At 65.8% G+C, this 56,205-nt stretch carries 52 protein-coding genes (2 of these 52 only partly in view); 23 read left to right on the top strand and 29 right to left on the bottom strand.

What is annotated here, in order from left to right:
• Positions 1–551, bottom strand: partial view of a DUF72 domain-containing protein gene (locus V3388_RS03390; RefSeq protein WP_336366109.1) — the 5' portion only. 340 nt of this gene lie to the left of the window's left edge; 551 of the gene's 891 nt are visible here — the first part of the coding sequence; its start codon is at positions 549–551; the stop codon falls past the left edge of the window.
• Positions 552–732: 181 nt separating this feature from the next.
• On the opposite strand from V3388_RS03390, the gene V3388_RS03395 reads away from it, so the two are divergent.
• Positions 733–1,665, top strand: a complete 933-nt coding sequence (locus tag V3388_RS03395; protein WP_336366110.1) for a carbohydrate kinase family protein — start codon at positions 733–735, stop codon at positions 1,663–1,665.
• Here V3388_RS03395 and V3388_RS03400 read toward each other — a convergent pair.
• Together V3388_RS03400 and V3388_RS03405 are read right to left on the bottom strand one after the other, a co-directional pair.
• Positions 1,662–2,366 carry a PspA/IM30 family protein gene (locus V3388_RS03400; protein ID WP_336366111.1) on the bottom strand — a complete coding sequence of 235 codons (705 nt, stop codon included), beginning with the start codon at positions 2,364–2,366 and terminating at the stop codon, positions 1,662–1,664. The genes V3388_RS03395 and V3388_RS03400 overlap by 4 nt on opposite strands.
• Before the next feature lie 3 nt (positions 2,367–2,369).
• Positions 2,370–2,639: a YiaA/YiaB family inner membrane protein gene (locus tag V3388_RS03405; protein ID WP_336366112.1), complete on the bottom strand. Its 270-nt coding sequence runs from the start codon at positions 2,637–2,639 to the stop codon at positions 2,370–2,372.
• Between the two features lie 156 nt (positions 2,640–2,795).
• Between V3388_RS03405 and V3388_RS03410 the strand changes: the two genes are divergently transcribed.
• The 3 genes from V3388_RS03410 to V3388_RS03420 all read left to right on the top strand — a co-directional run bounded on the left by V3388_RS03410 (position 2,796) and on the right by V3388_RS03420 (position 7,255).
• Entirely contained in the window at positions 2,796–3,572 is a 777-nt protein-coding gene (locus V3388_RS03410) for a helix-turn-helix domain-containing protein (RefSeq protein ID WP_336366113.1), read from the top strand.
• 121 nt (positions 3,573–3,693) lie between these two features.
• Positions 3,694–4,566 (top strand): DMT family transporter, encoded by an 873-nt coding sequence (locus V3388_RS03415; protein ID WP_336366114.1) that lies wholly within the window; start codon positions 3,694–3,696, stop codon positions 4,564–4,566.
• Positions 4,567–4,696: 130 nt separating this feature from the next.
• Positions 4,697–7,255, top strand: a complete 2,559-nt coding sequence (locus V3388_RS03420; protein ID WP_336366115.1) for an EAL domain-containing protein — start codon at positions 4,697–4,699, stop codon at positions 7,253–7,255.
• Positions 7,256–7,263: 8 nt separating this feature from the next.
• On the opposite strand, the gene V3388_RS03425 is transcribed toward V3388_RS03420, so the two are convergent.
• On the bottom strand, positions 7,264–8,211 hold the full coding sequence (locus tag V3388_RS03425; protein WP_336366116.1) for a GGDEF domain-containing protein: 948 nt from the start codon (positions 8,209–8,211) through the stop codon (positions 7,264–7,266).
• A gap of 206 nt (positions 8,212–8,417) precedes the next feature.
• Here V3388_RS03425 and V3388_RS03430 point away from each other — a divergent pair, with 206 nt between their 5' ends.
• Positions 8,418–9,116: a crotonase/enoyl-CoA hydratase family protein gene (locus tag V3388_RS03430; RefSeq protein ID WP_336366117.1), complete on the top strand. Its 699-nt coding sequence runs from the start codon at positions 8,418–8,420 to the stop codon at positions 9,114–9,116.
• A gap of 33 nt (positions 9,117–9,149) precedes the next feature.
• On the opposite strand, the gene V3388_RS03435 is transcribed toward V3388_RS03430, so the two are convergent.
• On the bottom strand, positions 9,150–10,016 hold the full coding sequence (locus tag V3388_RS03435) for an NAD(P)-dependent oxidoreductase (RefSeq protein WP_336366118.1): 867 nt from the start codon (positions 10,014–10,016) through the stop codon (positions 9,150–9,152).
• Positions 10,017–10,110: 94 nt separating this feature from the next.
• Here V3388_RS03435 and efpL point away from each other — a divergent pair, with 94 nt between their 5' ends.
• Positions 10,111–10,677: an elongation factor P-like protein EfpL gene (gene efpL / locus V3388_RS03440; protein ID WP_336366119.1), complete on the top strand. Its 567-nt coding sequence runs from the start codon at positions 10,111–10,113 to the stop codon at positions 10,675–10,677.
• Positions 10,678–10,718: 41 nt separating this feature from the next.
• Here efpL and V3388_RS03445 read toward each other — a convergent pair whose 3' ends face one another.
• From V3388_RS03445 to V3388_RS03455, 3 genes are read right to left on the bottom strand one after another with little or no spacing between them, the layout of a single operon-like run.
• The gene (locus V3388_RS03445) at positions 10,719–11,741 is read right to left on the bottom strand and encodes a type I asparaginase (protein ID WP_336366120.1); all 1,023 of its coding nucleotides are present in this window, start codon (positions 11,739–11,741) and stop codon (positions 10,719–10,721) included.
• Positions 11,738–13,141, bottom strand: coding sequence for an aspartate ammonia-lyase (locus tag V3388_RS03450; protein WP_336366121.1), 1,404 nt, complete (start codon positions 13,139–13,141; stop codon positions 11,738–11,740). Before V3388_RS03450 ends, V3388_RS03445 begins: the two co-directional genes overlap by 4 nt.
• Positions 13,125–14,615 (bottom strand): alanine/glycine:cation symporter family protein, encoded by a 1,491-nt coding sequence (locus tag V3388_RS03455; protein ID WP_336366122.1) that lies wholly within the window; start codon positions 14,613–14,615, stop codon positions 13,125–13,127. The genes V3388_RS03450 and V3388_RS03455 overlap by 17 nt, the downstream gene beginning before the upstream one ends.
• Before the next feature lie 165 nt (positions 14,616–14,780).
• Here V3388_RS03455 and V3388_RS03460 point away from each other — a divergent pair, with 165 nt between their 5' ends.
• Positions 14,781–15,617, top strand: coding sequence for a helix-turn-helix domain-containing protein (locus tag V3388_RS03460; protein ID WP_336366123.1), 837 nt, complete (start codon positions 14,781–14,783; stop codon positions 15,615–15,617).
• Positions 15,618–15,653: 36 nt separating this feature from the next.
• Positions 15,654–16,355 carry a monofunctional biosynthetic peptidoglycan transglycosylase gene (gene mtgA / locus V3388_RS03465; RefSeq protein WP_336366124.1) on the top strand — a complete coding sequence of 234 codons (702 nt, stop codon included), beginning with the start codon at positions 15,654–15,656 and terminating at the stop codon, positions 16,353–16,355.
• Between the two features lie 18 nt (positions 16,356–16,373).
• On the opposite strand, the gene V3388_RS03470 is transcribed toward mtgA, so the two are convergent.
• Positions 16,374–16,826, bottom strand: a complete 453-nt coding sequence (locus V3388_RS03470) for a winged helix-turn-helix transcriptional regulator (protein ID WP_336366125.1) — start codon at positions 16,824–16,826, stop codon at positions 16,374–16,376.
• Positions 16,827–17,028: 202 nt separating this feature from the next.
• On the opposite strand from V3388_RS03470, the gene putA reads away from it, so the two are divergent.
• On the top strand, positions 17,029–20,658 hold the full coding sequence (putA, locus tag V3388_RS03475; protein ID WP_336366126.1) for a bifunctional proline dehydrogenase/L-glutamate gamma-semialdehyde dehydrogenase PutA: 3,630 nt from the start codon (positions 17,029–17,031) through the stop codon (positions 20,656–20,658).
• A 133-nt stretch (positions 20,659–20,791) separates the two neighbouring features.
• Here the strand turns inward: putA and V3388_RS03480 are convergent, their stop codons facing one another.
• Entirely contained in the window at positions 20,792–21,490 is a 699-nt protein-coding gene (locus V3388_RS03480) for a transglycosylase SLT domain-containing protein (protein WP_336366127.1), read from the bottom strand.
• Between the two features lie 155 nt (positions 21,491–21,645).
• On the opposite strand from V3388_RS03480, the gene V3388_RS03485 reads away from it, so the two are divergent.
• The 3 genes from V3388_RS03485 (at position 21,646) to V3388_RS03495 (ending at position 23,797) form a co-directional block, all read left to right on the top strand.
• Entirely contained in the window at positions 21,646–21,885 is a 240-nt protein-coding gene (locus V3388_RS03485) for a TIGR02647 family protein (protein ID WP_336366128.1), read from the top strand.
• Positions 21,886–21,973: 88 nt separating this feature from the next.
• The gene (locus tag V3388_RS03490; RefSeq protein ID WP_336366129.1) at positions 21,974–22,867 is read left to right on the top strand and encodes a DMT family transporter; all 894 of its coding nucleotides are present in this window, start codon (positions 21,974–21,976) and stop codon (positions 22,865–22,867) included.
• Positions 22,868–23,005: 138 nt separating this feature from the next.
• Positions 23,006–23,797 carry a substrate-binding periplasmic protein gene (locus tag V3388_RS03495; protein ID WP_336366130.1) on the top strand — a complete coding sequence of 264 codons (792 nt, stop codon included), beginning with the start codon at positions 23,006–23,008 and terminating at the stop codon, positions 23,795–23,797.
• Here V3388_RS03495 and V3388_RS03500 read toward each other — a convergent pair.
• The 3 genes from V3388_RS03500 to V3388_RS03510 all read right to left on the bottom strand — a co-directional run bounded on the left by V3388_RS03500 (position 23,790) and on the right by V3388_RS03510 (position 28,314).
• On the bottom strand, positions 23,790–25,853 hold the full coding sequence (locus V3388_RS03500) for a putative bifunctional diguanylate cyclase/phosphodiesterase (protein WP_336366131.1): 2,064 nt from the start codon (positions 25,851–25,853) through the stop codon (positions 23,790–23,792). The genes V3388_RS03495 and V3388_RS03500 overlap by 8 nt on opposite strands.
• A gap of 122 nt (positions 25,854–25,975) precedes the next feature.
• Positions 25,976–26,683 (bottom strand): response regulator, encoded by a 708-nt coding sequence (locus V3388_RS03505; RefSeq protein ID WP_336366132.1) that lies wholly within the window; start codon positions 26,681–26,683, stop codon positions 25,976–25,978.
• A complete protein-coding gene (locus tag V3388_RS03510) occupies positions 26,680–28,314 on the bottom strand; it encodes an ATP-binding protein (RefSeq protein ID WP_442915602.1) in 1,635 nt (544 codons plus the stop codon). Before V3388_RS03510 ends, V3388_RS03505 begins: the two co-directional genes overlap by 4 nt.
• 255 nt (positions 28,315–28,569) lie before the next feature.
• On the opposite strand from V3388_RS03510, the gene V3388_RS03515 reads away from it, so the two are divergent.
• From V3388_RS03515 to V3388_RS03525, 3 genes are read left to right on the top strand one after another with little or no spacing between them, the layout of a single operon-like run.
• Positions 28,570–29,547: a Bug family tripartite tricarboxylate transporter substrate binding protein gene (locus V3388_RS03515; RefSeq protein ID WP_336366458.1), complete on the top strand. Its 978-nt coding sequence runs from the start codon at positions 28,570–28,572 to the stop codon at positions 29,545–29,547.
• The gene (locus V3388_RS03520) at positions 29,544–29,990 is read left to right on the top strand and encodes a tripartite tricarboxylate transporter TctB family protein (protein WP_336366133.1); all 447 of its coding nucleotides are present in this window, start codon (positions 29,544–29,546) and stop codon (positions 29,988–29,990) included. Before V3388_RS03515 ends, V3388_RS03520 begins: the two co-directional genes overlap by 4 nt.
• Position 29,991: 1 nt before the next feature.
• A complete protein-coding gene (locus V3388_RS03525; RefSeq protein ID WP_336366134.1) occupies positions 29,992–31,518 on the top strand; it encodes a tripartite tricarboxylate transporter permease in 1,527 nt (508 codons plus the stop codon).
• 93 nt (positions 31,519–31,611) lie between these two features.
• Here V3388_RS03525 and V3388_RS03530 read toward each other — a convergent pair whose 3' ends face one another.
• From V3388_RS03530 to V3388_RS03540, 3 genes are all read right to left on the bottom strand, one after another.
• Positions 31,612–32,232, bottom strand: coding sequence for a LysE family translocator (locus V3388_RS03530; RefSeq protein ID WP_336366135.1), 621 nt, complete (start codon positions 32,230–32,232; stop codon positions 31,612–31,614).
• A gap of 5 nt (positions 32,233–32,237) precedes the next feature.
• On the bottom strand, positions 32,238–33,908 hold the full coding sequence (locus V3388_RS03535; RefSeq protein ID WP_336366136.1) for a GMC family oxidoreductase: 1,671 nt from the start codon (positions 33,906–33,908) through the stop codon (positions 32,238–32,240).
• A 73-nt stretch (positions 33,909–33,981) separates the two neighbouring features.
• Complete coding sequence (locus V3388_RS03540) at positions 33,982–35,493, bottom strand: CoA-acylating methylmalonate-semialdehyde dehydrogenase (protein ID WP_336366137.1); 1,512 nt, start codon at positions 35,491–35,493, stop codon at positions 33,982–33,984.
• Positions 35,494–35,721: 228 nt separating this feature from the next.
• On the opposite strand from V3388_RS03540, the gene V3388_RS03545 reads away from it, so the two are divergent.
• On the top strand, positions 35,722–36,624 hold the full coding sequence (locus V3388_RS03545) for a LysR family transcriptional regulator (protein ID WP_336366138.1): 903 nt from the start codon (positions 35,722–35,724) through the stop codon (positions 36,622–36,624).
• Between the two features lie 11 nt (positions 36,625–36,635).
• Here the strand turns inward: V3388_RS03545 and V3388_RS03550 are convergent, their stop codons facing one another.
• From V3388_RS03550 to V3388_RS03590, 9 genes are all read right to left on the bottom strand, one after another.
• Positions 36,636–37,421, bottom strand: a complete 786-nt coding sequence (locus tag V3388_RS03550) for a ZIP family metal transporter (protein WP_336366139.1) — start codon at positions 37,419–37,421, stop codon at positions 36,636–36,638.
• Between the two features lie 138 nt (positions 37,422–37,559).
• Positions 37,560–38,660, bottom strand: a complete 1,101-nt coding sequence (locus tag V3388_RS03555) for an NADH:flavin oxidoreductase (RefSeq protein ID WP_336366140.1) — start codon at positions 38,658–38,660, stop codon at positions 37,560–37,562.
• Positions 38,661–38,745: 85 nt separating this feature from the next.
• Entirely contained in the window at positions 38,746–39,672 is a 927-nt protein-coding gene (locus tag V3388_RS03560) for an alpha/beta fold hydrolase (RefSeq protein WP_336366459.1), read from the bottom strand.
• A 10-nt stretch (positions 39,673–39,682) separates the two neighbouring features.
• Positions 39,683–41,347, bottom strand: a complete 1,665-nt coding sequence (locus V3388_RS03565) for a L,D-transpeptidase family protein (RefSeq protein ID WP_336366141.1) — start codon at positions 41,345–41,347, stop codon at positions 39,683–39,685.
• A gap of 28 nt (positions 41,348–41,375) precedes the next feature.
• Entirely contained in the window at positions 41,376–42,434 is a 1,059-nt protein-coding gene (locus V3388_RS03570) for a PA0069 family radical SAM protein (RefSeq protein WP_336366142.1), read from the bottom strand.
• A gap of 102 nt (positions 42,435–42,536) precedes the next feature.
• Entirely contained in the window at positions 42,537–44,414 is a 1,878-nt protein-coding gene (locus V3388_RS03575) for a methyl-accepting chemotaxis protein (protein WP_336366143.1), read from the bottom strand.
• 218 nt (positions 44,415–44,632) lie between these two features.
• Positions 44,633–45,298, bottom strand: a complete 666-nt coding sequence (locus V3388_RS03580; RefSeq protein ID WP_336366144.1) for an AbiTii domain-containing protein — start codon at positions 45,296–45,298, stop codon at positions 44,633–44,635.
• A gap of 140 nt (positions 45,299–45,438) precedes the next feature.
• Positions 45,439–46,263, bottom strand: a complete 825-nt coding sequence (locus tag V3388_RS03585; RefSeq protein ID WP_336366145.1) for a DUF1338 domain-containing protein — start codon at positions 46,261–46,263, stop codon at positions 45,439–45,441.
• Positions 46,253–47,326: an arginine N-succinyltransferase gene (locus V3388_RS03590; protein ID WP_336366146.1), complete on the bottom strand. Its 1,074-nt coding sequence runs from the start codon at positions 47,324–47,326 to the stop codon at positions 46,253–46,255. The genes V3388_RS03585 and V3388_RS03590 overlap by 11 nt, the downstream gene beginning before the upstream one ends.
• Positions 47,327–47,454: 128 nt before the next feature.
• Here V3388_RS03590 and V3388_RS03595 point away from each other — a divergent pair, with 128 nt between their 5' ends.
• On the top strand, positions 47,455–47,883 hold the full coding sequence (locus tag V3388_RS03595; protein WP_336366147.1) for an Lrp/AsnC family transcriptional regulator: 429 nt from the start codon (positions 47,455–47,457) through the stop codon (positions 47,881–47,883).
• Here V3388_RS03595 and V3388_RS03600 read toward each other — a convergent pair.
• A complete protein-coding gene (locus V3388_RS03600) occupies positions 47,880–48,791 on the bottom strand; it encodes a glutathione S-transferase family protein (RefSeq protein ID WP_336366148.1) in 912 nt (303 codons plus the stop codon). The genes V3388_RS03595 and V3388_RS03600 overlap by 4 nt on opposite strands.
• A 199-nt stretch (positions 48,792–48,990) precedes the next feature.
• The gene (locus tag V3388_RS03605) at positions 48,991–49,185 is read right to left on the bottom strand and encodes a hypothetical protein (protein ID WP_336366149.1); all 195 of its coding nucleotides are present in this window, start codon (positions 49,183–49,185) and stop codon (positions 48,991–48,993) included.
• A 151-nt stretch (positions 49,186–49,336) separates the two neighbouring features.
• On the opposite strand from V3388_RS03605, the gene V3388_RS03610 reads away from it, so the two are divergent.
• Positions 49,337–50,236 carry a LysR family transcriptional regulator gene (locus tag V3388_RS03610; RefSeq protein ID WP_336366150.1) on the top strand — a complete coding sequence of 300 codons (900 nt, stop codon included), beginning with the start codon at positions 49,337–49,339 and terminating at the stop codon, positions 50,234–50,236.
• Between the two features lie 49 nt (positions 50,237–50,285).
• On the opposite strand, the gene V3388_RS03615 is transcribed toward V3388_RS03610, so the two are convergent.
• Entirely contained in the window at positions 50,286–50,999 is a 714-nt protein-coding gene (locus tag V3388_RS03615) for a transglycosylase SLT domain-containing protein (RefSeq protein ID WP_336366151.1), read from the bottom strand.
• Between the two features lie 119 nt (positions 51,000–51,118).
• On the opposite strand from V3388_RS03615, the gene V3388_RS03620 reads away from it, so the two are divergent.
• Positions 51,119–52,000 carry a DUF2059 domain-containing protein gene (locus V3388_RS03620; protein WP_336366152.1) on the top strand — a complete coding sequence of 294 codons (882 nt, stop codon included), beginning with the start codon at positions 51,119–51,121 and terminating at the stop codon, positions 51,998–52,000.
• Between the two features lie 27 nt (positions 52,001–52,027).
• Here V3388_RS03620 and V3388_RS03625 read toward each other — a convergent pair whose 3' ends face one another.
• Positions 52,028–52,324: a peptidylprolyl isomerase gene (locus V3388_RS03625; RefSeq protein ID WP_336366153.1), complete on the bottom strand. Its 297-nt coding sequence runs from the start codon at positions 52,322–52,324 to the stop codon at positions 52,028–52,030.
• A 178-nt stretch (positions 52,325–52,502) separates the two neighbouring features.
• On the opposite strand from V3388_RS03625, the gene V3388_RS03630 reads away from it, so the two are divergent.
• The 4 genes from V3388_RS03630 to V3388_RS03645 form a co-directional block, all read left to right on the top strand.
• A complete protein-coding gene (locus tag V3388_RS03630; RefSeq protein WP_336366154.1) occupies positions 52,503–54,089 on the top strand; it encodes an ABC-F family ATPase in 1,587 nt (528 codons plus the stop codon).
• A 251-nt stretch (positions 54,090–54,340) separates the two neighbouring features.
• The gene (locus V3388_RS03635; RefSeq protein ID WP_336366155.1) at positions 54,341–54,883 is read left to right on the top strand and encodes a DUF1415 domain-containing protein; all 543 of its coding nucleotides are present in this window, start codon (positions 54,341–54,343) and stop codon (positions 54,881–54,883) included.
• A gap of 263 nt (positions 54,884–55,146) precedes the next feature.
• The gene (locus V3388_RS03640; RefSeq protein ID WP_336366156.1) at positions 55,147–55,875 is read left to right on the top strand and encodes a spermidine synthase; all 729 of its coding nucleotides are present in this window, start codon (positions 55,147–55,149) and stop codon (positions 55,873–55,875) included.
• Positions 55,872–56,205: the start of an NAD-dependent protein deacetylase gene (locus V3388_RS03645; protein WP_336366157.1), read on the top strand. It continues 563 nt past the right edge of the window; the window shows 334 of its 897 coding nt (coding positions 1–334); its start codon is at positions 55,872–55,874; its stop codon lies beyond the right edge, outside the window. Before V3388_RS03640 ends, V3388_RS03645 begins: the two co-directional genes overlap by 4 nt.

Here is a 56,205-nt window from a genome sequence, read left to right on the forward strand (position 1 = left end):
CGGGAGTCCAGGCAGACCCGGGCCAGGTTTCGGTCCCGCAGGCCCCGGTTGAGCGCCCGTTCGGCTTCGCCTTTCTGGAAAAACGCCGGGTGCCGCACTTCTACCGCGCAGGTCAGCGGTTCCGGAAGCGCATCGGCGAAGCGCCAGAGCCGGTCCAGATGCTCCGGGCCGAAGGCGGCCGGCAACTGGACCAGGAAGGGGCCGAGCACGTCCCGCAGCGGTTCCAGCAGCGCGACAAACGCCGCCGCTTCGCCATCGTCCCCCGCCAGCAGCCGGTCGTGGGTGACCCGGCGGGGAAACTTGAACAGGAACCGGAAATTGTCTGGCACCTGGGCGCGCCACTGGGCGCACTGGGCCGCGCTGGGGGTGGCGTAGAAGGTGGTGTTGCCCTCAACGCCGTTGAACACCTGGCTGTAGCGGGCCAAGGGCGAGCCACCCGGTGGCAGCAGGGGCGCCCACTTCGGGTCCTGCCACTGGGGGCAGCCGAGCACGTAGCCGCGGGCGCGGGCGGCGGAGGTGGTGGAGGGCGCGTCGGGGGCTGTCGAGGTCATGGCGGAATTCTAGAGAATGCGCGATCGGTTGTCTTGCCGCGGTGGCCCGGTTGCTGATGCCGCCTCCTTCCCCCGCCTCAGCCATCACGGCATCGCCCCCGGCGGAGGTGCGCGACGGGGAGGGCGGCTACACTGGCCCTTCGATCCGAGTTTTCCTGCTTCCACACACCGGAGCCCGCCCATGCCTCTGCCTGAATCCGCACTTCGTGCCGCGCCCGTCAACGATGGCCCCGTGCTGGTGCTGGGTGGCGCGTCCCTGGACACCATCGTTCACCTGGACACGCTGCCCGAGCCGGTGCCGCAGACCCTCTGGCCCCGGCGCAGTTACCGGACCCTTGGCAGCACCGGTGCCGGCAAGGCCCTGAACCTGGCGGAGCTGGGCCACAGGGTGGTGTTCCACACCCTGCTGGGGGGCGATCCGGAGGGCGAGGCCGTTCGCGCTGAGCTGGCCCATCCGAACGTCACGCTGCTCACGGAGGTCACGGCGGAGGCCACCGAGCAGCACGTGAACCTGATGACGCCGGCGGGGGAGCGGATTTCCCTGTTTGTGCAGCCGCCGGCCGATCCGGACGCCATCGACTGGGCGCCGGTACAGACCGCGCTTTCGACCGCCTCGCTGGTGGTCGCCAACATCCTGGCCTATGTGAAACCGGCGCTTCCCTGGCTGGTGGAGGCGGGGGTGCCGGTGTGGACCGATCTGCACGATTACGATGGCGCCAACCCGTACCACCAGCCGTTTATCGAGGCGGCGGACGTGATCTTTCTCTCCAGCGATAACCTGCGCGACTACCGGCAGACCATGGAAGCGCTGATCGCTCAGGGCAAGGCGCTGGTGGTGTGCACCCACGGCCGGAACGGGGCAACGGCGCTGACCGCCGACGGGCAGTGGCTGGAACAGCCGGCGTTGCCGGTGGCGGAGGTGGTGGACACCAACGGCGCCGGCGACGCGTTTTTCAGCGGGTTTGTGCACGGGGTTCGCCGGGGCGCGTCGCTTGCGGCCTGTTTGCGGATGGCCGCCTACTGCGGCGCCCGGTGCGTCACCAGCACGGGGCTGGCGGCGCCCGGGCTGGCCGACGGCGTGTTGAGCGAGGGTGCCGCCGGCGGCGCGGGTTAGTTTGAGCTTGCGGCGGCCTGGGACGCCTTTAGCCGGTCCAGCACCTTCCGGGCGTTGAGCTGCCCGGTGTCGATGCCGGCGGCTTCCAGCCGGTCGTCCAGGTTGTGGTCGCCGGGCTCCTGATCGAGCGCGTGCAGGGCGTCTTCCAGATCGCCCGCGTGGGCGTGCTGGCGTTGCAGTGTCGCCACCGATTCGTCCAGCGCGCTCAGGTGGCTGCGCAGCCCGCGGGCCTGGCCCCGGAGCAGCCCGGCGGCGCGCTCGGCGCTCTGGTTGGCCCGGGCCAGGCGCAGTTCGCCGTGAAACCGCTGCAGCGCCCGGGCCGAGTCCCGCAGTTCGCGGCGCAGCCGGATTTCCTGCCGGTGCAGGGCGTCGTGCTGCTGGCGCTGGCGGGCGAGCAGCGCTTCGTCCTCCGCGATGCGTCCGGCCAGTTCCAGGGCCAGGTCCTCCGCCTGTCGGTCCAGTGCCTCGCGAGCCTGCTGCTCCCGCCGCTGCAGGCCTTCAGCCAGGGCGTCGTTGTCCCGCGCCAGGCGGGCCTTTTCGGCCATCAGCGCCGCCAGTTCCCGCCGCGACCGGCCAATGGCCTGCTCCGCGTCCCGCAGTTCCTGTTCAAAAATACGGACCCCGTTGGCGTCCACCAGCCGGGCCGCCGGCTCCTGTGCCGAGGCCCGCATCAGCGTGCCCAGTTTGCGCCAGACGTTCATGGTTTACTCCCCGTATTCTTTCAGCAGTTGGTGGGTGCGGGCCTCGGAAATGCGATTCACAATCCGCTGCTGTTCGTGTTCGTCCCGCAGGGTTTTGGACAGGGTGATGGTGGTGGTCACCAGGAACAGGGCGCTGATGCCCATGTACCCCTTGAGCACCAGGTCCACCGGCGCCAGCAACACGCCGGCGGCGGCCGCCAGCAGGGCGATGGCAAAGGAGACCTTGACGAAGAACACCCAGGATCCGGAATGGCTTGTCAGTTCGCTGTCCATGTGTGATTCCTTGTGGTTGTGGTGATGTGGACGGCTCCAGACTGCGGGTTTGGGGCGTAGGGTGGGAGCGTTTCCGCAAAGGTATTGATTGCTGTAGCGAAACGTATCGAATACTGCTACGTTTGCTCGACATCGACCGTGCAGGGAGGCCTAGCCGTGGCCCAGACCGCCGCCATCGTGACTGAACTCAAACGCCAGCTGCGGGCCCACGGGCTCACCTACCAGGATGTGGCCGAGGCCCTGGGATTGTCCGAAGCGAGCGTGAAACGGCTGTTCTCGGAGCGGCAGTTTTCCCTCAAGCGCCTGGACCAGGTCTGCGCCCTCATGGGCATGGACATCAGCGATCTGGTGCGCAATCTGGCGCCTGAGGCGCGGATTGAGAAGCTCACCCTCAGCCAGGAGCAGGAGCTGGTCTCGGACATCCGGCTGCTGCTGGTGGCGGTGTGCGCCCTGAACCGCTGGCGCTACGCCGATATCCTGGCCCATTACACCCTCGCGGAACCGGAGCTGATCCAGTGCCTGGCGCGGCTGGATCGGATGGGCATTCTGGAGTTGCTGCCCGGTAACCGCATCAAGGTGCTGGTCACCCACGATTTCACCTGGCAGGCCAACGGCCCGATCCAGCGCTTTTTCGAGAGCGAGGTGCAGCAGGATTTCCTGCGCTGCCGGTTCAATGGGCCGGGGGAACTGCGGCTGTTTGTCAGCGGCATGCTCTCGCCCCGGTCGAACGACACGCTCCAGCAGAAGCTGCGCCGGCTGGCCCTGGATTTCCGGCACTGCCACGACGAGGACCAGGCCCTGCCGCTGGACCAGCGCTACGGCGTCAGCCTGTTGCTGGCGATGCGGCCCTGGGAGATCGACGCGTTTGAGGCGCTGCGCCGGCCGGAGTCGAACAAGGTGTTTCCCGGTGGCCGGCCGGTGGTTTCCCGCTGATCGCCGACGGTTTTCACCCGGGCCCGTTGATCTGGATCATCCGTCGGGCGCAAGGGTCGGGCCCGGGGCGGGCCGACCTGGGCTAGTCTGCAACACCATCACTCAAACAACAGGAGGCGCCATGCCTATTGCGGTGCACTACGGACTGACGGTTCTGATCTGGGGGCTGACCTGGACGGCCATCCGCCTTCAGGTGGAGGCGGCCCCGGTGGATCTTTCCGTGTTCTACCGGTTCGTGATGGCCGCCGGCGTCGCCCTGGTGGTGCTGGTGCTGACCCGCCGGCTGCAGCGCCTGAGCCTGCGCCAGCACGGCTGGCTGGTGCTGCAGGGGCTGACCCTGTACAGCGTGAATTTCCTGCTGATCTACCGGGCCGCCGAATCCATGACCTCCGGCCTGCTGGCGGTGGTGTTCTCCCTGGCGGCGCTGTTCAACGCCTTCAACGGCTGGCTCTGGCTGCGGGCCCGGCCCACGCCCCGGCTGTACCCGGCGGTGGCGCTCGGGGTATCCGGCGTTGCCCTGCTGTTCTGGCACGATCTGGAGCTGGGCAACGCCACCGGCGCCAGCATCCTGTTTGCCCTGGGGGGCACCTTCTGGTTCTCCATGGGCAACCTGGTGAGTGTGCGGGTGCGCCAGGCCGGGGTTCCGCTGCTGCTGGCCAACGCCTGGGCGATGGTGTACGGCGCGCTGATCCTGGGGGCCTGGTGCCTGTTCCAGGGCGTCAACTGGGTGTGGCCTTCCTCGGCCAGTTTCTGGGGCGCGACCGTGTTCCTGGCGGTGCCCGGGTCGATCATCGCGTTCTATTGCTACATCACCGTGATACAGACCCTGGGGGCCGACCGGGCCGGCTACGCCACGGTGCTGTTCCCGGTGGTGGCGCTGAGCGTTTCCACCTGGCTGGAGGGTTTCGAGTGGACTGCGCCCGCCGTTGCGGGGGCCGCCATGGCCATCCTTGGTAACTACGTGCTGTTCCGCCGGCCGGCTCGGGTTGTTTGACGTTTCTGTTCACATTTTTTACACAAAGACGGTAGGCAAGCGCGCCGGCTTCAGGCATGGTTTTGAAAAAGACGGCGTTCATTCCGTGAGAGGTCAGTCGTCGGTGCGTCGAACAATAAGAATCCGCCTGTTGTACTTGATCCTGCTGGCCATCGCCGGTGGGTGTGCCGTTCCGGGCAGCGCTTCGGCCATGGTCCTGGGCCCGATTCTGATCGGCGACAGCAAGCCCATTCCCCCGCACTTCGAATCCTGGGAAGACCGCGAGGCCAATGCCTCGCTGTCGGACGTGCGCCAGTTGCCGGACGACCGGTGGGTGCCGGTGCCGGGCGGGAGTGAGACTTACGGTATTACGCCGTCTGCCTACTGGCTCCGGGTGGCCCTGGTGAACACCACGACACAGCGCCAGGACCTGATCGCCGAGCTGGCGTATTCCCAGCTCGACCGGGTGACCTTCTATGCCTTCGCCGATGATACGCTGCTGGACACCTTCCGCACCGGCGACACCCTACCGTTCTACCCGCGCCGGGTTGACCATCCGAACATGCTCTACCGGCTGACCCTCCCGCCCGGGCAAAGCCGCACGCTGTACATCCGGGTACAAACCGCCGGCTCCATGATCCTGCCGTTCCGGCTCTGGCACGAACCGGATTTCTACACTGCGGCGGCCTCCGAACAGAAGCTGCACTTTTTCTACTACGGCGCCCTGAGCGTCATCATCCTGCTCAACCTGGCGGTGTTCCTGATTCTGCGGGAACGGTTGTACCTGTATTACAGCCTCGCGATCTCCGGGTACCTGCTGTTCTTCGCCTCCATCAAAGGCTACAGCTTTCAGCTGCTGTACCCGGCGCACCCGGAAATCCACGCCCGGGCGCTGCTGATGTCGATGCCCATTCTGGCCCTGTTCTCGGTGCTGTTCTGTCGGTCGCTGCTGCGCATTCCCGCGCACAGCCCCCGGCTGGATGTGGCCATCCGCGCCATGATCGCCTTTGAAGTCGTCAACTTCGTGGCCTCGCTGACGCTGAGCTACAACGGGGCCATTCTTCTGTCGTCCCTGTCCGCGTTGGTGTTTTTCTCCCTGCTGTTCGTGGCTGGCCCTATTACCTGGGCGGCCGGCGTGCGGGCCGGCGCGTTTTTTACCGTGGCGTGGACGCCACTGACCGTGGGGGTGCTGGCCACCGCCGGCCGGGCCCTGGGCTTTTTCCCGGAGAACTTTTTTACCGAGAACGCCATGCAGATCGGCTCCGGCATGGAGGCGTTCATCCTGACCCTGGCGCTGGCGGACCGGCTCTACCGGGAGCGGGAGGAGAAAATCCGGGCCCAGGCGGAGAGCCTGGCGCAGGCCCGGGCCCGCAACGAGGCCCAGAACCGCCTGACCCGGGCAATGACCCACGATCTGGTGACCGGGCTGCCCAACCGCAACCTCTTTGAAACCATGGTGAACGAGCAGCTCAAACAGAACCCGTCCGGCCGTTACATGGTGGGCGTGGCCCGGATGACCCGCCTGGATGAGGTGAACCGGACGCTTGGGCTCAGCCGCAGTGACCGGCTGTTGCAGACCCTGGCCCGTAACATGCTGCAGCTAGCGGAATCATTGCCGTACCTGCACCGTCGCGCGGGCGACGACGGTCGGCAGCAGCAGGTCTATCAGCTGTCGCGGGACAGCTTTGGCCTGCTCGTGGACGCCAATCGGGTGAACGACGGCTTCGAGAGCCTGAATCGGGTGCTGCGGGCGCTCGCTGAACCGGTCTGGCTGGACCAGCTCGCCATCGAGTTGCATCCGAAATTTGGCGCGGCCGCTTACCCGGAACACGGCGATACGGCCGCCCAACTGATCCGGAATGCCCACGTCGGCATGGAGATCACGCCCCACGGGCCCTTTGAAACGGGCCTGTATTCCGAGGCCTTCGACATCTACAGCGAGAGCCGCCTGACCCTGCTGGCGGATTTGCGGGGGGCGCTGCAAACCGATCAGGTGGCGCTGCACTACCAGCCGAAGCAATGCGCCCGAACGGGCCGGGTCACCGGCATTGAGGCGCTGATCCGATGGCACCATCCCCAGCGGGGCGACGTCCCGCCGGTGGAATTTATCCCCCTGGCGGAAGACACCGGGGTCATTACCCAGGTGACGCGGTGGGCGCTGGCCCGCGGGCTGGGCGATCTGGCGGCCCTGTCCCGGGACTGGCCGGCGCTGACGCTGGCGGTCAATCTGTCCGCCCGGGACCTGCTGGCGGACGACCTGGCGCCCTGGCTTCAGGGGCAGCTTGCGCACCATGGGATTGCTCCGGCTCGCCTGGTGCTGGAGCTGACCGAGACGGCGGCCATGGACCACCCGGAAAAGAGCCTGTCGGCGCTGGCGGCCCTGTCGGCCCTTGGCCTGCGGGTTTCCATCGACGATTTCGGCAGCGGCTATTCGTCGCTGTCCTATCTGAAACAGTTGCCCGCCTCCGAGCTGAAGCTGGACAGCGGGCTGATCGAGGGCATCGAGCACCGGGACGATGTGCGGGTGATTGTGCGAACGGCCATCAATATGGCCCACGACCTCGGCTACACGGTGGTGGCCGAGGGCGTCGAGACCGGGGAGACCGCAAAGCAGCTCGTGGCGCTGGAGTGCGACACGATACAGGGCTTCTGGTTCTGCCGGCCGCTGCCCCTGGCGGAACTGCGGGACTGGCTGGCCGCCCGGAGCTGACGCCGGCCTCAGCCGGCGACGATGCGGTCCCGGCCCTGGCGTTTGGCCTCGTAGAGATGCCTGTCAATCCGGTCGAGGAACGCGTTTGCGTCGTCCTGGCGGGTTGGCACCACCGTGCCCACTCCCAGGCTGACGGTCACGTTCTGGCCGTGGCCGTGGGGAATGGCGGCTTCGGCGACCATGGCCTGGCAGCGTTGGGCCACCCTGAGGGCCGCCTCGCCGTCCGATTCCGGCAGCACCATGACAAACTCCTCGCCGCCAAAGCGACCGACAAAGTCCCGCGTCCGGCGGGCGGACGTCTTGATCAGTGAGGCGATGGCCCGCAGGCACTCGTCGCCTTTCAAATGGCCATGCAGGTCGTTGTAGTCCTTGAAGTGGTCGATATCGATGAGGATGACGGACAACGGCTGCTGGTGGCGCTGGGCGTGATCCCAGGTTTCCGCCATCACCGAGTCAAACATGCGCCGGTTGGCGACGCCGGTGAGGCCGTCCTGGAACGAGTACTCTTCCAGTTTCTTGTGCAGCGCCGCCAGTTCCTGCTCGGTTTTCTTGCGCTCGCTGATGTCGAACATGAACCCGATCAGGGCCTCGACCTGTCCGGCGGCATCCCGCACCACGTGCACTACGTCCCGTAGCCAGACGTAATGGCCGTCCTTGTGCAGGGCGCGGTAGTCCGCTTCGTGGTCAACGCCGGACTGTGACTGGGACACGCAGAAGTTCACCACCCAGTCCCGATCCTCCGGATGCATGCGGGTGGCCCAGTCGTCGACCGTCAGCCAGGAGTCCTGAGACCAGCCCAGTAACGTTTCAATTTGCGGGCCGATATAGGTAAAGCGCAGGGTCGCCCAATCGATGCGCCAGGGAATGGCCCGGGTAGACTCCAGCAGGGTCTGGTAGACCGAGGGATCCGGGGGCAGTCGGTCCTGGGGTGCCAGGACATCAGAAGCGATATTCACGATGGCTGAGACTCCGTGTGTTACAGCGACTTCTGACGATAAACCATTTTCAGGATTTGAACTATCGCTTTAAGCGGCAGGTGTGGCGGGCGCGTGGTGCGGGATTGAAACTCGCCGCGAGGTCGCCGACAATCGAACCGTCAACAGTTAACAAACACTCACTTGAGCCGGCGATGGCTGGAGTGAACGCAACAGAGGAATGGCAGGTGACAGAGCTCGTAAGCTACGAACTGACGGACAAGGTGGCCACGGTGACCATCAACAACGGCAAGGCCAATGCCCTGGGCCACGAGGTGTTCGAAGGCCTGAATGCGGCGTTTGACCGGGCCGAGGCGGACAAGGCGGTGGTGATTCTCACCGGCCAGCCGGGCATTTTTTCCGCCGGTTACGACCTCAAGCAGATGCAGAAAAGCCCCCAGGATGCCGCCGCACTGGTCAAGGTGGGCTCCACCTTTGCCCGCCGGCTGGCGGCCTTCCCGATGCCGGTGATTGCCGCCTGCAGCGGCCACGCCATCGCCAAGGGCGCGTTCATCCTGCTGTCCTCGGACTACCGGGTGGGCGTGGAAGGCAGCTTCAAGCTGGGCCTGAACGAGACCGCCATCGGCATGACCATGCACCACGCCGGCATTGAAATCGCCCGCCGCCGGCTGACGCCGGTGCATTTCCAGCGCTCGGTCGTGAACGCGGAAATCTTCAGCCCGGAAGGCGCCATCGCCGCCGGCTTCCTGGACGAGGCGGTGGCCCCGGAGCAGCTCATGGCCCGGGCCAACGAGCTGGCCCAGGGGTTCCGCAAGCTGAACCTGCGGGCCTTTGCCCAGACCAAGGTAAAGGCGAACGCCGGCTACCTCGAGCTGCTGGACCGCTGCATCGAGGACGACGCCCGCCACCTGGGCCTGAACGCGTAAGCCACTTGCGGCCGGCGCTGTGAGCCGCCGGATTCAGTCGCGGCCGAGGACGTCGAAGATCGCGGAAAAGTCGTCCCGGCCCCGGCCGGCCTGGTTGGCCTGCGCATACAGGGATTTGGCCAGGCCCGCCAGGAACAGCGGCTGCTGCTGCTCGTAGGCGGTGTCCTCCAGCAGTTTCAGGTCCTTGAGCATCAGTTCCAGCGGGAACTGCGCCTCGTAGTTCCCGTCCTTGATCAGCCCGGCTTTGCCTTTCAGGAAGGGCGCTGAGACCGGCAGGTTGGGCAGCGTCTCCATCAGGAAGTCCCGGCTGAACCCCAGCGCTTCTCCGAGCCGCGCGGTTTCGGCAAACACCGCCATGCTCTGCGCCAGCAGGGCATTCACCAGCATCTTGAAGGCGCTGCCCTGGCCGGCGTCACCCACGTGCAGGGCTTTCTGGCCCATGCGGTCGATCAACGGGCGCACCTGCTCCAGATCCTCGGTATCGCCGCCGATCAGGAAGGTCAGTTCACCGGCGGCTGCCGGCGCCTTGGTGCCCGCCACCGGGGCGTCCAGGAAGCGCAGGCCCCGGTCCCGGGCGCGCTGGTCGCAGCGTCGGGTGTAGCTCGGGTCCACCGTAGAGCAGTTCATCCACACCGCGTTCGCCGGGGCGGCCTCGACAAACCCGTTGTCGCCGAAGGCGACCGCCTCCACGGCGTCCGGCGTGCTCAGCATGGTGACCACCACATCCGCCCCGGCCACGGCGGCCGCCGGGCTGTCCGCCACCCGGGCGCCGGCCTCGGCCAGGGCCTTCGCCGGTTCCGGAGACCGGTTGAACACGGTCACGGACAGGTTGGGGGCATCCAGCAGGTTGCGGGACATGCGGCTTCCCATAATGCCAAGGCCAATGAAGGCAACGTTCATAGCAGTCTCCTTATCGATTAATGGGTAAAGTCATGGTATACCAGCAGCCCGTTGTCCATCGGTTTTGACCCTCTTTTTTTCAGGAACATCCGACATGCCAAAAGCCAGTGAAATCAAAAAGAATCAGGCCATCGAATACGAGGGCCGGGTGTACTTCGTCAAGGACATCGAGCGCTCCGTGCCCCAGGGCCGGGCCGGGGGCAGTCTCTATCGCATGCGCATGTACGATGTGGTGACCAACCAGAAGCTGGACGAAACCTTCAAGGATTCGGACATGCTCAACCTGGCGGACCTGGTGCGCCGTCCGGCGATGTTTTCCTACGCTGACGGTAACGAGTACGTGTTCATGGACTCAGAGGATTTCACCCAGTACATGCTGAACGGCGACGCCATCGAGGACGATCTGCTGTTCATTACCGAGGAAACCGAGGGCCTGATGGTCGTTCTGGTGAGCGAGACGCCGGTGGCGCTGGTGCTGCCGCCGACCGTGGAGCTGGAGATTGTGGAGACGGATCCGTCCGTGAAGGGTGGCTCGGCCACCGCCCGCACCAAGCCGGCCAAACTGGTGACCGGGCTGGTGGTGCAGGTGCCGGAGCACATTTCCAGCGGTGACCGCATCAAGATCAACGTGGAAGAGCGTCGGTTCCTCAGCCGGGCCTGAGGTCCGGAGCCCGCGCCGGGGTCAGAAGGCCGTGGCCGGGCTCAGAAAGGCGTCGCGGGGGTAGAATCGCCCGCCCGGGGCGCCTGGAACTGCCGGCGCAGATCCTCTCCCTGGACGCCGCCCGCCAGCAGCACGTGCAGCTTGGCGAAGGCGGCTTCCGGCGTCAGGTCGCCGCCGGCCACCACGCCGATGCCATCCAGCGCCGCACCGGAGGCATAGGCTTTCTGGCTGACGCCGCCGATCGGGCACTGGCTGATGTTGATCACCGCGATGCCCCGTTCGATGCCGTCCGCGAGGGCCTGGATCAGTGCCGGGTTGGCGTCCGGCGCGTTGCCGGCGCCGAAGGTGTGCAGGATCAGTCCTTTCAACCCGGGCAGGGCCAGGGTGGCCTCCACCAGCCGGGCCGGAATGCCCGGGTACAGTGCCAGCACCGCCACGGCGTTGGCGTCCATGTCCGGCAACTGGAAGTCCGGATGCCCGGGCGGCAACAGCAAATCCCGCCGCAGTTCCAGTTCAATACCCGCCCGCCCGAGCGCCGGCGCGTTCGGCGAATCGAATGCGTCCAGGCCGCTGGTCTTGAGTTTTCTCGCCCGGTTGCCCCGCAGCAACCGCCCCCGGAAGCACAGGCACACTTCGTGAATGTGTTCGGAGGCCGCCAGCACCAGCGCGGTGGTGACGTTGTCCAGGGCGTCCGTCCGGGGCAGGCCGAGGGGGATCTGGGAGCCGGTGAGGATCACCGGCCGGTCGCAGCCCCGGAGCAGGTAGGACAGCGCCGAGGCGGTGTACGCCATGGTGTCGGTGCCGTGCAGCACCACGAACCCGTCGTAGTGTTCCCACTGGTCGATCAGGGGCCGGGCGATCCGCGTCCAGTCGGACGGCGTCAGGTTGGCGCTGTCGATCAGATGGTCCAGCTCCTGCACCTCAAACCGGGGCAGCTCCGCCTGCCGGCCCCCCAGCCGGTCCGCCAGCAGCTCACCGAGGTTGGCCCCCGGCACATAGCCGTTCTCCGAGGGCACCATGCCGATGGTGCCGCCGGTGTGCAGGATCAGGATGCGCCGACTCACGCGTCGTCCCCGGAGGGTGCCAGCATGGCGCGGGGGCTGAGCAGCCGGTCCAATTCGTTGGCGTCCAGCAGGCCTTCGGCCAGCACCAGCTCCCGCACGGTCGCGCCGCTGGTCAGCGCGGCGGAGGCAATGCGGGTGGCGTTGCTGTAGCCCAGCCGCGGCACCAGCGCGGTGACAATGCCGATGCTGTTGTCCAGGTGCCGGGCGCACTGGGCCACGTTCGCCTGAATGCCCTGGATGCAGCGCTCTTCCAGCATGGTGCAGGCGGAGGTCAGCATGGTCAGGGAGTTCAGCAGGTTGTAGGCAATCAGCGGTTCCATGGCGTTCAACTGCAGTTGGCCGGCTTCGGCCGCGAGAGTGACCGCCAGATCGCTGGCAATCACCTGATAGGCCGTCTGGTTCACCGCCTCCGGAATCACCGGGTTGACCTTACCCGGCATGATGGAGGAGCCGGGCTGGCGGGGCGGCAGCGAGATTTCGCCCAGTCCGGTCCGTGGGCCGGAGGACAACAGGCGAAGATCATTACACATTTTGCCGAGCTTCACCGCAAATCGTTTCAGAATGCCGGAGAAGAACACAAACGCCCCCATGTCCGAGGACGCCTCCACCAGATTACTGGCAGACACCAGCGGTTTCCCGGAAATCGCCGCCAGGTGGCGCACGGCCAGGGACTGATAGCGCGGGTGGGTGTTGATGCCGGTGCCGATGGCGGTGCCGCCCAGATTGATCTCGCAGAGCAGGGCAGACGCTTCCCGCAGCCGGTCGATGTCCTCGCCCAGGTTCACCGCAAAGGCCTCGAACTCCTGGCCCAGGGTCATGGGCACCGCATCCTGCAGCTGGGTGCGGCCCATTTTCACCACGTCGGCAAATTCCCGGCCCTTGGCTTCCAGGCTCTCCTTCAGGCTGGCGATGGCCCGCTCCAGGGGCTCGGCGGCAAACTGCACCGCCAGGCACACCGCGCTCGGGTAGGCATCGTTGGTGGACTGGGACCGGTTGACGTCGTCGTTCGGGTGCAGGTGCTGGTACTCGCCCTTGCCGTGGCCGAGTTTGCGCAGGGCCAGGTTGGCGATCACCTCGTTGGCGTTCATGTTGGTGGAGGTGCCAGCGCCGCCCTGGATCAGGTCCACCACGAACTGGTCGTGCAGCTGCCCGGCCAGGATGTCGTCGCAGGCGCTCACGATGGCGTCGGCCTTGTGGGGCACCAGCGCCCCCAGATCCCGGTTGGCCAGGGCCGCGGCCTTTTTGACCATCACCAGCGCCCGCACCAGGTCGGGAAAGTGGCCGATGGGCACGCCGGTGATGGCGAAGTTATCCAGCGCACGCTGGGTCTGGACGCCGTACCAGGCGTCGGCGGGGACCTCGAGGTCCCCGAGCAGGTCGTGTTCAGTGCGAGTGGTCATGGGCGGCAGCGGTTCCCGTGGACGGTTGGCCAGTGTGGGCACGCAGACGCTCCAGGTCCTCGGGCTCGATGGTCCAGGCGGAGGCATCCACGTTCATGTCGGAAAAGCGGTTGACGTCAAACACCGGCTGCTCGATGCCCTGGCGCAGCTGGTCGTCAAAATCCCGGAGCACCCGCAGGCCGGGCTTGAACAGTTGCAGCAGGGCCACCAGGTTGACCAGCGCCAGCAGGCCCATGGTGACGTCGGCGAAGCCGAACACGGTGCCCAGGTCCGTGGTGGAGCCCCAGCACACCAGGCCGATGATGGCCACCCGGAAGGTGTTGTACAGGTTCGGGCTTTCGGACTTGAAGAAGTTGAGGCTGTTCTCGCCCAGGTAGTAGTTGTACAGAATGGTGCTGAAGGCAAAGAGCACCAGCGCCACGCTGACAAAACTGCGGCCCCAGTCGCCTACGTGATCCGCCAGGGCCGACTGGGTCAGGGCCACGCCGCCGACGTCCGTGGACATGGACGGGTCATAGATGCCGCTGAGCAGAATAATGCAGGCGGTGGAGGTGCAGATGATCAGGGTATCGATGAACACGGAAAACGCCTGCACCACGCCCTGGTTGGCGGGGTGGGGCACGTAGGCCACCGCCGCCACGTTCGGCGCGCTGCCCAGGCCGGCTTCGTTGGAGAACAGGCCGCGCTTGACCCCCATCAGGATGGCCGCGCCAATGCCGCCGCCAATGGCCGGCTCCAGCCCGAAGGCGCTGTTCACAATCAGGGAGAGGGCGTCCGGGATGCGGTCCAGGTTCATCGCCAGCACCACGGCGGTGATCAGCAGGTAGCCGCCGGCCATGATCGGCACCAGGAACTCGGCCACCCGGGCAATCCGGCGCACGCCGCCGAAGATGATCAGGCCCACCATCATGGCCAGGGCGATGCCGGTGTAGAACACGGGCACGCCGAAGGCGTCACCCACGGAGGTGGCTACGGCGTAGGACTGCAGGGCGGTAAAGCCAAACCCGAAGGTCACCAGCAGGAGAATGGAATACAGCCCCGCCATCCAGCTCCAGCGTTTGCCCAGGCCGCGCACGATGTAGTGGGCGGGGCCGCCCCGGTAGGTGCCGTCCGCCTCCGCGCGCTTGTAGGTTTGTGCCAGGGTGCACTCCAGGAAACTGGTGGCCATGCCCATCAGGCCCACCACCCACATCCAGAAGATGGCACCCGGGCCGCCCAGGGTGATGGCCACGGCAACGCCGGCGATGTTGCCGCCGCCGACCCGGCCGGCCACGGACAGCAGCAGGGCCTGGAAGGAACTCAGATGGCCGTGTTTGTCCTTCTGGAACGCCTGGCTGGCGCTGAGAATACGGAACATCCGCCCGAAATAGCGGAACTGCACAAAGCGGGAAGCCAGGGTAAAACCGATGCCCACAAGGAGCAGGAGGGCAATCAGGACTTTGCCCCAGAGCAGGTCGTTCAGAAAAGCGAGCATAAAAGACTCCGGACGTTGTTGTTGTGGCAGATCACTATTTAACCGGCCAGATGCCGCTGATAGAATTCGCAGGGTGACGTTAAGGTGGCGCGAACTGGCGCACCTATAGCGACAGACTGCGCCATCGCAAGGTGTCGCAACGCCCATGACCGCACTGAGCCAGCCATGAACGAGCCCGACCCGGTGAACCAGGCGTTCGCCCAGAATCTTCGATTGCTGTGCAGCTATTACAAGTCCATCGCCGACGTGTGCCGGCGCCTGGGCCTGAACCGGCCCCAGTTCAACCGGTACCTCAGCGGCCAGCACCGGCCCTCGGCCCACACGCTCCGGCGGCTGTGCGACTTTTTCGGGGTGGACGAGCAGGCCCTGTTCCTGCCCCACGGTCAGTTCCAGCGGGTGGTGCACGTTCGCCCGGAGCGGGTAGAGCCGGCGGCACAGAGCGGCGCGGACCCGCTGGCCGGCCACCTGGCCCGCCTGGACCAGGACAGCCGGGGCGATATCGACCGCTATCTGGGGTATTACTACGAGTACTATTTGTCCATGTCCGCGCCGGGGCAGTTGCTGCAAAACCTGGTGTGCCTGGAGCGGCAGGGCGACCGCGTGGTGTTCCAGCGCACCGAACGCATGCGGGCAACGGGCAGCGCGCCGCCGTGCCACAACCGCTACCAGGGCGTGGCCTATCTGCTCACCGATCGTTTGTTCCTGGTGGATTACGAGACCCTGAACCGGCACGAGGTCACCCAGACCATCCTGTTTCCCAGCTTCCGCAACCGGGTCACCCGGCTGACCGGCCTGAAACTCGGGGTCTCGGACAACTCCGAGCGCATGCCCTGCTGCGCCCGGGTGCTTTACGAGTACCTGGGGCCGGAGGTTCGGGTGCGCCGGGCCCTGGCCAGCTGTGGCCTGTACGACACCTCGGACCCGCGCCTGGACCCCGCCATACTGGCGGCGGTGCGCAACGATATGGCCCCGGGCGAGACCCTGTTCCGCGCCCGCCACTGACACCGCTTACGGACCTGAACGGAGAACCCACACGAGATGCGCGCAAAGGGTATACGGCAATGGGGGCGGCAAACGTTGCGGTGGCTCACCTGGAGCCTGGTCGGCGCCATCGTGGCGATCGTTGCGCTGATTCTGCTGCTGCGGGTGGTCAACCCGCCCACGTCAGCGTTCATGGTGGGGTACCGGCTGGACCATGGCGGCCGGGCGCCCCATCAGGCTTGGGTGAATTATGATCAGATCTCGCCGTGGATGCGGCTGGCGGTGGTGGCCAGCGAGGACCAGCGGTTCCCGGACCACTGGGGCGTCGATTTCACCGCCATTGAAACCGCCCTGGGCGATTACCTGGACGGTGACGGCCTTCGGGGGGCCAGCACCATTACCCAGCAGACCGCCAAGAACCTGTTCCTGTGGAACGGCCGCAACCTGCTGCGCAAGGGCTTGGAAGCGGGGCTGGCGATCACGGTGGACGCGCTCTGGCCAAAGCGGCGCATTCTGGAGGTGTACCTGAACATCGCGGAATTCGGGCCCGGGATCTACGGCGTTGAGGCCGCCAGCCAGCGCTTTTTCGGCGTGCCGGCCCGCCAGCTCAGCCCCACCCAGGCGGCCCGGCTGGCGGCGGTACTGCCCAACCCGCAGGTGATGCGAGCGGGCGAGCCGTCGCCCTACGTCTGGCAACGTGTCCGTTGGATCCGCCAGCAGATGGATCAGCTCGGGCGGGGCTATCTCCGCGGGCTGTAAGGGGTTGGCCGGCCGGGCTCAGAGCCCGGCGTCTTTCACGCTTTCCATCACCACAAAGGTACTGGTCTGCAGCACGTGGGGCAGGCTGGACACCTGCTCGCCCAGCACCTGGCGGTATTCCGCCATGTTTCGGGTGCGGATTTTCAGCAGGTAATCAAAATTCGCCGCCATCATGTGGCACTGCTCCACCGCCGAAATCTTGCGCACGGCGTCGTTGAAGCTGGCCAGGGCCTTGCTGCTGGTGTCGTTCAGGGTGACCTGGGCGAAGGCGATGTGGGAGAGGCCCAGCTTGGTCTGATTCACCAGCGCGGTGTAGCCGGTCAGGTAGCCCTGCTCCTCCAGCCGGCGCATGCGCACCTGGCAGGGGGTCTTGGACAGCCCCACCCGGGAGGCCAGCTCGGTTACCGTAATCCGGCCGTTTTTCTGCAATTCCCGGACAATCGATAGATCAATCCTGTCGAGATCTGTCATGGCTGCTATCCTTCTAGACACCGGCATCAAACCGGCCGCAAAAGTCAAAGTGACTGATTTTAGCCATTACACACGCCTAAATTAAGTTTCATTTCCCGAAAAAGGGAAAATAGGTCGCCATTTCCCCCACGTACAGGAAAACGGCAGGCACTGGCTTCGCTAAAATGCGGTCAAGATGCGATCAACGAATGAGGAGACAGCCATGGGACCGCAAGTAAGCGTGACTCCGTCACTGGAGCAAAGCCGTGAGGCGATCCGCCGGAACTACCTCGCGGACGAATACGAGGTCATCCGTCGCCTGATTGACGACGCGGCCCTGAGCCGTGAAGAGCGGGACAACATGTCCCGTCAGGCGGCCGAGCTTGTCCGCCGCGTCCGGGACAACGCCACCCCCACCATCATGGAGAAGTTCCTGGCCGAGTACGGCCTGACCACCAAGGAAGGCGTTGCCCTGATGTGCCTGGCCGAGGCGCTGCTGCGGGTGCCGGACAACTTCACCATCGTTGATCTGATTGAAGACAAGATCACCTCCGGCAACTGGGGCGCCCACGTGGGCAAGGCCCAGTCCGGCATGATCAACACCGCCACCCTGGCGCTGCTGATGACCAGCAACCTGCTCAAGGATTCCGAGCGCCAGAGCGTGGGCGAGACCCTGCGCAAGCTGGTCAAGCGCATGGGCGAGCCGGTCGTTCGCCGTGTGGCCAACCAGGCCATGAAGGAAATGGGCCGCCAGTTCGTGCTGGGCCGCGATATTGAAGAGGCCCAGGAGCGTGGCCAGTACTACGTCAAGCGCGGCTACACCTACTCCTACGACATGCTGGGTGAGGCCGCCCGTACCGATGCGGACGCCCAGCGCTACTTCCAGTCCTACTCCGACGCCATCGACAGCATCGCCAAGAACTGTGAAGGCGACGTGCGCACCAACCCGGGCATCTCGGTAAAACTGTCCGCGCTGCTGGCGCGGTACGAGTACGGCCAGAAAGAGCGGGTGATGAAAGAGCTGGCGCCCCGCGCCCTGGAGCTGGCCAGAAAGGCCGCCCGGGCCAACATGGGCTTTAACATCGACGCCGAGGAGCAGGACCGCCTGGACCTGTCCCTGGACGTGATCGAAGTGATCCTGTCCGATCCGGAACTGAAAGACTGGAACGGCTTCGGCGTGGTGGTGCAGGCCTTCGGCAAGCGCGCTGCCCAGACCCTGGACTGGCTCTATGCGCTGTCCACCAAGCTCGATCGCAAGATCATGGTGCGGCTGGTGAAGGGCGCCTACTGGGACGCGGAGATCAAGCGCGCCCAGGTGATGGGCCTGACCGATTTCCCGGTGTTCACCCGCAAGGCCTGCAGTGACGTGTCCTACGTCTCCTGCGCCCGCAAACTGCTGGGCATGACGGACCGGATCTACCCGCAGTTCGCCACCCACAACGCCCACTCGGTGACGGCGGTGCTGGAACTGGCCCGGGACGTCAGCAAGGAGAAATTCGAGTTCCAGCGCCTGCACGGCATGGGCGAGTCCCTGCACGACCAGGTGATCCAGGACAGCGGCATTCCGTGTCGCATCTACGCCCCGGTGGGCGCCCACCAGGACCTGCTGGCGTACCTGGTGCGCCGCCTGCTGGAAAACGGCGCCAACAGCTCGTTCGTGAACCAGATTGTCGATACCCGGATCACCCCGGAAGAGATCGCCCGGGACCCGATCGACGTGGTGGAATCCTTCGGCCGCAAGATTTCCAGCAAGGCGATTGTACCGCCGGCGAAGATCTTTGGTGACCAGCGCCGCAACTCCAAGGGCTGGGACATTACCGATCCGGTGACCGTGGCCGAGATCGACGAGGGCCGTAATGCCTACCGCACGCACCAGTGGCAGGGCGGCCCCCTGCTGGCGGTGGACAGCCAGAGCACCGACGTGCAGGAGGTGCGCAACCCGGCCAATCCGGAGGATCTGGTGGGGCAGATCACGTTCACCTCCGAGGCGGACATCGATGCCGCCCTGGACGCCGCCCAGGACGGCTTCAAGCGTTGGTCCGCCATGTCCATGGAAGACCGGGCCGCGTGCCTGCGCAAGGTCGGTGATCTGTACGAGGAACACGCCCACGAGCTGTTTGCCCTGACCACCCGGGAAGCGGGCAAATCCCTGCTGGATGCGATCGCTGAAATCCGTGAGGCGGTGGACTTCGCCCAGTTCTACGCCAACGAGGGCCTGCGCTATCAGAACGACGGCCAGGCCCGGGGCGTGATGTGCTGTATCTCCCCGTGGAACTTCCCGCTGGCCATCTTCACCGGCCAGATCCTGGCCAACCTGGTGGCCGGTAACGCGGTGGTGGCCAAGCCGGCGGAGCAGACTTCCCTGTTGGCCTGGCGAGCCGTGCAGCTGATGCACGAGGCGGGCATTCCCAAAGACGCCATCCAGCTGCTGCCGGGCACCGGCGCCACGGTAGGTTCCGCGCTGACCTCTGACGCCCGGGTGACCGGCGTCTGCTTCACCGGCTCTACCGCCACCGCCCATCGCATCAACACCGCGATGGCGGAGAACATGGCGCCGGACGCACCGCTGGTGGCGGAAACCGGCGGCCTGAACGCCATGATTGTGGATTCGACGGCACTGCCGGAGCAGGTGGTGCGGGACGTCATGGCCTCGTCCTTCCAGAGCGCCGGCCAACGCTGCTCGGCGCTGCGGGTGCTGTATGTCCAGAAAGACATCGCCGATCACCTGCTGGGCATGCTCTACGGCGCCATGGAGGAACTGGGCATTGGCGATCCGTGGCTGCTGTCCACCGACGTGGGCCCGGTGATTGACGATACCGCCAAGAAGAAGATCAACGACCACCTGGCCGCGTTCGAGAAAGCCGGCAAGCTGCTGAAGAAGCTGCCGGTGCCGGACACCGGCCGGTTTGTCTCGCCCGCGGTGTTGAAGGTCAGCGGCATCGAAGAGCTTGAGGAAGAGATCTTCGGGCCGGTGCTGCACGTGGCCACCTTTGAGGCGAAAGACCTCGACAAGGTGGTGGATGCGGTGAACGCCAAGGGCTATGGCCTCACCTTCGGCATCCACAGCCGGGTAGACCGCCGCATCGAGCGCATCGCCAGCCGGATTCACGTGGGCAACACCTACGTGAACCGGAACCAGATCGGCGCCATCGTCGGCTCCCAGCCGTTCGGCGGCGAAGGCCTTTCCGGCACCGGCCCGAAGGCGGGCGGCCCGCAGTATGTGCGCCGCTTCCTGAAGGGCGAGACCGTGCAGAAGCCGGCCCAGTCCAGTGCCAACGGCCTCGACGCCGCCAAGGCGCAGGGGCTGATCGATGCCCTGGCCGGCCAGAAGGCGCCGGCTCCCGAGGAGCGGGTAGCCGCCCTCAAGCCGGTGTTCGGCGAGGTGCCAGAGCCGCTGGATCTGGGCTACGAAGACATGCCCGGGCCCACCGGCGAGCAAAACCGGCTGTCCAACCACGCCCGGGGCGTGGTCCTGTGCCTGGGGCCGGACGCCGAGAGCGCCCGGGAACAGGCCGCTGTGGCGCTGTCCCAGGGTAACAAGGTGGTGGTGATTGCGCCGGGCGCGGACAAGGCCATGGCGGATGCCATCAAGGCCGGTCTGCCGGTGCAGGCGGTGGACGGCATGCTGGAGCCGCAGGCCCTTGAGTCCCTGAACGGGTTCGCGGCGGTGGTGAGCGTGGCTGAGACCTCGCTGCTGCGCCAGTACCGTACCGCCCTGGCCAAGCGCTCCGGCGCGCTGCTGCCGCTGATCACCGAGCACACGCTGGACCAGCGTTACGTGATCGAACGCCACCTCTGCGTGGACACCACGGCGGCCGGCGGCAACGCCAGCCTGATTGCTGCGTCCGAATAACGGCCGGCGACACCGCGGAAAGCAAAACACCCCCGGCGGGGCAACCCGCCGGGGGTGTTTTGCGTTAGGGGCAATGGATGATGAAAGGCCCGGGATTCCGCGTTCCCGGAAGCGCGTCAGGCCAGCGGCTCGATCACTTGGCCGCGTAGCGATCCCGAAGGATCCCCACCCGCTTCACGTACGCCTGGGTCTCGGCGTAGGGCGGCACGCCCTTGTAGCGGGTAACGGCGCCAGGGCCGGCGTTGTAGGCCGCGGTGGCCAGGCGCACGTCGCCATCAAAGCGTTTAAGCATCTGAGCCAGGTAGCGCACACCGCCGCGAATGTTCTCGGCGGCCTCAAGGGCATTGGCCACGCCCAGCTCCCGGGCGGTATCCGGCATCAGTTGCATCAGGCCCTCGGCGCCCCGGGGCGACACCGCCTCCGGGTTAAAGCCGGACTCCGCATGGATCACCGCCCGCACCAGCGCCGGGTCCACCTGGTAGGTGCGGGCAGCCGCCCGGACCTCATCCTTGTATGGGGTCACGAACAGGGGTGTCTTGTGCCAGTCGATCGGGGAATCCGGATCGCAGGCGTAGCACTGGAAGCGGATCACATCAAACGTGGCCGTCCGGGGCTGGAGGCCGCTGTAGGACACGACGCCGTTCTCATCCCGGTACCGGTAGACCGTCGCATCGGCGGAAGACGCCAGCGGCGCATCCGGCTGCCGGCGATTGGTGAACTCAACGGTGCCGTCTGGATGAACAATGCGCTGGATGCTGTCGGCCAGTGCGGGCAGGGTCAGCCCGCAAAGAAGGGTGGCGGTTAACGCCGTGGCAGCAAGAGAGCGTGTCATGGATGGCTCAGCATGAATCGGTTCGGTATGGACGGGTTCGGCGCTGTTGGTCTCGGCCGGTGACGGCGCGCTCCCGCGTTTATCTTACCCGCCGGCTTGCCAAGTGGCCACCGGCGCCTAGACTGAACGTTGACTGCATTCGACAAGGAAACGCCATGCCCTTTTCCCCCAACCATCTTTCCGAACTCAACCTGCTGCTCCAGTTTCCCTCGTCCTCCACTCAGGAAGGCATCAAGGTCCATAGCCACTCGGCGGCGCCGGAAACGGTCCGCGCGGCAGAAAGCCTGTTCTCGAAGGGCCTGATCACCCAGAAGGACGGCGGCTACCTGACGCCCCTGGGCAGCGAGGCAGTGGAGCTGACGGAGCAGTTGCAGGCGATCCTCGCGAGTTCTTAGACGAAAGCCGCTCCCCGGCGCCTGTCTCGCGCGTGCGCCAGCCTGTACACTAGCGGGCTGCGCACGCGACACAGAAGATGCCCTGACCATGCCCCCGGTTTTCTATTCGTTTTTCGTCCCCGCCCTGTTTGTCTGGCTCTGGAGCACCGGTTTTATCGGCGGCAAGTTTGGCCTGCCCTACGCCGAGCCGTTCACCCTGCTGATGATCCGCATGCTGATCACCCTGATTCCTCTTGGGGTATTGGCGGTGGTCATGCGCACCCGCTGGCCGGGCTGGCGGGGCGCCGGTCACCTGGCGGTGACCGGGTTGCTGGTGCACGGCTGCTACCTCGGCGGCGTGTTTTACGCCATCGACCAGGGTATGACCGCCGGCGTCGTGTCGCTGATTGTGGGGCTGCAGCCGCTGCTGACCGCTCTGGCCGCCGTTCTGTTTCTGCGGGAGCGGGTGAGCGGGCGCCAGTGGCTGGGGCTGGCGCTGGGCCTGGTGGGGGTCGCGCTGGTGCTGGCGGAAAAACTCGGGGCGCCGTCGGACGGTGCCGGCCTGCCACCCATGACCCTGGTCTGGGCGGGGCTGGCGCTGCTGGGGATTTCCCTGGGCACGGTGTATCAGAAGCGCTTTGGCACCGGCGCCGACCTGATCGCCGGCACCCTGATTCAGTTCACCGCCGCCGCCGCGTTTTTTGCCATTGGTGCCTTTACCCTGGAAACCCGCACCGTGGAGTGGACGCTGCAGTTCCAGCTGGCGCTCGGCTGGCTGGTGCTCGGGTTGTCGGTGAGCGCCATCCTGATTCTGATGTGGCTGATCCGTCGGGGCGCCGCCTCCCAGGTGGCCAGCCTGTTTTACCTGGTGCCGCCGGTGACCGCGCTGGAGGCCTATCTGCTGTTTGGTGAGACGCTGGGCCCCCTTGCCGTTCTGGGTGGCTTGGTGGCCATCACCGGGGTGGGTCTGGTAACGGTCCGGCCGGCCAGTGCCCGGCCCTGATTCCGGGCCGGCGCCGGCCCATTACGTTTTGTCACGCAGCGGGCGCTGACTTTATGATCCAAAGCGGCCATCATAACGTTCCCATTAGCATAAACGGCCAAAAGCATTGGCCGAAAATGACAAAACCGGGGGACAACGATGCGGGCAATTGCGGCAATCAGTGGGGGGCGGCTCGTGCGGGCCGTGTTTGGCGGGCTTTGGATGCTGGTGGTGCTGGCGGGCAGCGGTGCCGCCTCGGCGTCGGACCGGCTCTACATTTTTACCGAGAATTACCCACCCTACAACGAAGCGGTGGATGGCAAGGCCCACGCCCACAAGGCTGAAGACATCACCGGTATCTGCACGGACATGGTCAAGGCCATGATGGCCCGAACCGATTTCGACTACGTGATGAAAATGCGCGCCTGGAGCTATGCCTATAACTGGGTCCAGGAGCACGAGAATCACGGCCTGTTCTGCACCGCCCGCACCGACGAACGTGAAGACCAGTTCCAGTGGGTCGGGCCGCTGGCCCCCATCAAGTGGACTCTGTTTGCGGCCCCGGGCTCGACCCTCACGCTCAACTCCCTGGAGGATGCCCGCAAGCTGCGCATTGGCGGCTACAAGGGCGACGTCATGTCCGATTACCTGATCGACCAGGGCTTCAATGTGACCACCAGCATCTCCGGCGACGTCAACGCCCGCCGGTTGTCCCTGGGTGAGATCGACCTCTGGGTCACGGACGGTCTGGTAGGCCCGAAGGTGGCGAAGGAAAAATACGGCATCGAGGGCCTGCGCCCGGTATTGGTGTTCCGGGAAACCCCCATGTACCTGGCCATGAGCAAGCAGACCGACCCGGCGGTGGTCGCCAAACTGCAGAAAGCGCTGGACGCCGCCCGCAAGGCTGGGGAGATCGACCAGATCAACGCTCGATATCAGGCGGTCAAGTGATTGGCCCGGGTGGGCTGAACGGATCCCGGTGGGTCAGGGCGCCGGCGGCCGGCTCCGGCCGGTGCATCAGGTAGCCCTGGCCCACGTCGCAGCCGAGTTCTCGAAGGCGGTGCCATTGGTCCGGCGTTTCCACGCCCTCGGCCACCACTTTCAGGTTGAAAGCCCGGCCAATATCGACGATGGCGTGCACTACGGTTGCACCCTCGTCGGTATCGACGGCGTCGACAAAGGTCTTGTCGATCTTCAGTTCGTCCACCATCAGGTTGCGCAGGTAGCTCAATGACGAGTAACCGGATCCGAAATCGTCGATGGCTACGGTCACGCCGGCCTCGCGTAGCTGCTGAAGGTTGCCGCTGACCGCCCCGGTCCGGTTCATCAGCACCCCCTCAGTGATCTCCAGTTGCAGGGCGCTGCCCGGCAGCCCGTGTCTGCGGAGTTTCTGGATCACGCTGGTGGCAAAATCCGGCTGGGCGAAGTGGTCGGCGGTGATGTTCACCCCTACCGTGGCGCACGGCAGTTTCTGGTCGGCGAGCAGCGCCAGCACCCGGTCGATCACGTAACCGTCGATTTCCTCACCCATCGGCGTGGCCTCCGCCGCGGGGATGAATTCCCCTGGGGAAACCCAACCCAGTACCGGGTCCTGCCACCGTAGCAGTGCCTCACAGCCGGCCAGACCACCATCCTCGAACCGGTATTTGTGCTGGAAGTAGACCTCCAGGCGGCGATCGCGCAGCGCTGTTTTAAGGCGCTGGAGAATGTCCAGGCGTCGTTGCAGGCGGACGTGCTGCTGGGCGTCGTAGGCCACCAGGGAGCGCTTCTGGCGTTTGGCGTCCTTGAGGGCCGATTCGGCCAGGTCGGTCAACTGGTCCGGTGAGTCGGTATGGGTAGGGAACAGGGCAAAGCCGCCGGATGCCGACAGGTGCAGTATGTCGCCATCAATATCGTAGGGCTGGGCCAGGGGCTGGCGGATGGATTCGGCCAGGCTGTGGGCGTCCTGCGCGCCGGTAACCGGCGCCCCCACAAAGAATTCGTCGGCGCCAAATCGGCCGACGATGGCGGGCCGCAGCAGAACGCTCCGGATACGCTGGGCGGCCAGCAGCAACAGCGCATCGCCCACATGGTGGCCGTGTTTCTGGTTAACCAGCCCGAAACTGTCGAAATCGAAGGCCATGACTGAGAACTGCCGCTTCTGGGCAATGTTCTGCTGGAGCGCCTGCAGAAAGGCCCGGGCGTTCAGCGCCCCGGTCAACTGATCGTGGGTCTGCAGGTAGGTGGCTTCCAGCAGGGCCCGCTCCCGGTCCGAGACATCAATGCCAAACCCCTGGATTTCCTCATCGTCGGAGGGCAGCCGGTGGAATCGCCACTGGATGAATCGGGCGTCGTCACCGGCGGAGAAGCGGATCACCAGGTTCAGCTCCTGTCTGTGTCCCCGGGGCCGGACCAGGGCCTGCATGGCCGTTTGCTGCTCCTCCGACAGGTTCCCCCCCAGGTCGTCCAGCCGGTAACCCAGCGCTCGTTCAGGCGCGCGGCCAATCAGCTCGGACAGCGCCCGGTTGAGGAAGGTCAGCCGGAGGCTCCGGTCCAGCCGGCAGACCATCTGGCTCTGGCTCTCGACGATGTCATGGTAACGCTCTTCCGAGCGCCGTAGCCGCTGCAGGGCCGTGTAATGCTCGGTCAGGTCATGGCAGATGCCGACGAAGCCAACGTCACCGTCGATCTCGAACTTGCCCACAGACAGGTACATCGGGAAGGTGTGACCGTCCCGGCGGCGGCCCTCGACTTTACGGCCCACCCCGATCACCCCGGTGTGCCCGGTGTTCAGGTGGTCCTCGATGTAGGCGTCGTGGTGGACGGCGGTCTCCGTGGGCATGAGCATGGACACGTTGCCGCCCAGGACCTCATCGCGGGTGTACTGGAACAACTGCTCGGCGGACCGGTTGAAAGAGGTCACCACGCCGCGCCGGTCAATGGTGATGATGCCATCGACGGCTGCCTCGGACAGGGCCAGAAACTTCGAATCAACAAGGTGGGCAGGCGGTTTTACAGCGTTTGGCACCGGTAGAGCTCCTTCGAGGTGCGATCCATCCATGTCGGCAGGCCGGGAACGCGCGTTATCGACGACATGTCCCGCTCGAAGTATAGGTCAACGCCGGCGGAAAACCAGCTTGTTGGCGGCGATCAATGCCGGGCCAGTCGGTAACGCCGCTCAGGTCGCCCCACCGTTCCGTACGACACGTCGGCCTCCAGTTCACCGGTCCCCACCAGGTATTCCAGGTATCGCCGGGCGGTGGTCCGGGACGCGCCCAACTGACCGCCCAGGTCTTCAGCGGTCCAGTGGCTGGCCCCGTGCAGCAGGCGCCGGACGTTTTCCAGGGTCAGCGGGTCGATGCCCTTGGGCAGGCGCGACGGCCGGGCCGATTCGGCCTCGGGCGGGTTGCCGGGGTCCGTGCCGACGCGGGGCAGGAGTGCGTCCACGTGTTCCTGGGCCAGTTGGTTCAGGCCCTCCAGCCGCTGGCGGTGGGCCCGGTAACGCTGCAGGGCATCGTTCAGGCGCTCGTACACCAGCGGCTTGAGAATGTAGTCAAATACCCCGCCATGTAGCGCGTTGCGCAGGGTATCCACCTCCCGTGCGGCGGTGATCAGGATGACATCCGTGTGGCTGCCGCTGGCCCGCAGCGCCCGCAGCAGGTCGAGGCCGCTGCCGTCGGGAAAGTAGACGTCCAGTAACAGCAGGTCCGGCGCTAGCACTTCTACCAGGTCCCGGGCATCGGCGAGGGTGTGGGCAAGGCCACACAGCTCGACGCCGTCCATCCGCTCCAGGAAGCGGCGCTGTATCTCGGCAATCTGGGGGTCGTCCTCCACAATCAGGACGCGCAGCGCATTCAATGGGCGGGCTCCTCTGGGCGTTGGCGATCCATGTGCGGCTGTTTCGGAAGGTACAGGGTGAACCGGCTGCCTCCGTTGGGCCGTTCTTCCACGGTAACCGATCCACCCCAGCGGTCAAGAAACTGCCGAACCAGGTGCAGGCCATAGCCGTGATCATCGCCCTTGGTGCTGACGCCCTTTCGGAAAATGGTCTCCCGGGCATGGGCGGGCACGCCGGGGCCCTGGTCTTCCAGTTCAAAGATCAACTCCTCGCCCAGGTCGGTCATGGACAGTCCCACCCGGCCGCCGGCGCCGGTGTGCAGCCGGGTGGCTTCCAGGGCGTTGTCGATCAGGTTGCCGACCACGCTGACCAGTTGGTCCCGGGGCAGGCGCTCGGGCACGTCGGCCATCTGGCTGTCCGGGTCGATGTCCAGGTGCAGCCCCATCTCCCGGGCCCGGTTGTACTTGCCCAGCAGGCAGCCGGCCAGCACCGGGTCCGGCACCGAATCCATCAGCAGGCTCAACAGGGCCTGGTGGCCGCTGACCTCGTTGCCAATCAGGGCCAGGGCCTCGTCGGTGGCGCCCAGCTGGATCAGGCCGGCGATGGTGTGCAGCTTGTTGGAGTATTCATGGGTCTGGCTGCGCAGGGTGTCGGCGTACTGCTGGATGCGGGTGAGCCGGCGGCTGACCTGGTCCAGCTCGTTGCGCAGGCGAAAGCTGGCCACCACCCCGGTTAGCTGGTCGCCCTGGCGCACCGGCAAACGGTTGACCACCATCTGCCGCCCCCGCAGCCAGATCTCCCGGTCAAAGTCCGGCTCGCCCGTCTCCAGCACGGACAGCAGCTCGCTTTCTGGCAGCACGTCCAGAATCGGCTGGCCGGTCAGCGGGGTGTCCGGCGGCAGGCCCAGGGTCTCGCAGGCGGCGCGGTTGGCGGTGGTGATGATGCCGTCCCGGTTGATCGCGATGATGCCCTCTCGCACCGACTGCAACGTGGCTTCCCGCTCCTGGAACAGCCGGCCGATCTGCTCCGGCTCCAGCCCGAAGATCGCCCGTTTGAAGCGCCCGGCAATGACGATGGCGGCGATGATGGTGAGCATCAGCACCACGCCCACCACACCGTACAGCACCAGGTTGTAGCGCTGGATGGTGTTGTCGATCTGATCGAGGCCGTAGCCCACGGAGACGATGCCGATGATGTCGCCGCTGTCTGGCTCGATGATGGGCGCCTTGCCCCGCATGGATTCCCCAAGGCTTCCTTTGGCCCGGCCGACATAGGCCTGCCCCTGCTCGAGGGCCAGCCGGCCGTCATCGCCATCGTCGTCGGCCATGGAGTGGCCGAGGCGGCTCGGGTCCGGGTGTGCCAGGCGGATGGCATCGCGGTCGCCGATCACGATGAACAGGGCGTCGTTGGTCTGGGCCAGGCGCTGGGCAAAGGTATTCAGGAAGGGCACGTCCCGGGCCTGCACGCCGGCGATGACCGAAGGCGAGGCGGCCACGGTCTTGGCCACCATCAGGGCGCGGCGGGCAATTTCGTCATTCAGGGAGCGGTTCAGGTAGTAGCCGGCAAAGCCCCCGAGCACCAGCGCCTGCAGGGCGCCCAGCAGGCACAGGGTGAGGATCATCCGGGTCTTCAGTCGCGGTTTTGTCAGCACGGTCGGTCCGCAGGCGCCGGTGGCACGGTAAAAGGTTTGAAGGGCTGCGCCGTCCTCGGGCGTTTGAAAAGGGTACTGCAAGCCGGCCCGGGGTGCCCGTGTTCTTTATGAACACAATGGGTTTTATGCCCAATACACCCTTTACGACCACAAGCTTCAGCGGCCAGGCCCGGCGTTGATACAACAGGGGCGATACCAATACCCACAACAACAAATCGAGAGGTTCCTTCGATGCAAAGACCGATGCAAATCCCGATGCTGTTCAAGCGCTCCCTGGGTTTCGTGGCCGCCGCGGCCGTTTCCCTGTCCGCCCACGCCTGGCAACCCTCCGGCACCGTCGAGTGCCTGGCCCCGGCCGATCCCGGCGGCGGGTGGGACTTCACCTGCCGCAGCGCCGGTAATGTCCTGCAGGACCTGAGCCTGGTGCCCGGCAGCGTCCAGACGGTGAACATGGCCGGCGCCGGCGGCGGCGTTGCCTTCGCCCACACGGTGAGCAAGCGCGCGGATGACGATCAGCTCCTGGTCGCGGCCTCCACCGCTACCACCACCCGCCTGGCCCAGGGCCAGTTCCCGGGCATGAACGCCGACATGGTGACCTGGGTGGGGGCGCTGGGCGCCGATTACGGCATCATCGCCGTGGGCAAGGACTCCCCCTACCAGTCCCTGACCGACCTGATGGACGCGGTCAAAGCCAACCCGAAATCGGTCAAGTTTGCCGGTGGCAGCGCCCGGGGCGGCTGGGATCACCTGAAGGTGCTGATTGCCGCCAAGGCCGCCGGTGCGGACAAACTGCCGGCCATTCCTTACCTGTCCTACAACAACGGCGGTGAGGCCATGACCCAGGTGGTTGGCGGCCAGGTGGATGCCTTCACCGGGGATATCTCCGAGGCCACCGGCTTCATGGAATCCGGCGACCTTCGGGTGCTGGCGGTACTGGCCAACGAGCGTCTGCCGGGCAAGTTCCACAACATCCCGACCGCCAAGGAGCAGGGCATTGATGCGGTAGGACCGAACTGGCGCGGATTCTACATGCCCAAGGGCGCGGACCCGGAGGCCAAGGCCTACTGGAAAGATGCCATCAACACCCTGTACGCCAGCGACGAGTGGAAGCAGGTAATGACCAGCAACGGCCTGATCCCGTTCCACCCGGCCGCGTCTGAATTCGAGTCGTTCGTGAAGAACCAGGTGAACGACATTGAGCAACTGTCCCGCGATATCGGTTTGCTCAAATGAGCCGCGCCGGTGATCGCATCCTGGGGCTGGGCCTTCTGGTCCTGGCCCTCGCCTACGGCTGGGCGGCCCAGCAGTGGCCGGAACCGTTTGGTGGTGCCGAGGGCGTGGGGCCGGAAACCTTCCCCACCATTCTGTCGGTGATGCTGGTCGCCGGCAGCCTGTATCTGATGATCCGGCCCGATCCGGACGCCCAGTGGCCAGCGGCCAAATCCCTGATGGAGCTGGTGATTGCCCTGGTGGTGCTGGTGGCCTATGCGTTCCTGCTGGAGCCCCTCGGGTTTGTGATTTCCACCACGCTGGCGGTCGGAACCCTGAGCTGGCGCATGGGCGCAACCCCCGGCAAGGCACTGGCCACGGGCGCGGTGAGCGCCGTGCTGGTGTTCGGCCTGTTCAACTACGGATTGTCCCTGAGCCTGCCGGCTGGCCTGTTGGAGGTGCGCTGACATGGACACCCTCAACTACCTGATGGACGGGTTTGCGGTGGCGCTGACCCCGTACAACCTGATGTTCGCCCTGTTCGGCGCCTTCGTGGGCACGCTGATCGGCTGCCTGCCCGGGCTTGGCCCCGCCAACGGCGTGGCCATCCTGATCCCCCTGGCGTTTACCCTGGGCCTGCCGCCGGCCACCGCCATGATCCTGCTCACCTCGGTGTACGCCGGTGCCATGTACGGCGGGCGGATTTCGTCGATCCTGCTGAACGTTCCCGGGGACGAACCGGCCATGATGACCTGCCTGGACGGCTACCCCATGGCACAGCAGGGCCGGGCGGCGGACGCCCTGGCGTTCTCCGCCATCGCCTCCTTCATGGGCAGCCTGATCGGCTGTATCGGGTTGATCCTGCTGGCCCCGGTGCTGGCCCGGTTCGCGCTAACCTTCGGCCCGGCGGAGTACTTTGCCCTGTTCGTGCTGGCGTTCGCCACCCTGGGCGGGATTACCGGCAAGAACCCGATGAAAACGGTGGTGGCGGCGACGCTCGGGCTGATGATCTCCACCGTCGGCATCGACATTTCCACCGGCACCCAGCGCTACACCTTTGGTGTGCTGGAGCTGTACGAGGGCATTGATTTCATCCTGGCCATTGTCGGCCTGTTCGCCATTTCGGAGATGCTGCTGTTCATCGAGGCGCGCCTGGGTAGCGGCCACAAGATGATCCGGGTGGGCAAGCTGACGCTCACCTTCCGGGAGGTGCTCAAAACCGTGCCGACCCAGCTCCGTGGCGGTGTGCTCGGCTTTATTGCCGGCGTGCTGCCGGGCGCCGGGGCTTCCCTGGGCAGCTTTATCAGCTACACCCTGGAGAAGCAGGTGGTGGGCAAAGACGGCCATTTCGGCAAGGGTGACGTGCGCGGCGTGGTGGCGCCGGAGGCCGGCAACAACGGCGCCTCCTCCGGGGCGCTGGTGCCCATGCTGACCCTCGGGGTGCCGGGCAGCGGCACCACCGCGGTGCTGCTGGCCATGCTGATCTCCCTGAACATCACCCCGGGCCCGCTCATGTTCACCCAGCACGCGGATGTGGTCTGGGGCGTGATTGCGGCCCTGCTGGTGGGCAACGTGCTGCTGTTGGCCCTGAACATTCCCCTGGTGGGCGTGTTCGTGCGGCTGCTGTCGGTGCCGCCCATGTACCTGATGCCCATCGTCACCATGGTGGCGTTCGTGGGCATTTACTCCATCAGCCACAGCGCCTTCGACCTGTACTTCATGGTCGCTTTCGGCGTGGCCGGGTATCTGCTGCGCAAGCTGGATATTCCGCTGGTGCCCATCATCCTGGGGATGCTGCTGGGGCCGGAGATGGAGAAGAACCTGGGCCACGCCCTGGTGCTGTCCGACGGCGACTGGACCGTGCTCTGGAGCACGCCCCTGGCCATCGGGCTCTGGGTGGTAGCGGGCCTCGGCCTGGTGCTGCCGGTTGTGGTGGGTCCGCTGCTGCGTCGCCGGATGAAACGCGCGGCTGACCCGTCCCCGACCGCTCCCTGAGCGGCGGGGGATTCTCCCTAAGCGCTTCGGCGCTCTTTTCCACCGGGCTTCGGCCCGGTTTTTTGTGTCTCGTTTCGAATGAGGGGGAGCGCCTCAGCGGCTGACGACGCCCGCCACCAGGCGGCCCGCCAGGCCCACCAGAATGGCCCCGAACACCCGCTCCAGCCAGACGGTGCGCCGGCGCAGGGTGTCGAGCCAGCGGGGGTTGGAGAACAGCCAGGCCACCAGCAGGTACCAGCCGGTGTCGATCACCAGGGCGGTGGCGGCGTAGCCGAACTTGGCCAGCAGGGTGGTGTCGGTGCCCACCACCTGGCTGAACAGGGCCAGGAAGAACACCGCGATCTTGGGGTTGAAGAACGCAATCAGGAAACCATCCCGGGCCGCACTGCGGCTGGTGGCGGGGTCGGGCAGGGCGGCGTCGCTGTCCGGGGCGCGGGCGGTCAGGCCCTTGAACCCGATCCAGGCCAGGTAGGCGGCGCCGGCCCACTGCAGGGCGGTGAAGGCGGTGGGGGAGGCGGTGATCACGGCGGCCAGGCCAAGCACGCTCAGGAACGCGTAGATACCGACGCCCACACCGTGGCTGAGGGCGGTGATCACGCCGTTGCGCCGGCCGCCGCTGAGGGTCTGGCGCAGCACCAGTGCCAGGGACGGCCCGGGCGACATGGCGCCGAGGATGCAGATGGTCACAACGGTCAGCCAGGTGCCCAGGGTCATTAACGTCAGTCTCCGTACAGAATCCAGCGCGCGGCCTTTTCCGCGATCATCAGGGTCGGGGAATTGGTGTTGCCGCTTGTGATGGTGGGCATGATGCCGGCATCCACCACCCGCAGTCCAGTCACGCCCCGCACCCGCAGGTGCGGGTCCACCACCGCCAGGGGGTCGTCCGCCCGGCCCATGCGGGTGGTGCCCACCGGATGGAAGATGGTGGTGCCGATGTCGCCGGCCAGCTTGGCCAGCTCCTCGTCAGTCTGGTACTGAAGACCCGGCTTGAACTCCTCCGGCTGGTAACGGGCAAAGGCCGGCTGCTCGGCAATGCGCCGGGTCACCCGCAGGGAGTCCGCCGCCACTTTCCGGTCCTCCGGGGTGCTCAGGTAGTTGGGGGCGATGGCCGGCGGTACTTTCGGGTCGGCGCTGCGGATGCGCACGGTGCCCCGGCTGGTCGGGTTCAGGTTGCACACGCTGGCGGTGATCGCCGGGAAGCTGTGCAGGGGCTGGCCGAAGGCGTCCAGGCTCAGGGGCTGCACGTGGTATTCGATGTTGGCGTAGTCGTACTCGCTGGAGCTGCGGGTGAACAGGCACAGCTGGGACGGTGCCATGCTCATGGGGCCGGAGCGGGTCAGCAGGTATTCCAGGCCGATGCGGGCCTTGCCCACCAGGGAATTGGCCATGGTGTTCAGGGTGACCGCGCCGGTGACCTTGTACACCGAGCGGATCTGCAGGTGGTCCTGCAGGTTTTCGCCCACCCCCGGCAGGTCCGCCACCACCGGAATATCGTGGCTGCGCAGCAGCTCGGCCGGGCCGATGCCCGAGAGCTGGAGCAACTGCGGCGAACCAATGGCGCCGGCGCTGAGAATCACTTCCCGGCGGGCCTGGGCGATGACGACGGTGCCGTCGGGCCGTTCCACCTCCACCCCGGTGCAGCGGGGCACCTCGCCCGAGGCGTCGGTGGTCAGCGAGCGCACGTGAGTGGAGTGCCACAGGGTCAGGTTCGGGCGCGTTTCCGCCGTTCGCAAAAACGCCTTGGACGTATTCCAGCGCCAGCCCGAGCGCTGGTTGACCTCAAAATAGTCCACGCCTTCGTTGTCGCCCCGGTTGAAGTCCCGGGTGCGGGGCACGCCGGCCTGCACGCAGGCCTCGGCGAAGTCTTCGAGCACCTGCCATTTCAGGCGCTGGTGTTCTACCCGCCACTCGCCGCCGTGGCCGTGGTACCGGCGGTGTTCCGGGTCAGCGTCGCCGCCCGCGTCGAGCCGGTAGTGGTCCTCGTGACGCATGAAGTCGGGCAGGCAGTTGTCCCAGGCCCAGTCGGGCTCGCCGGTCACCTCCGCCCAGTGGTTGTAGTCCCGGGCCTGGCCCCGGATGTACAGCATGCCGTTGATGCTGGAGCAGCCCCCCAGGGTTTTGCCCCGGGGGTAGATCAGCGAGCGGCCGTTCAGACCGGGGTCCGGCTCGGTGCGAAAGCGCCAGTCGGTGCGCGGGTTGTCGATGCAGTACAGGTAGCCCACCGGTATGTGGATCCAGTGGTAATTGTCCCGGCCGCCGGCCTCAATCAGCAGCACCCGGTTGCCCGGATCGGCGGTAAGCCGGTTGGCCAGCAGGCAGCCGGCGGAGCCGGCCCCGACAACGATGTAGTCAAACTCGGTGGACGGGTCCGGGGTGTTGTTGTTGGTCATGTCCCTCTCCATACCCTCTCCATGCCCGATGCCACGCACCGGGCCGTCAGTCGCTCTCACGCACCACGGCCGGTTACTTGGCCGTGGGCATCACGAATTCGGCGCCGCCTTCGATGGAGTCGGACCAGCGCTGCATGATGGACTTCTGCTTGGTGTAGAAGCGCACGCCTTCCTCGCCGTAGGCGTGGGTGTCGCCAAACAGGGACCGCTTCCAGCCGCCGAAGCCGTGCCAGGCCATGGGCACGGGAATGGGCACGTTGATGCCCACCATGCCCACCTGGATGCGGCGGCCGAATTCCCGGGCCACGTGGCCGCTTTCGGTAAAGCAGCTGACGCCGTTGCCGAACTCGTGGTTATTGATCAGCTCGATGGCGGAGCCGACGTCCGGCACCCGCACGCACACCAGCACGGGGCCGAAGATTTCCTCCCGGTAGATGGTCATCTCCGGGGTGACGTGATCGAACAGGGTGCCGCCCATCCAGAAACCGTTCTCGCAGCCGTCGCCGGTGGTGGTGGCGTCAAACTCGCGGCCGTCCACCACCAGTTGCGCGCCCTCGGCCACGCCTTTTTCAATGTAGCCGGTGATGCGCTGGTGTGCGCCCGCGGTCACGATCGGGCCCATCTCCGCGTCCAGCTCCCGGCCGTCTTTCACCTTCAGGGTGCGGGCCCGCTCAGCGAGGCGGGGCACCAGGGTGTCCGCCACGTCGCCCACCAGCACCGCCACGCTGATGGCCATGCAGCGCTCGCCGGCGCTGCCATAGGCGGCGCCGATCAGGGCGTCGACGGCTTTGTCCAGGTCCGCGTCCGGCATCACCACCATATGGTTCTTGGCACCGCCCAGGGCCTGCACCCGCTTGCCGTGGCGCGCGCCCTGTTCGTACAGCAGGTTGGCGATGGGGGTGGAGCCGACAAAGCTTAGAGCTTGTACGTCCGGGTGTTCCACCAGCGCTTCCACCGCGTCCTTATCGCCCTGGACCACGTTGAACACACCCTCCGGCAGCCCCGCCTGCTTCAGCAGGTCTGCGATCATCAGAGACGCGCTCGGGTCCAGGGGGCTGGGCTTGAGGATAAAGCAGTTGCCGGCGGCGATGGCCACCGGGAACATCCACATGGGCACCATGGCGGGGAAGTTGAACGGCGTGACGCCGGCCACCACGCCCAGGGGCTGGCGCACGGTCCAGTTGTCGATGCCGGTGCTGACCTGCTCGGTGTAGTCGCCCTTCAGCAGCTGCGGAATGCCGCAGGCGAACTCGACGATATCAATGCCCCGGGCCACTTCACCCTGGGCGTCGGTGAACACCTTGCCATGCTCGGCGGTGATGGCCCGGGCCAGGTCGTCCTTATGCCGGTTTAGTAGTTCCAGGAACTTGAACAGCACGCGGGCCCGGCGGATGGGCGGGGTGTCGGCCCAGGCCGGAAAGGCGGCTTTGGCAGCGGCAACGGCAGCGTCGACGTCCGCGCGGTTGGCCAGCGCCACCTGGCCGGTCTCGGCGCCGGTGGCCGGGTTATAAACGGCCTGGGAGCGTTCCGATGCGCCTGACGTTATTTGCCCGTTGATATAATGCTGGATCGTTGCCTGTGCCATAAGGTGCCTCGCGGTGGTGGGTGCGCGTCGCCTGGCGTGCCCAGCCGGCGGGAATCCGGGGCGGGCGTTGGAGCGGCGACGCCGATCGTATCGGGGTTGGTTTCATAGGTCAGGCTAGTGCGCTGTGGCGCTGCCGGCAATTGAGATTTTCAAAAGGTCGGTATAAGGTTTTCTTATATTGGTCGGGCGATCACGTCCGGCTGCGCCAGCGCACAGGAAACCACCCCGATGATCCCGATCCAGGAACTGCGGGCCTTTGTGACCGTTGCCCGGGAAGGCAGCGTGTCCCGGGCCGCCGAACGGCTGCACCTGACCCAGCCCGCGGTCAGTCTCAAACTCAAACAGCTGCAATCAAGCCTGGAGCTGACGCTGTTTCAGCGCCATCCCCAGGGCCTGTCGCTGACCGCCGACGGTCAGGCGCTGCTGCCTGCGGCGGAACATGCGCTCTCGGCGCTGTCCGCATTCGAACAGAGCGCCCGGGCGCTGCACAGCACGGTGCACGGGCGGTTGCGTATTGGCACCATCGTGGACCCGGAGTTCATCCGCCTCGGGGCGTTCCTGCACCGGCTGGTGGAGCGGGCGCCGCAACTGGAAACCGAGCTGCGCCAGAACATGAGTGGCAGCGTGCTGTCCCAGGTGCGGGACGATTCGCTCGACGTGGGGTTCTTCCTGGCGGCGCCCGGGGAGGGGGCCGGCGCATTTGCAGACATCGTGGACCACTGCGAGCTGACCCGGTTTGAGTACTACGTGGTGGCGCCGCCGGGCTGGCAGGCCCGGGTGGCGGGTCTGGACTGGGCCGGCCTGGCCCGGTTGCCCTGGGTGGTGACGCCGGAAAACTCGGTGCATCACCGCTTGCTGGATGCCACTCTGGCGCCCCTGGGGCTGGAGCCCCTGGGCGTTGCGGAGGTGGATCAGGAGGCCTGCATGCTGGATCTGGTGAGGGCCGGCGTTGGTCTGAGCCTGGCCCGGGACGCCCTGGCCATGGCCGAGCAGCAGGAGCGGGGCCTGGTGATTGTGCCCGGCGTGCGGCTGCCCTGCGCCCTGAGCTTTATCTGGCGTCGGGACCGGGCCGGCGAGCCCGCCATTGCCGAAGCCCGGCAGGCGCTGGGCCGGGTCTGGAACGGGCTCTAGGCGGGCGGTCGTCAGCCCAGGGTCGTGTCCAGAAACATCATCAGGGAGAAGCCGGCCATCAGGCAGAAGGTGGAAAGAATCTTCCATTCCCGGTGATGGGTTTCCGGAATGATCTCGTTGCTGATGATGAACAGCATGGCGCCGGCGGCAAAGCCCAGGGTCCAGGGCATGGCCGGCTCTGCCAGCCACACCAGGGTGGCCCCCAACACGCCGCCGACGGGTTCGGCCAGGCCGGACAGCAGCCCGATCAGGAACGAGCGGGTTCGGGAATAGTTCACCGCCATCAGCGAGAACGCCACCGCCATGCCCTCGGGGATGTTCTGCAGGCCGATGCCGGTGGCCAGGATGTACCCGTTCTTGACGTCGCCACCAGCAAAACCCACGCCCACGGCCATGCCTTCCGGGAAGTTGTGCAGGGTGATGGCGATGACGAACAGCCAGATGCGCCGCAGACGGGAGGCGTCCGGCCCCTCGCGACCCAGTTCAAAGTGTTCGTGGGGCAGGCGCTGGTGAATGTAGTACAGCGCGCCGCCCCCACACATCAACCCGGTGATCACAATCAGCGAGGCGATCCAGAGATGGCCGGTGATGGTCTGGCCGTAGTCCAGCCCCGGCTGGATCAGGGAGAAAAACGACGCCGCGAGCATGACGCCGGCGGCGCCCGCCAGCAGCGCGTCCTGTAGCTTATGCGAAGGCGCGCGAACAAAAAACACGGTCAGGGCGCCAATGCCGGTGGCCAGGCCAGCGGCCAGGCTGGCGAGCGCGCCGAGCCAAACAATACTGACATCTGGGGACATGCGGGCTCCTTAGACGGCGAATTCCAGAGGATAGCAGGTGTCGGCGGAAAGCATGAGGTGACGGGAGAAGCGACGGAGCCGGCCAGGGGCCGGCTCCGAACGTTGCCTTGCAGAAGTCAGCCTGGCTGACCGGGGGGCTCAGGCGCCCTGGCGTGCGCGCCAGGCGCGCTCGTTGCTGAGAGTGGCCTTGGGCTGGAGCATGGCGAAGTCCAGGTCCGCGATTTCCTTGCCGTCTTTCAGACGCTGGACAAAATCCGGGTTGGCCAGGGCCTTTTTGCCGACGGCCAGCAGGGCGCCGGGGAAGCGGGCCGCAATATCCATGTGGTTGGTCTCATCGATGCCGCCGTTGACGATCAACGCCAGCCCATCGACGCCGGCGGCCACGCTCGCCAGGCTCTGGTCACTGTCCACCAGGTGCGGGCGGTCGACGGCGCCGTCGGTGGTGTGGACAAAGTCGGCGCCAGCATCCCGCACGGCTTCAACGATGCGTCGGAAACCGGCCTCACCTTCGGGCAGTTGGTAGTCCGGGTCGGTCACCGTGGCCTGGGACAGGCGGATGCCCACCGGGAAATCGTCGCCGACTGCGGCGCGAACCGAACGCACCACCTCCACCACGAAACGGAGGCGGTTCTCCAGGCTGCCGCCCCAGGTGTCTTCGCGACGGTTGAAATGGGTGCTGAGGAACTGGTTGAGCAAGTAGCCGTTGGCCCCGTGGATTTCGATGCCGTCAAAACCGGCCCGCTTGGCGTTGCTGGCGGCTTTGGCAAAGCCGTCGATGGCGGCGCGGATGTCGTCGTCGGTCATGATCGTGGGCACCTGCCAGGCGGCCTGGTCGCCGTAAAGTCCCAGGGGCGCGCCCTTGGGGGCCACGGCGCTTGGCGCCAGGGGGTGGTCCTGGAAACGGTTGGCCTGGAACTGGGCGCCGGCGTGCATCAGTTGCGCGACGATCTTGCTGCCCGCCTGGTGCACCCGCTCGACGATGCGCCGCCATCCGGCCACCTGGGCGTCGTTGGTCAGGCCCGGCTGGTTGGCGTAGCCCTGGCTGGCCAGGTTGTCGGTGTAGGTGCCCTCGGTGATGATCAGGCCGAAACCGCCCCTGGCATAGCCTTCATACTGCTCTGCCATCAGGTCGTTCGGGGTACCGTCGGGCTCGGCGCTGGTGCGGGTCATGGGGGCCAGGGCAAAGCGGTTGGGAAGGTCCAGGGAAGAAAACCGGACAGACTGCATCACGTCGCTCATGAACGTCCTCACTGTCAGTGAATGAATATCACCTTAGATGGGGCCAGCCGGCGCCGCTTAAAGCGAAGAAAATCGACGCTGCCTGTCAGAAATTTTGAACAACCGGCGCGCGCTCACGCTGCAGGGCCTGATTCAGGGAGGCAAACAGACGGGCCTGGAAGGCCGGATCGAGGGGGTACAGGTGGCCGATGCCGGGTAAGAGGGTCAGGCGGGCCTGGGGCAGGGCGCCCGCCAGGTGCCGGGCGTAATCGGGGGAGACGAACGGGTCGTCTTCACCCTGGTAGACCTCAATGGGCGCCGGCACCCGATCCAGAGAAAAGCCCCAGTGGCCAAGTTCGGTCAACAGGTCCGTGGCGATGGCGTTGCCGCCGCTGGCCAGGCAGAGACGCTGGTCTTCCCGGAAGGCCGCCTCGACACCGGGCAGCGCCAGTATCCGCCGGTCATCGTCACTGACCAACTGTTGGGCTTCCCGCAGGTATATGCCGGGGTACCAGCGGGACAGCCTCACGATCAGCCGTACCGCCCAGCGCACCAGGGTCGGGCTCAGGCTGGCCAGGCGCGGCCCGGGCCAGCGGGTGCCTTCAATCAGCGTCTGTCGGCCGGGGAACTCGGCAAAGTGGGTGTAGCCGGAGAGGCACAGGCCCCGGTCCATCCGGTCGGCCAGGGCGTAGGCGCAGGCCACCGTTCGGGAGCCGCCGCTGGACCAACCCAGGTGGGTGAAGCGGTTGAGGCCCAGGGCGTCCAGCAGCTGGCGCACGTCGTCGGGGTAATCCAGCAGGCGACGACCCGGTTGGTAAGTGGAGCCGCCGATGCCGGGGCGGTCCGGGGCCAGAATCCGGAAACCGTAGCGCCGGGCCTGCTCGTCAAACAGACGGCCTTCGAGCCGGGAGCCGGGCATGCCGTGGGCAAACACCAGCGGATACCCCTGCGGATCGCCGGTGTCCGTGTAGGCCAAGGTTCGGCCGTCGGCGAGGGTCAACCGGTGATCGGCCGCAGCGCTGCCGGTCGTCATCGGCACTGGCTCATCCCGCCTCCCGGGGCGCCTGGTGCAGTTGCTGCAGCAGGCGCGGATCACGCTCGTAGAGATCGTCCCGGAACTGGATCACCCCGGCATCGTCCACCCAGGCGGTCCAGTACTGGATGTGCACCGGCAGGGGTGCGGGCAGCATGACGGTGCGGGTGTTCGCCTCCTGCAACGCCTCCGACCACTGCTCGCCGCTCCATCCCAGTAGCTGTTGGGCCAGTTCGGCGGCCTTCTCCACCCGGATGCAGCCAGAGCTGAAGCCCCGGGACGATTTGCCGAACAGTTCCCGGGCCGGCGTGTCGTGCAGGTACACGTCGTATTTGTTCGGGAACATGAACTTGACCCGGCCCAGGGCATTGAGCGCGCCGGGGCCCTGCACCAGTTGGTACGGGAAGTGGTTCTTGGACAGGGCGCCCCAGTCGATGGTCTGCGGGTCCACCCGCTGGCGGTCGGCGCCCCAGCCGGAATACACCTGCATGTTCAGGCGGGAAAAATAGCTCGGGTCCTTTCGGATCATGGGCAGCTGGTCCTGGATCATCAGCTTGCGGGGCACCGTCCAGGTGGGGTTGAGCACCAGGTAGCGAATCTGATCGGAAAACACCGGCGTTTGACGGTAGGGCCGGCCGACAATCACCCGGCTGGCGAGTACGGTCTGCCCGCCCTGTACCAGCGCCAGGTTGAAGCCGGCAATGTTCACCAACACGTAGTTCTCGCCGAGGGAGTCGGGCAGCCAGCGCCAGCGCTCCAGGGAAGCATCGATCTGGTCAATCCGCGCCTTAGGTGACAGGTTCAGCGCCGCCAGTGTGCCTTTGCCAATGACGCCGTCGTCGTCCAGCCCGTGCCGTGCCTGAAAGCGCCGAACGGCGGCCTCCAGGTCCAGATCGTACGCCATCGGGTCGGCGAGAGGGTCACCCGCGTCGGCGTCGGTGGTGACCGCATGGAGGTCACCCAGTGCCATCAGCCGGTCGCGGATGGCCACCAGTCGCTCGTCGGTACTTCCAGGTTTGATCGCCGGGCCGGGCGGCAGCACTGGCCAGGGCGCGTCGGCCAGCGCGGCCAACCGCTCGCGGGCCCGCATGAGCCGATGGTAGTCCTCGTTGTTCGGGCGCAGGCGGTTGAGAGCGTCGGCCGGGTCGCCGCTCGCCAGGGCCTGGGCCAGGGCCTCGGCCAGGTCGATCTGGGGGCGGGCAGCGGTCCACTCGGCGTGGATGGATTCCGGGTTGACCTTGCCCTGGGCCAGGTGGGAGGCGGCCATCAGAAAGGCGTCGGTGAACAGAAGATCCCGGTCCGCCCGGTGGCCGTCGGTCAGTTCGTCATCCGGTGTCTGAGCCAGCTGATCGAGCACCGGGCCGTGATAATCCTGAGGGTTGAGCCCGTCGCCGTCCAGGGCCAGCACGGCGTCAGCAAGGGCCCGGCGCTGGTCGGCGTCGGTCCAGACCAGCCGGAAGCCCTCACGCTCGTAAAACCGGCGCAGGGTCTGGCGCGCAATCAGCACTTCGCCGTCCAGGCTGATGGCGTAACCCGCCTGCAGGGCGTCGAAGCGGTCGATCAGGTCCATATCCGGGCTGGTCTGTGCCTTGGCCAATAAAGGTAGGGCGAGGGCCAGAAGGATCATGGCCAGGGCAGCGGGCAAACATCGTCTGCGGCGAACAACAACATCCATGGTGCGGTCTCATCGGGTGTGGATCGGGTTACCAGAGCGCCATCTGGTCGCCGGCGGGCCGGCGGAACCGGTCGGTCCGCAGGGGCTCGGCCTCATGCAGCGCCAGGCCCAGCTTGCGGGCACGCTGGGTAAAGCGCTGGCGAATCAGCTCGGCGTAGGGGCCGGCGCCGGTCATGCGGGTGCCGAATTGACTATCGTAGCTGCGCCCGCCCCGGAGGTCACGGATCCGGTTCATCACGTGGCTGGCCCGGTCCGGAAACTGGCGCTGGAGCCAGTCCTGGAACAGGTCGTCCAGCTCCAGAGGTAACCGTAGCATAATCCAGCTGGCCCGTTGGGCGCCGGCCTCCGCGGCCGCCGCCAGAATCGCCTCCAGCTCATGATCGTTGATAAAGGGGATCACCGGGCCGAGGATGATGCCCACCGGCACGCCCGCCTCCCGCAACTGCCGGATCACCGAGAGCCGGGTGGCCGGTGCCGCGGTGCGTGGCTCCATCCGCCGCTTGAGGTCGTTGCTCAGGGTGGTCAGGCTGATGCGCACCGAGCACAGGCCGTCGGCGGCCAGGCCCGACAGCAGGTCCAGGTCCCTCAGGATCAGCGCGCCCTTGGTGATCAGCGAAACCGGGTGTCGGTAGTCTGCCATCACCTCCAGCAGTGAGCGGGTGATGCGGTACTCCCGCTCGATCGGCTGGTAAGCGTCGGTGTTGACGCCGAGGGCAATGGGCTTTGGCACATAGCCCGGCCGGTCGAACGCCTCCCGCAGCCGGGCGGCGGCGTTCGGCTTGGCGATCAGCCGGGTCTCGAAATCCAGCCCCGGGGAGAGATCCCAGTAGGCGTGGGTGGGCCGGGCGAAACAGTAGATGCAGCCGTGCTCGCAGCCCCGGTAGGGGTTAATGGACTGGTCGAAGGGCACATCCGGGGACTGGTTGGTGCTGATGATGGTGCGCACGGTTTCCGCCACCACCTCGGTGGCCACGCTGTCCGGGCAAAGCTCGTCTTCCGGGGGCTGGTACCAGCCGTCATCCACCCGGTCGGTGGCGATCGGCTGGCAGCGGTTGGCGGGGTTGCGGTCGGTGGCGCGGGTCTTCATGGGATCACCAATACTGTTTAAATGTACAGTATTGGTGATGCTACTCCGACTAAGAGAGCCCGGCAAGCGGCGCCGCGTCTGGAACGCAGGCACCGCCGGCGGTTACAGTCGGAAGCGGCTGGACGACTCGGTGAGGGACTCGGTCTGCCGTGACAGGCGCTCCACGTGGGCATCCAGGTGCTGGCGGATGTCCGCGGTTTCCCGGGTGTGGCCGTGGATCTGCTCTACCTTCTGGGCGATTTCCTCGGTGGTGGTGGAAATGCCTTCAATGGACGAGACCACCTGGCTCATGTCGCTGGCCAGCCGGTCGATGGCCTGGCTGATCTGGTCGATGGCACCGGCGGCCTCACCGGCGCTCTTCTCGCCTTCGTCCGCTGCGGCCAGGCCTTCTTCCATCAGCCGGGTGATGGCGCCGGTTTCCTTGTTCAGGGAGTTCACGATCTCGGCGATGCCGTTGGTGGCGGAGACGGTTTTCTCCGCCAGCGAGCGAACTTCGTCCGCCACCACCGAGAAGCCCCGGCCTGCCTCGCCGGCCCGTGCGGCTTCGATAGCGGCGTTCAGGGCCAGCAGGTTGGTCTGTTCCGCCAGGCCGTTGATCACGCCGACGATGGAGTTCACTTTCTCGCCCACTTTGCTGAGCTGGCCGATCTGATCGTGGGTCTGCTGAATGCGTTCCACCAGGGATGTCATGCTCTCGGAGCTGCGGCGGATCACCCGGGCGCCATCCTGGGCGGCGCTGTTGGCGTTCTGGGCGGCATCGTTCACCGACTGGGTGTACTGGGCAATGTCCACCGCCGTGTGGGCGATTTCCTGCACGGCGGTGGCGGTCTGCTCGGTTTCTTCTTCAATCTGTTCACTGTTGTGGCCCATGCGGCCGATCAGCTGGTTCAGCTCGCCCTGCAGCTCCGCCATCGTGCGGTTGCCGTCGAGCACCTGGCCGATTACCCGGGAGACGTCGTCGAGCATCTGGTTGGCGGCCTGGCCAAGCTGGTTGAACTCGTCCTTGGGGTTTTTGCCCGGGGTCAGCCTCTGACTCAGGTCGCCGGCGGCCACCTGCCGCAGCAAGCCCACCACGTCGCCAAGCCGGCGGACGAGGGTGCGGGAGGCCGCAATCAGGGTAATCACCAGAACGATCAGCACCACCAGGCCGATCACCACGATGAACCCGGTGGCGGTGCCCCGTGCGTCTTCCGCCAGTGCGCTGGTGCTTACCACCAGGCCCGTGCGGATGGCCTCACCCTGGGCGGTGATCAGCTCGCGGATGGCGCTGCCGCGCTGGTCAAGTTCGCTTTTCAGGGTGGACAGCTTGCCCACCACCCCTTCCACGTCTTTAAAGGTGTTGGCAAACCCCAGGATGGATTCGCCGATGACGTTGTCCCGCCAGTCCATGTCGTCGACGGTGGCAATCATCTTGTCCAGGGTCTCATGGATGGTTTTGGCGTAGGCCGGGTCGTAGCTGTCCAGGTAGTCCCGGTAGGCGCCGGCCAGGGTGTTGGTGTCCTTGTCGAACAGGGAAATGCTGATTTGGCGCAGGCCGTTGTTGACGTAGTCGGCGAGCTTGGCCTTCAGGCCGTCGTTGTAGGTAAGGCCGAGCACCTGGCTGGTGTCGAGCCACTGCCGGCGCAGGTCGGTGTAGCCCGCCACGGCGTCGCGGATCTTGACGGCGGCGTCGGTGATTTTGGCGTCATCCAACGCCTTGGCGCTGGTGACCAGGGATTTGGCCTGGGCGTTCAGGGAATCGAGCCGGGTCAGGTAGGCGTCCACGCCACTGGCATCCAGCTCTTCGGCGAGGCGCTCAGACACCAGCCAGTCGTTCAGCAGGCCAAGGGAGGCGGATTCGTAGCTGGTGGCCGCTCCTCGCGCCTCGTAAGCGCTGGAGACTTTGTCCAGGCCGCTCAGGGCGGAGAGCAGAACCACCGCCAGCCCCACAAAGGTGGCGCCAATGAGTAAATAGAATTTCTGCTTCCAGGACAGCGCCATGGGTTCCTCCGGTGGGTTTTCCGTTAGCCGGCTTATCGTTATTGGTGAGCAACTGAGTATCGGCAGGCGTAAGCCAATCTCCAGTGTTTTTGTGCATCTTTTTGTGAGGGATAGGGCAGGGCCCGGGCGGGGTCACGACAGCGGGCAGCGCGGCGCTCCAATCGGCCGCACTGCCCGGGTATTCTGATGGGGCGCGCCGGGCGTTGCCGCCCGGCGGGTCAAACGGCCTTGCCGAAGAAGCGGCCGAGCAGGCCGACCTCCCGCACGTCGGGCACGCCGAGGGCGTCCAGCTGGTGCCAGGCCTGCTGCCAGTAATGGTCCGGCGTGTCCAGGGCGGCCACCGTCTGGCGCTCGTCCTTCTCGTAATGGGTGTGCTCGCCTGCGATGCCCTTGGCCCGGAGGTCCCTGGCCCAGAGCAACAGGGCCCCGCGCACGGTGCGCAGTAATTCACTGTAGGTCTGCCGGCTCAGGGATATGGCAAGGTCCGCGTTCAGCTTCAGGCCGGCCTTGAGGGCAGCCATCTGTTCCGGCTCCAGGGTGACCCGCTGGCTGCTCCCTTTCTTCAGGCCCTGGCAGGCGCTTTCCAGGGCCTTGATGCCATCGGTCAGGTCCAGATGGCCGAACTCGGCTTTCTGCTCCTCGCTGATCGGTGCGGCAATCCAGCCGTACTGGGGAGACCGGGCCACGATATGACCGGGGCACTGGCGCCGGTAATCGGGCACCTTGTCGGAATCCGGGTATCCGTCAAATTCCGACCGCAGCCAGGCCGCCAGGTTCCGATGGCGGAGCATCATGGCCAGCGTAATGGCGCTGGGGATGATGTCGGTCAATGTGTCGGCGCCGTCCAGAAGACGGGCCTCGAGTTGTTCAACAGATGCGGACATACGGCCTCCCACGCAACGCAGGTCCGTTAGCCTTCCGTTGCGGCGTTGTTGTTGTTCCCTCCTAGACCTTAGTCAAAGCCCGCGGGCGCCACCGTTGTAAAACGTTTTCCGTGCGTAACCGAACGTAAGTGGGCGTCCGCTTACGCCCGGTGCTTTGCGGCAGGCTGCTCGAAGGTGCTTTCGAAGATGCGATCGGCGGAGGCCGCCACGAATCCGGGGTACAGCCGGCCGGACGAATCCGGGTAGCGAAGGGCGAACTCGTAGAAGCATCCGGGGATGTCCGCGCTGCGGTCCGAGAACGTCACCGTGGCCCGGTCGGCGAGGGTGGCGGATTGCTCGAGCAGCTCCGCCGGCGAGCCTTTGACCTCACCTCCGGATGTGTTCACGGCAAAGCCGGCGTCCTTGAGCAAGGCGTTCATTTCCGCCACGGAGGATACCGACGTCAGCCGATTGATGCTCACCGTGAAGTGGTTGGCCCGGTAGCCCCAGGCGGCCAGCCAGCCGGCGTACTCGCTGGCCGTTGCCAGGGCCCGGTAGGTCCCGTAGCTGAGGCCCCAGGGCCGGCCGCCGTAGAGAAAGTCCGGACGGTTGACCATGGCCGGTGCAACCTGGTCCACCAGTTGATGAATCAGCGCCTGGATGTCCGTCGGCATCTGTTCGACCAACAGCTCGGAAATGAACACCTTCGGGGCGTTGTCGTCCGGGTGCTCGTAATGGCGCGCGAACAGCTTCTTGGCCTCAAAATGGTACTCCTGGCCGGGGCGGTAACCGAGCTCAAGAAACCGTTGGGCGATGGCATCAAGGCCGACCGGGGCCACATTGAAGGTGCGCAGGGCAATGTGGTCGTTGACGATGGGGGCAGGCTCCCGCGCCGCCAACAGGCGATGGATACGGTCGGCGGATGGGGTTGCGGCCCGGTATTGTTGCCAGAGCTGGTCGAACAGGTGGTTGAGGTCATTGCGCATGGCGGTGGTCTCCTCCGGCGATCGTGTGTCGGGTGGCTGGTCGGGCCGGGCCGATGGGCAGCGCCCAGGCGGTTCTGCTGTCCGCCAGGCCGAGCCGGGCGAGGACAGACGGCGCCAGGACAAGCCGGCCACGGGCCAGGTCGTCGGCACGCTGATGGGTGATCAGCGCGCGGAATTCCGTGACAGAGGTATTGGCCACCACCACCGGTTGATCGGCGCCGGCCCCGTGTCCGGGTTGGCCCCCGGTCGCGGTGATCGCCATCGGGCGGCTGTGGCGGACGCTGCGGATGCCGGCCAGCGGGGCCTCCACCGTGGGGCCAGCGTCGAACAGGTCCACGTAGCCCCGGAACCGGAAACCTTCCTGCTCCAGCAGGTGCAGCGCCGGTCGGGTCTGGGGGTGCACCTGGCCAATCACCGCCTGGGCGCCGGCGGTCATGAACCGGATGGGCAGCGGGCCGGCGGGCATCCGGTCCCGCAACAGCGCAATCAGCGCGTCGTCGGACAGGCGGGTGACCTCGGCAAAACTCAGATCCGCGACCTGCGGCCGCAGCCAGTCCCAGAACGGCGAACGTCCCTGATCGTCTGACACACCGCGCATTTCCGCAATCACCGTCGTGGCAAACCGCTCGGGGTGCTGGGCCATGAACAGGAAGCGCACCCGGGACAGCAGGCGGCCGGCGTGGCCATGGCGAAATGCGGGCCGCAGGTACAGGGAGCAGATTTCGGTGCAGCCGGTGTAACGGGTACCCCGCACGAGGGCGTCCTCACCCGGGCGGGAGGCGCGGCTGCGGCGGTGGAAGTGGCTGAGCGGGCGCCGGTGTCCGGCCGCCGCTTCGATGGCGGTGGTGCCAATCACCGCTCCCGTGTCCGGGTCTTCCAGCACGAACAGGTAGTGCTCGTCAGCCGGCTGGCCCACCGGCCGGGCAAGGCTGTCCTGGGCATGGGCAACCTTGGCGGCGAGCGCGCCCCGGTCGGGCATCAGCGAGGTAAAGCCCGGGCCGGACTCCACGGCAATGTCGTAGAGCGCGTCCAGGTCGCGGGGTTCGACGGGTCGGATCAGCATGGCCCGGTCCTCTGGCGGTGGTTCGAAAGGGTCTGGCGCCAGTATGCGTCGGGGTTTGATCAGATTGCAGTTTCAGAATGCACGAAATGCGCTAGAATTTAATCAAAATGACAGATTGAGGTGGCAATATGCCGCATCCGACGGATGAACGACTGCTGGCGCTGCTGCGGGAGAATGCCCGGGCCAGCGTGACCGAGCTGGCCAGAGCGTTACACGTGTCCCGCTCGACGGTGCAGAACCGCCTGGCCAGGCTGGAGCAGACCGGGGTGATTCAGGGCTACCGGGTGGCGCTGGGTGGCGACTACCTGGCCGGGCAGGTGGAGGCCCACGTCTCTATCAAAGTGGTCCAGAAACTGACGGAGCGAACCTATCTGGCCCTCGAGCGGATCCGGGAGGTGAGCCAGCTGTTTTCGGTGAGCGGTGAGTACGATCTGATTGCCATTGTGCAGGCCTCCTCGCTGGAGGCCCTGAGCCAGGTACTCGACGCCATCGGCAATCTTGAGGGCGTCGAGCGCACCAACTCGGCGGTGGTGCTGGAAACCCGCTTCCGCCGTTAGCTCACGGAGAACCCCTGTACCGGGAAGTGCACGTGCACCAGGCCGGTTTCCGGCGTTTCCCGGGCGAGTATGCGTTCGTTCGGTCCTTCATACACCAGGCGGCCTCGCACCGGGTCCAGCCCATAGTCCGTGGGCGCGACAACCACCGTCCGGCCGATCCCCTCAGCCTTGCCATCGGCGTCCGGCAACGCCACCGGCTGGGCGCTGCGAGCCATCTCCAGGGCGGCTTCCGCGGTCAGTTCGGTGGGCTGGCCGTGGCCAAACGCCCGCATGCGCGCCATCCATGACGCCACTTTCGGATAGTCCCGAAGCCACGGTTTGCCCGCGAGATCACACACGAACCACAGGCCGTGGTAAGCGGAAAAGTCCGCGATGCAGGGAGTGGCACCGAACAGGAAATCCTCCGTCAGGCGCTGCTCCATATCGGCCATATGGTTCAGGACGGTCTGCTTGGCCTCGGGGCCTCGCACCGGCCGAACTCGCGCCTTGCGGCCCATGGTGATGCGGTCCTTGAGAAACTTCAGGGTATGCAGCAGGGATGTCTGGCGCACCAGCGATCGCAGCATCTTCAGGTCGCTGGCGGCGATCACGCAGGCCAGGAAGATGTCCAGGTCTGTCCGGGCGACAAAGGCCTGTACGTCCTCCGGCTGGTCTTCCAGTATCAGCGACGGGCAGTTGCCGAGGCGGGCAATCTGCCGGGCAATGGTGCGGGTATCGCAGTACACATCGGCGCCAATCTGCGCCACCGGAATCTTGCGATACCCCCCGGTCAGCAGATCCAGCACCGGGCGTGGCGGCATCTCGGACACTTTGGCGGAATACCAGTCCAGGCCGGCATAGCCCAGCATGGCGCGGACCTTCTCTGAGAAGGGTGAGAGGTCGTAGTGAAACAGGACGAGTTCTGGCATGGTCGCATCCTTTCGATGACGGTCGTGTAAGAGCCCGTCAGTATGCCGGTCCGGACCCCGTGGTAACAGGGCGGATGATCAGGTTGGCCCGAGCGGCGGCCCGGAATGACAAACGCCGGCTAATGGCCGGCGTTTGTGGATGCGGGCAGCGGCATCGGCCGGCCTGCATGGGTGTTGCATCAGAGGCGTGGTGGGGCGATCAGTGACCGCCCTGTACCTGCGGCATATCCGGGGTAATCACCGGGGCCTTTCGGTTGAGCAGGCGAACCTTGCGGCTGATAAACTGCACCGCCTGCCTGGCGGCGGCCCGGGTGTGCTGGGCCCGAACCTCAGTACTGTTGTGGAGGATACTGGACGGCAGGGGTTGTGCGATTGCGTTATGGATCTGTGTCATAGCGCCTTCCTCCATTGATGATGGTTGCTTTACCCGCTGAGAGGGCGGGCCTGTGTTTGGTCTCTCTCTCATTTACTACACATTCTAGCGGTACGTTTTTGCAGTTCAAATACGGTAAACTTCGTACCCTTGTTGCAAATATGCAGTGATTATGGACTGGGATTATCTTCGATATCTGAGGGCACTTGCAATAGGCGGCACCTTTGCAAAAGCCGGAGAATTACTGGGTGTGCACCAGACCACCGTGTTGCGGCGTCTGGACCAGATGGAAGAGGCGATGGGCGTTCAGTTCTTCGACCGTCAGCCAAGCGGTTTGCAGCTCACCCCGGTGGGTGAAATGGCGTTCCGGGAAGCCGAGCGCCTGGCCACGGATATGGACAATCTGGAGCGCAAGCTGCTGGGCGATGACGCCGCGCCAGTGGGAAAGGTCCGGATCGCCCTGGAGGATGTGCTGATGGCGCACCTGGTCGGCCCGATTCTCTCTGAGCTGGTGCGGACGTTTCCCGAGATTGAGCTGGAAGTGCTCACCGACAACGATGTGGCCAACCTGAGCCACCGGGAGCCTGACCTGACCTTGCGGCTGGAAAACAAGCCCCAGGCGACCCTGGAAGGGGAGCGGATTGCCGCCATCGACTCGGCGGTGTACGGCGCCGCGCGCTACTGCCGGCGTAACCGGAACATGGACGTGGAAAACCGCCCGGAGGGTTGCCAGTGGATTGTGCCGGACGACACCTTCAGCCATTTGGCCACCGGCCGATGGTACCGGCGCCAGTTGAAGAACGTGACGTCAGTCATCCGCTGCAACAGCCTGCAGTCGATGGTGGCCCTGGCCCGAGCGGGGGCCGGGCTGGCGGTGCTGCCCTGCTACGTCGGCGAATCCGCGAAGGAACTGCGCAGGCTGTCCGATCCCCTGGACGGGGAAAGCGTGGACCTGTGGCTGCACGTGAACCAGGACACCCAGCAGATGGCCCGGGTGCGCATCGCGATGGAGTTCCTGGTGGAGCGGTTGCGGGCGCTGGAACCGGCCATCGAGCTGAGCGCCTCGCTGTGAACCCCGGCGTCGCCCCGCTCTGCTGAGGTCGGAAGACCGGGGAGGGTGGCTAGCCCTCGTCGGTACTGCAGAACGGCCACACCTGATACCAGCGCCAGCACTGGAATTCCTGCTCGCACTGTTGCAGCTGGTTATCGTACCGGAACGCTCGGTTACGCACCCGGGTGGCCAGCGAGCGGATCGCCGGTTTGGCCGCGTGGCTCCCCGCCTCATAACCGCCCCGGCCTTCGTGGTAAGCCAGGTACAGCCGCCTCGGATCGGTCAGGGGAATGCCCAGGCGGGTGTGGCTGAGGTGGTTGTACCAGCCGACGAAATCCAACGCGTACACCATGTTCGAGCGCACCGTCAGCCAGCCTCCATCGACGGCCCGCACGTACTCCTGCCAGGCCGGGTCCAGGGCCTGTACATAGCCAAACGCGGACGAGGGCCGGGTCCAGGGAATCAGCCCCCAGAGCTTCGAACGGGGCGGCCGGGCGTGGCTTTGAAACGACGATTCGTAGTACACAAAGGCCATCTGGGTGGCGATGGGTGTGCCCCAACGATCCTGTGACTGCCGAGCGGCGTCGTACCAGGCCGTGTGCTCCCGGAACACCTCGCACAGATTGTCCGGGTTGGCCGGCGGTCCCGGCTCCAGAAGGCTCAAACGCAGGGTCGCCCACACGGCCACCACCACACCCAGCGCCGGCAGCAGCGTCCACTGCAACCGCTGCCGCCATCGGCGTCGCTGCTGATTTCGTTGCCGTTTCGGTGATCGTGCTGCCATTCCTACCAAACCGTCATCTGAACCGGCCCCTGAACCCTTGCTGCCGGCCGCCGGCCGTGACATAAACAGGCCGAACGCCCGGCATTTCGGGCAGGCATTTGAACGAAAAGGATAGACACATGCGGTGGAGCACCCTAGTTAAACCTCTTTTAGCCCTCTCGCTGACCGCCAACGCCGGCCCACTGCTGGCGGCCGCCGCAACTGCGCCGACCACCACGGCATCGGCCGCGACGGCACCGGCCACCCCTGCACAACAGGCTCTGACCGCGTCGCCGGTGGACGATATCGTGGCCCAGTACCCGGCCATGATGAGCCAGGGCATCCGGGATGGGTTGGTGCAGAACGCTCAGGTGCCGGAAATGGTCGCGGATACCCTCGGGCGCATGATCAGCGCCAACGTGAAGGCCGAGGACATCAACCGCCGTATTGTCGATAACCTCGACCAGAACCTGACCGATGCGCAGCTGGATGCGGTCAAACAGTGGTACGACACGCCGCTGGCGGGCCGCATCGCGAAGGCTGAGATAGCCGCCTCCGCGCCGGCGGCGTGGCCCACCATCCAGAGCCAGGCGGCAGCGTTGAACAAAAAGTACCAGGGCACCGAGCGGGCCCGCCTGTTCGACCGGTTTGATCGGGCGTCCCGGGCCACGGAAAGTGCGGTTGATACCGCTATTGCCCTGCAGCTGAGTCTGTCGAGCGCGTTGTCCGCACTTCGGGGCGAACCCGTTACGCCGGAGCAGACCCGGAGCACCCTGGAAGCCCAGCGTCCGGCCCTGCGCGGGGTGGTGGGTCAGCAGGTGTACGACACCTATCTCTACACCTATCAGTCGTTCAGTAATCAGGAACTGGGCCTGTATCTGGCGTTCCTGGAGAGTGACGCGGGCTCGGCGTTCACGCGGGAGGTGACGGGCAGCATCCAGCAGGCCATTACCGAACCGGTCACCGAGCTGGGTAAGCAGATGTCGAGGATGTTGACGCCCGGGCTGTCGTCAGGGAACTGACTTGGCCCGGGAAAAAGGCGGGGCCTTTTAGCTGCGGGAGGTCACTTCCAGCAGGTGGTAGCCAAACTGGGTTTTCACGGGGCCGATCACCGTGTTCAGCTCGCTGTTGAACACGGCTTTGTCGAACTCGGGCACCATCTGGCCGGGGCCGAAGCTGCCCAGGTCGCCGCCGTTGCGGCCGGACGGGCAGGACGAGTGCTGGCGCGCGACCTCGGCGAAGTCCTGGCCACCCTCGATGGCGGCTTTGAGTTCTTCGCACTTCGCTTCGCTGTCGACCAGAATATGACGTGCGGTTGCCTGTGCCATGGGTTGTTCCTCTTTCATGTGGCTGACGAATCGGGCGCTCGCGCCCGGCGTGGTGGAATGCTGCCCGCCGGGGCGGATTGAGGCAAGCCCTTTGTGTCCGTGTTTTTCCGGTGGTCTCAGAGGCGCGGCAAATCTGTACAATGCCGGCTTCCATTTTGCCGGCCCCGGGCCGGAGCCACCGTGAAAGGTCTGTCGCTTGATTTCCACCGCCAACATTACCATGCAGTTCGGGGCCCGGCCCCTGTTTGAAAACGTATCCGCCAAGTTCGGGAACGGCAACCGCTACGGCCTGATTGGCGCCAACGGCTGCGGCAAGTCCACCCTGATGAAAATCCTCGGTGGCGATCTGGAGCCCACCGCCGGCCAGGTCATGCTCGAACCCAACACCCGCCTGGGCAAGCTGCGCCAGGACCAGTTCGCCTATGAGGACTGCACGGTGATGGACACCGTGATCATGGGCCACGAGGAGCTGTGGCAGGTCAAGAAGGAGCGGGACCGCATCTATGGCTTGGCGGAAATGAGCGAGGAAGACGGCATGGCGGTGGCGGACCTGGAGGTGCGCTTCGCCGAGCTGGACGGCTACACCGCCGAATCCCGCGCGGGCGAGCTGCTGCTCGGCCTCGAGATCCCCCTCGACGAACACAACGGCCCGATGAGCGCCCTGGCGCCGGGCTGGAAGCTGCGGGTGCTGCTGGCGCAGGCGCTGTTCTCCGATCCGGACGTGCTGCTGCTGGACGAGCCCACCAACCACCTGGACATCAACACCATCCGCTGGCTGGAAAGCGTGCTGGTAGCCCGCAACAGCACCATGATCATCATCTCCCACGACCGCCACTTCCTGAACAGCGTGTGCACCCACATGGCGGACCTGGACTACGGCGAGCTGCGGCTGTTCCCCGGCAATTACGATGAGTACATGACCGCCGCGACCCAGGCCCGGGAGCGTATGCTGTCGGACAACGCGAAGAAGAAGGCGCAGATTGCCGAACTGCAGCAGTTCGTCAGCCGCTTCTCCGCCAACGCCTCCAAGGCCAAGCAGGCGACCTCCCGGGCCCGGCAGATTGACAAGATCCAGCTGGAAGAGGTCAAGCCGTCCAGCCGGGTGAGCCCGTTCATCCGTTTTGAGCAGGGCAAGAAACTGCACCGGCAGGCGGTCACCGTAAAGGACCTGACCAAGGGTTTTGACGGTCAACCGCTGTTCCGCAAACTGAACCTGCAGATCGAGGCGGGCGAGCGGGTGGCGATCATCGGCCCGAACGGCATCGGCAAGACCACGCTGCTGCAGTGTCTGGCGGGTGCGTTTGCCCCGGATGAAGGGGAAGTGAAGTGGACCGACAGCGCGGAGGTGGGCTATTTCGCGCAGGATCACACCGCGGATTTTGCCGCGGACGATACGCTGATGGAGTGGATGTCCCAGTGGACCAAGGGCGGCGAGCAGCTGGTGCGGGGCACGCTCGGGCGGATGCTGTTTTCCGGCGATGAGATTGGCAAGTCGGTGAAGGTGATTTCCGGTGGCGAGCAGGGGCGTATGCTGTTCGGCAAGCTGATTCTGCAGAAGCCAAATGTGATGCTGATGGATGAGCCGACCAACCACCTGGACATGGAGTCCATTGAGGCGCTGAACCTGGCGCTGGAGAATTACCCGGGGACGCTGATTTTTGTCAGCCACGACCGGGCGTTCGTGTCGTCGCTGGCCACCCGCATCATTGAGTTGAAGGCGGATGGGGTGACGGACTTCAGCGGGACTTACGACGATTATCTTCGAAGTCTTGGGTATTTTTGAGTCCGGCTTTTGAGTTTAAACGAGTAGCCTGCGGATTCGGGGAGTACGGCCGGGTGGGCGTGGCTTTCCAAAACCCGCTCCTTCGGCCATCCATGGGCGCTTGAGCTACGCCATCCATGGCTCCGCACAGTTTTGGAAAGCCACGCCCACCCGGCCGCTCAGACCTGGGATTGGTCCGGTTCTGGGAAGGCCTACCCGCTCACCTGCGCGGACCTCGAGGTTGCCTCTTTTTCAGTCGAAGGTATTGCATTATGAATGCGACGAATATCGTTTCTGCGACGCGGCGTTGGGTAGAAGAGGTCGTAGTGGGTTACAACCTGTGCCCGTTTGCCAAGCGGGAACTGGTGCGTGAGACGGTGCGGTTTGTCGTCTCCGACGCGTCCACCGAGGACGAGCTGATCCAGGCTCTGCACGCTGAACTCCAGCGGCTGAACGACGAGCCGGAGATTGAAACCACGCTGTTGATTCACCCGCACCTGCTGGCGGACTTCAGCGACTACAACGCCTTCCTCGACGCCGCCGACGGCCTGTTGGCGTACCTTGAGCTTGAGGGCGTTTACCAGATTGCGAGCTTCCATCCGGACTACCAGTTTGCGGAAACCGAGCCGGAGGACGCCGAGAACTACACCAACCGGTCGCCGTATCCGATGCTGCACCTGTTGCGGGAAGACAGCCTGGAGGCGGCCATCGAGCGGTATCCGGACATCGACGGTATTCCGGAGCGGAACATTGAGTTGATGATTCGGATTGGCGCCGACAAGATGCGGGAAACGCTGGCGGCGATCAAAGCGTAAGCCGAGCACACCAAAATGCCCGCCGTAATTATCGAGAAAACCTCGGGTAAACGCTCTGTGCGATCATGGAGTGAATGGAAGGGCTGGTCGGGAGGGGCCGTTCAAAACTGTGCGGAGCCATGGATGGCGGAGCTCAAGCGCCCATGGACGGCCGAAGGAGCGGGTTTTGAACGGCCCCTCCCGACCAGCCCAAACTCCCAGCAACCAGGCTGCGAGAGGCAACTCGCCGCCACAATGAATGACCGAAGATAGGGCCAGACTCCATGGGACTGCTATTCGAACAAATCGACAGCCAGCCGTCGGAAATCGGCGAAATCACGCTTCGCCGCCGGCGCATCCCGGCCCTGGGCGACTCGGACATCTATGAGGTGAAACTGGGCGAAGAGTTTCTCATGTCCAGCCTGTTTGTGGATGCCGAAGTCGCCCTCGCGGATCTCGGCATCAACGCCACCGACGGCGACAACCTCCGCGTGGTGGTCGGCGGTCTCGGGCTCGGCTACACCGCCCGGGCGGCGCTGGCTCACGACCGTGTGGGTGAACTGCTGATCGTCGAATACCTCGAACCCGTCATCCGCTGGCACCAGCAGGGCCTTGTGCCCCTGGGCGCCGGGATCACCGCCGACCCCCGCGCACGATACATCCACGGCAGCTTCTTTGATCTCGCCCTCGCCGAGCCCGAGACTGGCGGCTTTGACCCCGGCGCTCCGGCCGCGCCTATCGACGCCATCCTCCTGGACATCGACCACTCCCCGCGGGCACTGCTCAACGACGCCAGCGCCAGCTTCTACACCGTCGACAACATCGGCCGCATGGCCCGGCACCTCAAGCCCCAGGGCATTTTTGCCATGTGGTCCAACGAACCCGAAGACGCCGATTTCATGGCCGTCCTGCGGGCACAATTCATCGACGTGGCCTGCCACGTCGTATCCTTCTACAACCCGTTCCAGAACCGAGAATCCACCAACACCGTGTATCTAGCCAGGAAGCCGTGACCACCCATCGAATCCGACCGTTCAGCGCCGGCCAGCGCCTGCCGGCGACCGACCAGCCACCCGTGCTGCAGGCGCCGGAGATCGCCGGTGCCGCACTGGCGGAGTTTATCCAGCGCCACCCGCGCCTGCTGATCCTCACCGGCGCTGGCGTCAGCACCGATTCCGGCATCCCGGATTACCGGGACGGCGACGGCGCCTGGAAACGCAAACAGCCGGTGCAGCACCGGGACTTCATGGACAGCCTCGCCACCCGGCGCCGTTACTGGGGCCGCAGCCTGATCGGCTGGCCGGTGATGCGCCACGCCACCCCCAACGACGCCCACCGCCACA

This window comes from Marinobacter sp. C2H3 (assembly GCF_037080155.1).
Classification (GTDB): Bacteria; Pseudomonadota; Gammaproteobacteria; order Pseudomonadales; family Oleiphilaceae; genus Marinobacter.

Coding starts and splice junctions, on each gene's coding strand:
- V3388_RS03525 (WP_336366134.1), top strand. CDS start 29,992: ATGGACACCCTCAACTACCTGATGGACGGGTTTGCGGTGGCGCTGACC.
- V3388_RS03515 (WP_336366458.1), top strand. CDS start 28,570: ATGCTGTTCAAGCGCTCCCTGGGTTTCGTGGCCGCCGCGGCCGTTTCC.
- V3388_RS03620 (WP_336366152.1), top strand. CDS start 51,119: ATGCGGTGGAGCACCCTAGTTAAACCTCTTTTAGCCCTCTCGCTGACC.
- mtgA (WP_336366124.1), top strand. CDS start 15,654: ATGCGCGCAAAGGGTATACGGCAATGGGGGCGGCAAACGTTGCGGTGG.
- V3388_RS03545 (WP_336366138.1), top strand. CDS start 35,722: ATGATCCCGATCCAGGAACTGCGGGCCTTTGTGACCGTTGCCCGGGAA.
- V3388_RS03550 (WP_336366139.1), bottom strand. CDS start 37,421: ATGTCCCCAGATGTCAGTATTGTTTGGCTCGGCGCGCTCGCCAGCCTG.
- V3388_RS03575 (WP_336366143.1), bottom strand. CDS start 44,414: ATGGCGCTGTCCTGGAAGCAGAAATTCTATTTACTCATTGGCGCCACC.
- V3388_RS03405 (WP_336366112.1), bottom strand. CDS start 2,639: ATGGACAGCGAACTGACAAGCCATTCCGGATCCTGGGTGTTCTTCGTC.
- V3388_RS03480 (WP_336366127.1), bottom strand. CDS start 21,490: ATGACACGCTCTCTTGCTGCCACGGCGTTAACCGCCACCCTTCTTTGC.
- V3388_RS03490 (WP_336366129.1), top strand. CDS start 21,974: ATGCCCCCGGTTTTCTATTCGTTTTTCGTCCCCGCCCTGTTTGTCTGG.
- V3388_RS03635 (WP_336366155.1), top strand. CDS start 54,341: ATGAATGCGACGAATATCGTTTCTGCGACGCGGCGTTGGGTAGAAGAG.
- V3388_RS03605 (WP_336366149.1), bottom strand. CDS start 49,185: ATGACACAGATCCATAACGCAATCGCACAACCCCTGCCGTCCAGTATC.
- V3388_RS03535 (WP_336366136.1), bottom strand. CDS start 33,908: ATGACCAACAACAACACCCCGGACCCGTCCACCGAGTTTGACTACATC.
- V3388_RS03540 (WP_336366137.1), bottom strand. CDS start 35,493: ATGGCACAGGCAACGATCCAGCATTATATCAACGGGCAAATAACGTCA.
- V3388_RS03485 (WP_336366128.1), top strand. CDS start 21,646: ATGCCCTTTTCCCCCAACCATCTTTCCGAACTCAACCTGCTGCTCCAG.
- V3388_RS03520 (WP_336366133.1), top strand. CDS start 29,544: ATGAGCCGCGCCGGTGATCGCATCCTGGGGCTGGGCCTTCTGGTCCTG.
- putA (WP_336366126.1), top strand. CDS start 17,029: ATGGGACCGCAAGTAAGCGTGACTCCGTCACTGGAGCAAAGCCGTGAG.
- V3388_RS03625 (WP_336366153.1), bottom strand. CDS start 52,324: ATGAAAGAGGAACAACCCATGGCACAGGCAACCGCACGTCATATTCTG.
- V3388_RS03610 (WP_336366150.1), top strand. CDS start 49,337: ATGGACTGGGATTATCTTCGATATCTGAGGGCACTTGCAATAGGCGGC.
- V3388_RS03470 (WP_336366125.1), bottom strand. CDS start 16,826: ATGACAGATCTCGACAGGATTGATCTATCGATTGTCCGGGAATTGCAG.
- V3388_RS03585 (WP_336366145.1), bottom strand. CDS start 46,263: ATGCGCAATGACCTCAACCACCTGTTCGACCAGCTCTGGCAACAATAC.
- V3388_RS03400 (WP_336366111.1), bottom strand. CDS start 2,366: ATGAACGTCTGGCGCAAACTGGGCACGCTGATGCGGGCCTCGGCACAG.
- V3388_RS03560 (WP_336366459.1), bottom strand. CDS start 39,672: ATGACGACCGGCAGCGCTGCGGCCGATCACCGGTTGACCCTCGCCGAC.
- V3388_RS03530 (WP_336366135.1), bottom strand. CDS start 32,232: ATGACCCTGGGCACCTGGCTGACCGTTGTGACCATCTGCATCCTCGGC.
- V3388_RS03600 (WP_336366148.1), bottom strand. CDS start 48,791: ATGCCAGAACTCGTCCTGTTTCACTACGACCTCTCACCCTTCTCAGAG.
- V3388_RS03580 (WP_336366144.1), bottom strand. CDS start 45,298: ATGTCCGCATCTGTTGAACAACTCGAGGCCCGTCTTCTGGACGGCGCC.
- V3388_RS03495 (WP_336366130.1), top strand. CDS start 23,006: ATGCGGGCAATTGCGGCAATCAGTGGGGGGCGGCTCGTGCGGGCCGTG.
- V3388_RS03395 (WP_336366110.1), top strand. CDS start 733: ATGCCTCTGCCTGAATCCGCACTTCGTGCCGCGCCCGTCAACGATGGC.
- V3388_RS03435 (WP_336366118.1), bottom strand. CDS start 10,016: ATGAACGTTGCCTTCATTGGCCTTGGCATTATGGGAAGCCGCATGTCC.
- V3388_RS03460 (WP_336366123.1), top strand. CDS start 14,781: ATGAACGAGCCCGACCCGGTGAACCAGGCGTTCGCCCAGAATCTTCGA.
- V3388_RS03640 (WP_336366156.1), top strand. CDS start 55,147: ATGGGACTGCTATTCGAACAAATCGACAGCCAGCCGTCGGAAATCGGC.
- V3388_RS03615 (WP_336366151.1), bottom strand. CDS start 50,999: ATGGCAGCACGATCACCGAAACGGCAACGAAATCAGCAGCGACGCCGA.
- V3388_RS03450 (WP_336366121.1), bottom strand. CDS start 13,141: ATGACCACTCGCACTGAACACGACCTGCTCGGGGACCTCGAGGTCCCC.
- V3388_RS03455 (WP_336366122.1), bottom strand. CDS start 14,615: ATGCTCGCTTTTCTGAACGACCTGCTCTGGGGCAAAGTCCTGATTGCC.
- V3388_RS03565 (WP_336366141.1), bottom strand. CDS start 41,347: ATGGATGTTGTTGTTCGCCGCAGACGATGTTTGCCCGCTGCCCTGGCC.
- V3388_RS03555 (WP_336366140.1), bottom strand. CDS start 38,660: ATGAGCGACGTGATGCAGTCTGTCCGGTTTTCTTCCCTGGACCTTCCC.
- V3388_RS03590 (WP_336366146.1), bottom strand. CDS start 47,326: ATGCTGATCCGACCCGTCGAACCCCGCGACCTGGACGCGCTCTACGAC.
- V3388_RS03415 (WP_336366114.1), top strand. CDS start 3,694: ATGCCTATTGCGGTGCACTACGGACTGACGGTTCTGATCTGGGGGCTG.
- V3388_RS03570 (WP_336366142.1), bottom strand. CDS start 42,434: ATGAAGACCCGCGCCACCGACCGCAACCCCGCCAACCGCTGCCAGCCG.
- efpL (WP_336366119.1), top strand. CDS start 10,111: ATGCCAAAAGCCAGTGAAATCAAAAAGAATCAGGCCATCGAATACGAG.
- V3388_RS03595 (WP_336366147.1), top strand. CDS start 47,455: ATGCCGCATCCGACGGATGAACGACTGCTGGCGCTGCTGCGGGAGAAT.